The sequence below is a fragment of the Thermodesulfobacteriota bacterium genome (genome assembly GCA_031082315.1).
Lineage (GTDB): Bacteria > Desulfobacterota > QYQD01 > QYQD01 > QYQD01 > QYQD01.
On the sequence record JAVHLC010000013.1, the window covers coordinates 1,515 to 59,185 of the forward strand.

At 49.4% G+C, this 57,671-nt stretch carries 52 protein-coding genes and 1 pseudogene (1 of these 53 only partly in view); 25 read left to right on the plus strand and 28 right to left on the minus strand.

From position 1 onward, the window contains the following. Positions 1–204 precede the first annotated feature (204 nt). Positions 205–1,080, plus strand: a complete 876-nt coding sequence (locus tag RDU59_11185) for a choice-of-anchor L domain-containing protein (GenBank protein MDQ7839038.1) — start codon at positions 205–207, stop codon at positions 1,078–1,080. Positions 1,081–1,706: 626 nt separating this feature from the next. Further along, positions 1,707–2,294, plus strand: a complete 588-nt coding sequence (locus tag RDU59_11190) for a PEP-CTERM sorting domain-containing protein (protein MDQ7839039.1) — start codon at positions 1,707–1,709, stop codon at positions 2,292–2,294. A gap of 93 nt (positions 2,295–2,387) precedes the next feature. Here RDU59_11190 and RDU59_11195 read toward each other — a convergent pair whose 3' ends face one another. The 8 genes from RDU59_11195 to RDU59_11230 form a co-directional block, all read right to left on the minus strand. Next, positions 2,388–3,545, minus strand: coding sequence for a DNA polymerase IV (locus RDU59_11195; GenBank protein MDQ7839040.1), 1,158 nt, complete (start codon positions 3,543–3,545; stop codon positions 2,388–2,390). 225 nt (positions 3,546–3,770) lie between these two features. Beyond that, a complete protein-coding gene (locus RDU59_11200; GenBank protein MDQ7839041.1) occupies positions 3,771–4,061 on the minus strand; it encodes a hypothetical protein in 291 nt (96 codons plus the stop codon). A 7-nt stretch (positions 4,062–4,068) separates the two neighbouring features. Next, the gene (gene der, locus RDU59_11205) at positions 4,069–5,412 is read right to left on the minus strand and encodes a ribosome biogenesis GTPase Der (protein MDQ7839042.1); all 1,344 of its coding nucleotides are present in this window, start codon (positions 5,410–5,412) and stop codon (positions 4,069–4,071) included. 10 nt (positions 5,413–5,422) lie between these two features. Next, on the minus strand, positions 5,423–6,421 hold the full coding sequence (locus RDU59_11210; GenBank protein ID MDQ7839043.1) for a phosphotransferase: 999 nt from the start codon (positions 6,419–6,421) through the stop codon (positions 5,423–5,425). 3 nt (positions 6,422–6,424) lie between these two features. Beyond that, on the minus strand, positions 6,425–7,336 hold the full coding sequence (locus RDU59_11215; GenBank protein ID MDQ7839044.1) for a sugar phosphate nucleotidyltransferase: 912 nt from the start codon (positions 7,334–7,336) through the stop codon (positions 6,425–6,427). Positions 7,337–7,650: 314 nt separating this feature from the next. After that, a complete protein-coding gene (locus RDU59_11220; GenBank protein MDQ7839045.1) occupies positions 7,651–7,953 on the minus strand; it encodes a twin-arginine translocase TatA/TatE family subunit in 303 nt (100 codons plus the stop codon). 27 nt (positions 7,954–7,980) lie between these two features. Further along, entirely contained in the window at positions 7,981–8,181 is a 201-nt protein-coding gene (gene tatA, locus RDU59_11225) for a twin-arginine translocase TatA/TatE family subunit (protein ID MDQ7839046.1), read from the minus strand. 128 nt (positions 8,182–8,309) lie between these two features. Next, the gene (locus tag RDU59_11230; GenBank protein ID MDQ7839047.1) at positions 8,310–9,356 is read right to left on the minus strand and encodes a DUF933 domain-containing protein; all 1,047 of its coding nucleotides are present in this window, start codon (positions 9,354–9,356) and stop codon (positions 8,310–8,312) included. Between the two features lie 202 nt (positions 9,357–9,558). Between RDU59_11230 and RDU59_11235 the strand changes: the two genes are divergently transcribed. Continuing rightward, positions 9,559–9,693, plus strand: a complete 135-nt coding sequence (locus tag RDU59_11235) for a hypothetical protein (protein ID MDQ7839048.1) — start codon at positions 9,559–9,561, stop codon at positions 9,691–9,693. A gap of 56 nt (positions 9,694–9,749) precedes the next feature. Here RDU59_11235 and RDU59_11240 read toward each other — a convergent pair whose 3' ends face one another. After that, the gene (locus RDU59_11240; protein MDQ7839049.1) at positions 9,750–10,976 is read right to left on the minus strand and encodes a PAS domain-containing sensor histidine kinase; all 1,227 of its coding nucleotides are present in this window, start codon (positions 10,974–10,976) and stop codon (positions 9,750–9,752) included. A gap of 267 nt (positions 10,977–11,243) precedes the next feature. On the opposite strand from RDU59_11240, the gene RDU59_11245 reads away from it, so the two are divergent. Together RDU59_11245 and trmFO are read left to right on the plus strand one after the other, a co-directional pair. Beyond that, a complete protein-coding gene (locus tag RDU59_11245; GenBank protein ID MDQ7839050.1) occupies positions 11,244–11,828 on the plus strand; it encodes an SEC59/DGK1/VTE5 family protein in 585 nt (194 codons plus the stop codon). 40 nt (positions 11,829–11,868) lie between these two features. Beyond that, positions 11,869–13,200 (plus strand): methylenetetrahydrofolate--tRNA-(uracil(54)-C(5))-methyltransferase (FADH(2)-oxidizing) TrmFO, encoded by a 1,332-nt coding sequence (gene trmFO, locus RDU59_11250; GenBank protein MDQ7839051.1) that lies wholly within the window; start codon positions 11,869–11,871, stop codon positions 13,198–13,200. Positions 13,201–13,435: 235 nt separating this feature from the next. On the opposite strand, the gene RDU59_11255 is transcribed toward trmFO, so the two are convergent. Continuing rightward, complete coding sequence (locus RDU59_11255) at positions 13,436–13,723, minus strand: GYD domain-containing protein (protein ID MDQ7839052.1); 288 nt, start codon at positions 13,721–13,723, stop codon at positions 13,436–13,438. Positions 13,724–14,154: 431 nt separating this feature from the next. Between RDU59_11255 and RDU59_11260 the strand changes: the two genes are divergently transcribed. The 17 genes from RDU59_11260 (at position 14,155) to trpA (ending at position 31,430) form a co-directional block, all read left to right on the plus strand. Continuing rightward, on the plus strand, positions 14,155–14,502 hold the full coding sequence (locus RDU59_11260) for a hypothetical protein (GenBank protein ID MDQ7839053.1): 348 nt from the start codon (positions 14,155–14,157) through the stop codon (positions 14,500–14,502). Positions 14,503–14,516: 14 nt separating this feature from the next. Then, positions 14,517–15,326, plus strand: a complete 810-nt coding sequence (locus RDU59_11265; protein MDQ7839054.1) for a hypothetical protein — start codon at positions 14,517–14,519, stop codon at positions 15,324–15,326. Positions 15,327–15,696: 370 nt separating this feature from the next. Further along, positions 15,697–16,890 carry a hypothetical protein gene (locus RDU59_11270; GenBank protein ID MDQ7839055.1) on the plus strand — a complete coding sequence of 398 codons (1,194 nt, stop codon included), beginning with the start codon at positions 15,697–15,699 and terminating at the stop codon, positions 16,888–16,890. Positions 16,891–17,118: 228 nt separating this feature from the next. After that, entirely contained in the window at positions 17,119–18,840 is a 1,722-nt protein-coding gene (locus tag RDU59_11275) for an alpha-amylase family glycosyl hydrolase (GenBank protein MDQ7839056.1), read from the plus strand. Positions 18,841–18,852: 12 nt separating this feature from the next. Then, entirely contained in the window at positions 18,853–19,725 is an 873-nt protein-coding gene (locus RDU59_11280) for a C1 family peptidase (protein ID MDQ7839057.1), read from the plus strand. Between the two features lie 262 nt (positions 19,726–19,987). After that, positions 19,988–20,872 carry a hypothetical protein gene (locus RDU59_11285; GenBank protein MDQ7839058.1) on the plus strand — a complete coding sequence of 295 codons (885 nt, stop codon included), beginning with the start codon at positions 19,988–19,990 and terminating at the stop codon, positions 20,870–20,872. A gap of 84 nt (positions 20,873–20,956) precedes the next feature. Continuing rightward, positions 20,957–21,529, plus strand: a complete 573-nt coding sequence (locus RDU59_11290; protein ID MDQ7839059.1) for a hypothetical protein — start codon at positions 20,957–20,959, stop codon at positions 21,527–21,529. Between the two features lie 11 nt (positions 21,530–21,540). Continuing rightward, positions 21,541–22,752, plus strand: a complete 1,212-nt coding sequence (locus RDU59_11295; GenBank protein MDQ7839060.1) for an NADH:flavin oxidoreductase — start codon at positions 21,541–21,543, stop codon at positions 22,750–22,752. Between the two features lie 4 nt (positions 22,753–22,756). Next, the gene (locus RDU59_11300; GenBank protein ID MDQ7839061.1) at positions 22,757–23,329 is read left to right on the plus strand and encodes a hypothetical protein; all 573 of its coding nucleotides are present in this window, start codon (positions 22,757–22,759) and stop codon (positions 23,327–23,329) included. Between the two features lie 88 nt (positions 23,330–23,417). Then, on the plus strand, positions 23,418–24,278 hold the full coding sequence (locus tag RDU59_11305) for a hypothetical protein (protein ID MDQ7839062.1): 861 nt from the start codon (positions 23,418–23,420) through the stop codon (positions 24,276–24,278). A 368-nt stretch (positions 24,279–24,646) separates the two neighbouring features. Beyond that, on the plus strand, positions 24,647–26,122 hold the full coding sequence (gene trpE, locus RDU59_11310) for an anthranilate synthase component I (GenBank protein ID MDQ7839063.1): 1,476 nt from the start codon (positions 24,647–24,649) through the stop codon (positions 26,120–26,122). Between the two features lie 3 nt (positions 26,123–26,125). Further along, positions 26,126–26,704 carry an aminodeoxychorismate/anthranilate synthase component II gene (locus RDU59_11315; GenBank protein MDQ7839064.1) on the plus strand — a complete coding sequence of 193 codons (579 nt, stop codon included), beginning with the start codon at positions 26,126–26,128 and terminating at the stop codon, positions 26,702–26,704. A gap of 2 nt (positions 26,705–26,706) precedes the next feature. After that, positions 26,707–27,723 carry an anthranilate phosphoribosyltransferase gene (trpD, locus tag RDU59_11320; GenBank protein ID MDQ7839065.1) on the plus strand — a complete coding sequence of 339 codons (1,017 nt, stop codon included), beginning with the start codon at positions 26,707–26,709 and terminating at the stop codon, positions 27,721–27,723. A gap of 105 nt (positions 27,724–27,828) precedes the next feature. Next, a complete protein-coding gene (trpC, locus tag RDU59_11325) occupies positions 27,829–28,635 on the plus strand; it encodes an indole-3-glycerol phosphate synthase TrpC (GenBank protein ID MDQ7839066.1) in 807 nt (268 codons plus the stop codon). Beyond that, complete coding sequence (locus RDU59_11330) at positions 28,604–29,218, plus strand: phosphoribosylanthranilate isomerase (GenBank protein ID MDQ7839067.1); 615 nt, start codon at positions 28,604–28,606, stop codon at positions 29,216–29,218. Before trpC ends, RDU59_11330 begins: the two co-directional genes overlap by 32 nt. Positions 29,219–29,454: 236 nt before the next feature. Then, on the plus strand, positions 29,455–30,642 hold the full coding sequence (trpB, locus tag RDU59_11335; protein MDQ7839068.1) for a tryptophan synthase subunit beta: 1,188 nt from the start codon (positions 29,455–29,457) through the stop codon (positions 30,640–30,642). Further along, on the plus strand, positions 30,639–31,430 hold the full coding sequence (gene trpA, locus RDU59_11340; protein ID MDQ7839069.1) for a tryptophan synthase subunit alpha: 792 nt from the start codon (positions 30,639–30,641) through the stop codon (positions 31,428–31,430). Before trpB ends, trpA begins: the two co-directional genes overlap by 4 nt. A gap of 256 nt (positions 31,431–31,686) precedes the next feature. Here trpA and elyC read toward each other — a convergent pair whose 3' ends face one another. The 6 genes from elyC to RDU59_11370 all read right to left on the minus strand — a co-directional run bounded on the left by elyC (position 31,687) and on the right by RDU59_11370 (position 38,200). After that, a complete protein-coding gene (gene elyC, locus RDU59_11345; GenBank protein ID MDQ7839070.1) occupies positions 31,687–32,463 on the minus strand; it encodes an envelope biogenesis factor ElyC in 777 nt (258 codons plus the stop codon). 306 nt (positions 32,464–32,769) lie between these two features. Further along, complete coding sequence (locus RDU59_11350) at positions 32,770–34,629, minus strand: hypothetical protein (protein ID MDQ7839071.1); 1,860 nt, start codon at positions 34,627–34,629, stop codon at positions 32,770–32,772. Between the two features lie 374 nt (positions 34,630–35,003). Beyond that, the gene (locus tag RDU59_11355) at positions 35,004–35,861 is read right to left on the minus strand and encodes a metal ABC transporter permease (GenBank protein MDQ7839072.1); all 858 of its coding nucleotides are present in this window, start codon (positions 35,859–35,861) and stop codon (positions 35,004–35,006) included. A 3-nt stretch (positions 35,862–35,864) separates the two neighbouring features. Next, on the minus strand, positions 35,865–36,653 hold the full coding sequence (locus RDU59_11360) for a metal ABC transporter ATP-binding protein (protein ID MDQ7839073.1): 789 nt from the start codon (positions 36,651–36,653) through the stop codon (positions 35,865–35,867). Then, positions 36,565–37,599, minus strand: coding sequence for a metal ABC transporter substrate-binding protein (locus tag RDU59_11365; protein ID MDQ7839074.1), 1,035 nt, complete (start codon positions 37,597–37,599; stop codon positions 36,565–36,567). Before RDU59_11365 ends, RDU59_11360 begins: the two co-directional genes overlap by 89 nt. A gap of 160 nt (positions 37,600–37,759) precedes the next feature. Continuing rightward, positions 37,760–38,200 carry a Fur family transcriptional regulator gene (locus RDU59_11370; protein MDQ7839075.1) on the minus strand — a complete coding sequence of 147 codons (441 nt, stop codon included), beginning with the start codon at positions 38,198–38,200 and terminating at the stop codon, positions 37,760–37,762. A gap of 452 nt (positions 38,201–38,652) precedes the next feature. Between RDU59_11370 and glgB the strand changes: the two genes are divergently transcribed. After that, the gene (gene glgB, locus RDU59_11375) at positions 38,653–40,578 is read left to right on the plus strand and encodes a 1,4-alpha-glucan branching protein GlgB (protein ID MDQ7839076.1); all 1,926 of its coding nucleotides are present in this window, start codon (positions 38,653–38,655) and stop codon (positions 40,576–40,578) included. A 34-nt stretch (positions 40,579–40,612) separates the two neighbouring features. Beyond that, positions 40,613–42,112, plus strand: coding sequence for a 4-alpha-glucanotransferase (gene malQ, locus RDU59_11380; protein ID MDQ7839077.1), 1,500 nt, complete (start codon positions 40,613–40,615; stop codon positions 42,110–42,112). Between the two features lie 152 nt (positions 42,113–42,264). Here the strand turns inward: malQ and RDU59_11385 are convergent, their stop codons facing one another. The 12 genes and pseudogenes from RDU59_11385 to RDU59_11440 form a co-directional block, all read right to left on the minus strand. Further along, on the minus strand, positions 42,265–42,687 hold the full coding sequence (locus RDU59_11385; protein MDQ7839078.1) for a DUF86 domain-containing protein: 423 nt from the start codon (positions 42,685–42,687) through the stop codon (positions 42,265–42,267). After that, the gene (locus RDU59_11390; GenBank protein ID MDQ7839079.1) at positions 42,684–43,097 is read right to left on the minus strand and encodes a nucleotidyltransferase domain-containing protein; all 414 of its coding nucleotides are present in this window, start codon (positions 43,095–43,097) and stop codon (positions 42,684–42,686) included. The genes RDU59_11385 and RDU59_11390 overlap by 4 nt, the downstream gene beginning before the upstream one ends. 109 nt (positions 43,098–43,206) lie before the next feature. After that, positions 43,207–46,128, minus strand: coding sequence for a DEAD/DEAH box helicase family protein (locus tag RDU59_11395; protein MDQ7839080.1), 2,922 nt, complete (start codon positions 46,126–46,128; stop codon positions 43,207–43,209). A gap of 282 nt (positions 46,129–46,410) precedes the next feature. Beyond that, positions 46,411–47,664 (minus strand): ATP-binding protein, encoded by a 1,254-nt coding sequence (locus RDU59_11400; protein ID MDQ7839081.1) that lies wholly within the window; start codon positions 47,662–47,664, stop codon positions 46,411–46,413. Between the two features lie 117 nt (positions 47,665–47,781). Beyond that, positions 47,782–48,081 (minus strand): annotated as a pseudogene (locus tag RDU59_11405) (ATP-binding protein). An 18-nt stretch (positions 48,082–48,099) separates the two neighbouring features. Next, positions 48,100–50,262, minus strand: a complete 2,163-nt coding sequence (locus RDU59_11410) for a site-specific DNA-methyltransferase (GenBank protein ID MDQ7839082.1) — start codon at positions 50,260–50,262, stop codon at positions 48,100–48,102. Between the two features lie 477 nt (positions 50,263–50,739). Then, positions 50,740–51,156 (minus strand): DUF2703 domain-containing protein, encoded by a 417-nt coding sequence (locus RDU59_11415; protein ID MDQ7839083.1) that lies wholly within the window; start codon positions 51,154–51,156, stop codon positions 50,740–50,742. Between the two features lie 507 nt (positions 51,157–51,663). After that, on the minus strand, positions 51,664–52,272 hold the full coding sequence (locus tag RDU59_11420; protein MDQ7839084.1) for an isoprenylcysteine carboxylmethyltransferase family protein: 609 nt from the start codon (positions 52,270–52,272) through the stop codon (positions 51,664–51,666). A 9-nt stretch (positions 52,273–52,281) separates the two neighbouring features. Beyond that, complete coding sequence (locus tag RDU59_11425) at positions 52,282–52,680, minus strand: YajD family HNH nuclease (GenBank protein ID MDQ7839085.1); 399 nt, start codon at positions 52,678–52,680, stop codon at positions 52,282–52,284. A 175-nt stretch (positions 52,681–52,855) separates the two neighbouring features. Continuing rightward, positions 52,856–53,116, minus strand: coding sequence for a cytoplasmic protein (locus RDU59_11430; protein MDQ7839086.1), 261 nt, complete (start codon positions 53,114–53,116; stop codon positions 52,856–52,858). A gap of 37 nt (positions 53,117–53,153) precedes the next feature. Next, a complete protein-coding gene (locus RDU59_11435; protein ID MDQ7839087.1) occupies positions 53,154–54,944 on the minus strand; it encodes an AMP-binding protein in 1,791 nt (596 codons plus the stop codon). Positions 54,945–54,980: 36 nt separating this feature from the next. Continuing rightward, positions 54,981–56,936, minus strand: coding sequence for a cyclic nucleotide-binding domain-containing protein (locus RDU59_11440; protein MDQ7839088.1), 1,956 nt, complete (start codon positions 56,934–56,936; stop codon positions 54,981–54,983). Between the two features lie 555 nt (positions 56,937–57,491). On the opposite strand from RDU59_11440, the gene pilB reads away from it, so the two are divergent. Further along, positions 57,492–57,671, plus strand: partial view of a type IV-A pilus assembly ATPase PilB gene (pilB, locus tag RDU59_11445; protein MDQ7839089.1) — the start only. Its footprint extends 1,515 nt past the window's final position; only the first 180 of its 1,695 coding nucleotides appear in the window; it begins with the start codon at positions 57,492–57,494; its stop codon lies beyond the right edge, outside the window.

Here is a 57,671-nt window from a genome sequence, read left to right on the forward strand (position 1 = left end):
AAAAATGGAACTATTTTTCCACTAAAGAGAAAATCTTTTCCATTCAGTCAAAAAATGATCTGCCGCCGTGTACGCTAACTATCCGTAAATAATATATTTTTTATTTTAAAAAGTCTTTATGCATCTGGCATACAAATTGCTAATAATTGAGTTACAATTTGAAGAATGGTCTGAGAAATTTTAAATGGAAGGAGGTGAAAAAGAATGAAAAAGCTCTTGATGTTTTTGTGCGTCGTGTCCCTCGTAGCGCTTTGGGCTCCGGCATTTGCTTTGACGGTAACGCCGCTGGACAGCGCCACTAATTTAGCCCAAAGTCTTGTGGGGCCGGGGGTCACAATATCGAATGTTACTTATACGGGAGCAAACGCTGCATCGGGATATTTTACGGGTGGCCTTGCCGCTGGAATCGGCATTCAAAGCGGTATTGTCTTGACCTCTGGGTACGCTTCCCACCTGGATGGCACATCTAATACTTCAGACAGCATAACAGGTGCTAATGGTTTAGCGGGTTCCAGCATGCTCAATGCTTTGATCCCTGGTTATACCACATATGATGCCACCACTCTGGAGTTTGACTTCGTGAGCGCCGGGAACTCAGCTTATTTCAACTATGTCTTTGGTTCTGACGAGTATAATGAGTACGTTAATACAAGTTATAATGACGTGTTTGGCTTCTTTTTTAATGGAACGGCAGTTTCAGATAACGTGGCGCTCATTCCAGGGACATCGACAGCAGTTGCCATCAACAATGTAAACAACGGATCCAACTCTCTCTATTATAACGATAATGATCCTGGTGACCTATCTCCGATTCCATTTGCTTTTGAATATGACGGGTTTACCGACGTGTTTACAGCCAGCATACTAGGGCTGACTGCTGGGAATACATATCATCTGACATTGGCCATAGCAGATGCCGGTGATAGCGTTTTGGATTCCGGAGTTTTTTTACAGGCAAAAAGTTTTTCTCAAGATCCTGTGAACCCAGATGTTCCAGAGCCCGCGACCATGGTGTTGCTTGGTTCCGGTCTGGTTGGTCTGGCCGGGTTTGGACGGAAGAAGCTTTCCAAAAAAGTCTAAAAAGAGATAATCAAAAAAACCATAAAAGCCACCGCTGGGGAATCCCCAAGGTGGCTTTTATGTTCTATTTACATTTTTTTAGTTTTTGGGGCAGCCATTTTATTGTACTAACCATCTTCGTAAGGTCTCATCGTCTAGATTAATTCCATCTATCTCCATAAGCTTCTCAGGTGCCGGCATTAGCCCAAATCCCGGGGCCTCGCATTTCCTCCCTTTGGAAAAGGGGGGACAGGAGGGATTTTTAAATAATGTTTTTTGCGCAAAAATCCTGTCTTAAAGGTCAGTTCAAATCATGGCGGTCAGGTGATTCATTCGCAGATGGGCAGGGAGAACGCGGGGCGTCAGGACAGAAAAAATACAGGCAAGGGCAAAAAGAAGTGAAAAGGTGGTTTCCAAGAAAGTGAAACTATTTTCACAAAAGTGGAACTATTTTTCCACTAAAGAGAAAATCTTTTCCATTCAGTCAAAAAATGATCCGCCGCCGTGTACGCTAACTATCCGTAAATAATATATTTTTTATTTTAAAAAGTCTTTGTGCATCTGGCATAAAAATTGCTAAATTATTGAAGCACAATTCACTTTGAAGATATGATTCTGGGAAATTTTAAATAGGAGGAGGTGAGAAGATGAAAAAGATAATATTATTAATCGCTTTTGGAGTAATGTTGGTATTTGTAAGTGTCGCCCTCGCAGCTCCTGTCACAGATACTATCCAGGCTCCTACTGGATATTTTGTGCCTACAGATGCGCAAAAGTATGATGATCCGTATTATCGCTGGTATGGCGAGGATTGGGGCTGGACACACAACGCCATTGGCGGGACCATTACATCTGCATCTTTGAATATCAGTGCATTTGATGTGGATTATGACTATGGTGAGCGGGATGAGATTTTCGTTTGGGACAGTGATTTATCGTCTTGGTCCTCGCTAGGGTATTTGACTGGTGTAAACGATACCTGGTCTTATGCGACATTTACCTTGGGATCGGATTTTTTCGATGAGATTGCCGCTGGTCTTCAAGTTTCTATGGTAATAGATACCACTGCTGCTGGGTGGGCGGTTACGCTTGCCAAATCAGTTCTTTCAGTCGATGGCGGTGTGTTACCTGATCCTAATCCCAATCCTGTCCCCGAACCCTGTACCATGATTCTTTTCGGTACCGGTATAGCGGGAGCTGCAGGCTTCTTGAGAAAGAGGAGTAAGAAAAGCTAGTGTCCTGTTTGGTTTGTTCTGTTTATTAAAAAAAAGATAATCAAAAACCATACAAAGCCACCTCGGGGAAATCCCCAGGGTGGCTTTTATGTTCTATTTACACTGCTGGTGAAGTAGCCCCCGTTTTATCATCCCTGGCCCAAGTTTTTCCCGGATACGGTCAATGGCATGATCGACCCGTTCCAGTTTTTCCATCTCTTTTTCCAGGCCGGGGAGGAGAGAATATTGCTGCCCCCCGCCAAAATTGGAAACGGCGAGTCCGATCAAACGCACGGACATCTTCAGATTATACCGTTCCAGAAGCATAACGGCGGTGTCATAGAGGATTTTAGTCGCACACGTGGCCTCTTTAAGGCTGTGGCTTCTGGTTACCAGGGTAAAGTCGCTGTGTTTCAGCTTTAAGGTTATGGTCCGCCCTTTTAAACCATGCCTGCGCAGCCGTTCCCCTGCCTCTTCTGCCTGTGACAGGAGCTGCTTCTTAAGGGTATTAATATCGGTTGTGTCCTCGGGGAGGGTATCTTCGCTGCCCATGGATTTGGCCGGGCTGGAAGGGATAACCGGTGAATCGTCGATCCCCTGGGCCAATTCCACCAGGCGCAGGCCATACTTGCCGAATTTTCTTTCCAATACCCCGGGCGGGACGCTCAGAATATCAGAAACGATGCGGATTCCCAGCCCTCGGAGCGTCTCTTCAGATTTGGGGCCGACACCGGGCAGTTTACCGCCCGGCAGGTCTTTCAAAAAACTCTGCACTTCTTCCGGTACGATCGTCAGCCCGTCAGGCTTTTGCAGGTCAGAGGCTATCTTGGCCAGAAACTTATTGGGGGCAATGCCAATAGAACAGGTCAGAGAGGTCTCTGCCCATATTCTTTCTTTGATCTTACGGGCTACCCGGATACAGTCACCGTGCAGCCTTTCCGTGCCGGTGAGATCGACAAAGGCCTCGTCTATGGATACCTGCTCGACAAGCGGCGATACGGCCTCCAGCACGGCCATCATCTTTTGTGATACCTCCTGATACCTTTCCATCCTGACCGGTAGAAAGATACCCTGCGGGCAGCGCCTTTTGGCCTCGAAGATGGGCATGGCCGACCGCACACCGTATTTCCGGGCCTCGTAAGAGGCGGTAGAGACGACGCCTCGTTTTGCGCCGCCCACGATGACCGGTTTGCCCTTAAGCGCGGGATTATCGGCCTGCTCTACCGCGGCAAAAAAGGCGTCCATATCCATGTGCAGGATAGTGCGTGACATTTTTTATTTATTCGCTCCTAACGCGGATATGTCGAAGGCGTAGAACTAAAAGGGCTTGCTAGAATTTCAAATGCCAAAATCCAAATGCCAAATCACTTTCAAATGACTAAATGCCAAAGTCGGGCCTTCAGCCTTCAGCTTTTGGGCTTTGACATTTGACATTCATTTGAAATTTGAAATTTGTCATTCTTTTTGGCTTTCAGCCTCGATCTTTGAGCTTCATTTTCACTTTCCCCCTGCGGTTCTCTTTCTCTTCCGTCGGTCGAGCACCTCGGCCAGAATCGGTAAAAGCAGCAGTCCCCCAGGCAGGAGCAAGATGGATAAGGCGGGTATCCTTTTGGCGAGACGGGCAAAGTGTTTCTTCATGGCGGCCAGATCTTCCTCTGTCCACCTGGCGTGCGTACCTTTCATAAGGATACCCATAAGATTCTGAGCCTGGAGGACTTCATTCAGTATCTCGTCCCGGTACCTTAAAAAAGTAGCCTTAGTCTCTGACTTGAGATCTTTTAGATGCATAATAAGACTATGTCTTCTTTTTGCCCCCGGGACGTTCGCTTTTTTCGCGGCGCCGTAGGATAAGCCGGAGCGGACACCGGTCAAAGGCGAACTTCTCGCGTAGTTGATTGATAAGGTAGCGTTCGTAGGAAAAATGGATGGACTCCGGGTAATTGCTGAAGACCACAAAGGTAGGCGGCTTTATCCCGGTCTGGGTCATATAGTATAACTTGACGCGGCGCCCGTTTCGGAGAGGCGGTTCGTGATGAGCGAGGATTTCCTTGAGGGCCTGGTTAACCTTACCGGTGGAGATGCGGGCAGTGTATTGTTCATATACCTTGTCCACAGACTTTAGTATGCTGTTAACCCGATAACCGCTCAGGGCAGAGATTTTCAACACCGGGGCATAGGCCGTAAAAGGCACGGCCACAGTAATATCCTCCATGAGCTTTTTCTTACGCTTCTCATCATCCTTCACCAGATCCCACTTATTAATTGCTATAATACAGCCCTTGTGATTATCCGAGACATAGCCAAGGATGTGGGTATCCTGCTCGGTAATCCCTTCTACGGCGTCAACAAGCACAATGGCCACGTCGCACTCCGCCAGGCTCTTTAATGCCTTTAGAATGCTGTACTTTTCCAAACGATGGCTGATACGCCCCTTCTTCCTTATTCCGGCGGTATCGATCAGTCGGTATTTTGTCCCACCCCTTTCCAGGATAGTGTCCACGGAATCACGCGTGGTACCGGCCACCTCGGTCACCAGCATCCTTTCTTCGCCCAGCAACCTGTTAACCAGCGAAGATTTGCCCACGTTCGGCCGCCCCAGTATGGCCATCCGTATAACTTCCGGCCCGGCATCTGCAGCGCTCTCCGTAGGAATGTGAGCAACAAGCTCATCCAAAAAATCCCTGATGCCATAACCATGTTCAGCCGAAACCCCATAAATGTGATCCACGCCGAGCTGGTAAAAATCTAAGAGGAGGTCCTCCTTTTCCAGACTGTCTATCTTGTTTGCCACGTAGAACACCGGCTTTTCTATCTTCCGCAGGCGATCGACGGCTTCATAATCGGTAGCCGTAAGTTCCTCCCGTCCGTCCATGAGAAAGATAATGGCATCGGCCTCTTCCATGGCCATGGTGGTCTGCTCCTGCATCCTTGAGACCAGTTTATCATCTCCGGCCGGTTCGAATCCGCCCGTGTCAACCAGGACAAACTGTTTTCCTTCCCAGGTAACCTCACCGTAATTCCGATCTCTCGTCACCCCCGGTGTGGAGTCAACGATAGCCCTCCGGCTGTGCGTCAGGCGGTTAAAAAAGGTTGATTTACCGGTATTTGGCCGGCCTACAATAGCCACTAGAAAAGGCATGAATACCTCATTAGATATGATTTACTACCTGGCGTAGTTTCTGGAAAGAAACAAATATCTCCCGGTCCAGGATATTTTTCAAGTTCTTTACCGCCACCGGGATATACGGCTCGAAAAAGGATTTTTTCTTTACCCGGGTCAGGAAACCAAAGGCCCCCAGCACCTGCAGGGCCCGTTGCAGGGCTATATACCAGAAATGATGCCGGAAGTCTTCTTCATTAATCCGCTGCTGGATTTTCATCCTGCGAAGATAGGTCTCAAACAATGACTCTCTCATATCATCCGGCAGGTCAACGTAGGGATCAAAGAGAAGAGAGGCCAGGTCATAGGCCGGGGGGCCGAGGCGTCCGCCCTGAAAGTCTATTAACCGCAGCCGCCCCTTATAGACCATGAGATTCCTTGACTGGAAATCACGATGGAGAAAGAGGGTAGGGTGTTGTTCACCGGCCAGGTCAGCCAGCCTTTCAAAATCCGGGGCCAGTTCATCCCGTGTGATCTCCAGCCCCAGGTAGCCCTGTAAGAAGGCCTGCAGGAAATAGCCGGACTCCCGTTCCAACATAAGCCTTCGGTCATAAACAGGCGTATCAAAACAATACCGGGTATCAAACCCCTCGGCCCCTCTTACTTGCATGTTCACCAGGATATCCACGGCCTCCAGATACCACCTTTCCGTCGCTCCGGTATTGTTTTCTTCCCTGACGGCTCGCTCAAGATGCGCATCCCCCAGGTCTTCCATGATGATGGCCCCGGTGGTCCGGTCATAACCGTAGATAACCGGTGTGGGGATACCCTTTGCGGCCAGATGCCGGCCTATGTAATGATAGGCCTCGCTTTCCTTAAGGTGCAGGGGGTCTTTACTCTCAGGCAGGACAACTATGAGCGATCCTTTAGACCCGGAGATACGATAAAAAGGGCGGTTAGAACCGTCGCCGGTGAGCATTATAAGGTCCGGCGCTACCCCTTCGTTCGTAATCAGAGAAAGATAAGGTTTTATAATATCCTGTAACACCGCTTAATCCTGTGGAAAGACGCCGTGTACCACGGTATTGACGATCCGGCTGTTGGCCTTTATTTGGGCCCCCTCCCAGACTACGGACTGCGTCAGGTGTGTATAAGGCTCCACAGAGACCCGGTCGCCCAGGGAGACCCAATCTGTAAACTCCACGCCTTCGGCTATGGAGACATCCTCCCCCAGACAAAAGGGAGAGTCACACGGCAGAAGGTCATCTATCCCTTTCACCCGGCCGCTTAATAAATCGCCATGGAGCGACAGATAGGCCTCTGTCGTCCCGATGTCCGTCCAATAGTGGCCGCTAACCCTGAAGGCGCCCAGCTTTGCGCCCTTTGAGATAAGGGCGCGATAGGCATCCAGTATATCATAATAGACCCCTTCGGGGATAAGAGAAAGGACATCCGGATTTATCACATGGATGCCGGTAAAGGCCATCCGGCCGTCCGGACGAGAGCTAAAGCCCTTTATATAATCCCGGTCGTCAACCAGGACACTGTTGTATTTCGGGTAGTGGTGGAGCGACATGGTCGCCGTATTGCCTGAAGCGATATGGAAACTATAGACCGCCCTTAAGTCTATGGTAGTAAATATATCCCCATTGATTACCAGGAAGGGTGCGTCATCTAAAAAACGTTTGGCATTTCTGATTCCGCCGCCTGTACCCATGATAACATTCTCGTGAAGGACGTGGGCAGTAATTCCCGAGAGATTATATTTTTCAAGGAATGCCGCAATCTGATCGCCCAGGTGATGGGTATTGACCGCTATCTCAGTCACCCCGGCACGCCGGAGCTGCTCAATTATTATTGCCAGAAGAGGTTTATTGAGGACCGGGAAAAGGGGCTTGGGCTTAAGGAGAGTGAGCGGCTTTAAGCGTGTACCAAACCCGGCTGCCAGAATCATGGCCTTCATATTATCTCTTGAGCTGTCGGCTTTCAGCCATCAGCGGTCAGCCTTTAACGCTCGACGTTCGAGTTGTTTTATTAGAAAAACCGTAACTACTCAGCCGCCGATCTACGCCGATCATCACTGATATTTTTTCTTTTATTATCATATACAAATCTTTATGAATCCTGGTTTTCTGCCTCAAAACTTCTAAAAATAATATCTGTGATTTTTTTGTATTTAAACCTATCTGCGTTCATCTGTGTGAATCTGTGGCTGAATAGTTACGAAAAACCAGGATGGCGGGTATAAAGTGGGGGTTGGAATCCATGAACCGAAGTTTAAGCCTTTAATTTGTCAATACTCTCCTTTACTTCACGTGCTTCCTTCACTCCGGGGAGATCGCCCACGGCCCTTTCCAGGGGATTCTGGTCCCTCACCGCAGTTGTATCTTGTTTTGTCTTATTATCTGTCTGTTCAGAGAGAAGCCCTTTGCTATCTTCTTCGATATCATTCAGGCCTTTTTTAAAGGAACGAATCCCTTTCCCCAGGTCCCGGCCAATTTCCGGAAGTCTTTTGGCCCCGAAGATAAAAAAAGCGACGATCAAAATAATTATAAGCTCTTGCGTCCCTAAGCCAAACATACCTAGCCTCCTCGCCGCTGGAGCCACCTAATCATCGGAACCGGGCTTGTTTTTTCCCTCTATTTTAGACTGGTCGGACGGGGTCTCTTCCTCCCCCCGGATATTCTTGCGAAAGTTTCGTATGCCCTTACCGATACCACTCCCTATCTGCGGCAATTTACTCGCGCCGAAGATAATCACAACAATAACCAGAATAATCAAAAGCTCCGGCATCCCTAACCCGAACATGAAAGAAAATCCTCCGAGAGATCTGAATAATAACGTATTAACCTATTATTAACACCCTTCTGTTGTGGCTGTCAATTAAAAAGGCTCCGGGCTTATGCCCGCTGACTAATTGATACTACCCGATCGTCCTATACATTAAACCGGAAGTTTATTATGTCGCCATCCTGGACGATGTAGTCACGGCCCTCCAGTCGAGCCAGTCCCTTCTTTTGGGCCTGGGCATAGGAACCGTGTTCTACAAGATCATCATACGCCAGGACCTCGGCCCGGATAAATCCCTTCTCTATATCGGAATGTATCACGCCCGCCGCCTTCCGGGCAGGCGTGCCTTTCGTAATTGTCCAGGCGCGCACCTCATCCTTTCCTACGGTAAAGAAAGAAATAAGTCCCAAAAGGGCATAGGAGTAACGTATAATTCTTTGCAAGGCCGGTTCGGCATCCACCTCCAGACCGCCGCGGAAAACTTCGGACTCCTCCGGGCTTAACTGCGCAAGCTCCATCTCGAGCTGGCCGCAGACCTCGGCGACCATGGTGTTGGGCGGCGCTTCGTAACCCTCCACCTTTGTATATTTCTCCCCGTTATTGATAATCCACAAGATTGGTTTTGCCGAAAGGAAGGCAAATCCTTTGAGGAGGGGTGAAGACACTGCCTCACTGAGGGAGCGCAGAGGTTTTTCCTCTTCCAGTGCAGTAAGACACATGGAAAGTAGATTATGCTCTTCTTCGTCTATCTTCCGTCCCCTTTTTTTATCTTCTTCTATCCTGGCAAGCCTCTTTTCTACCACGATAAGGTCAGCCAGTATAAGTTCGGATTCTACCTTCCCTATATCAGACCGGGCCGCAGGCGCAATACCGCCTGTCTCAAAGTTACGGGCTACAAGCACGATGGCATCTGCCGGCCGCACAAGAGTCCACAGTTTTTCGTCAAGGGGGTTGTCTTTTTCGCCGGAGCTATCAAGGCCGCCTACATCCGCATACTCAACGTTGGCATAGATAGTCTTTTGAGGCTCATACATAGTGGAAAGCAGGTCCACACGGCCATCCGGCACCTTTACCACACCAATATTAGCTTCCCTGGATCGTCCTCCCGCAGATATCGCCGCGTGTCCCCTGGTCAGGGCATTAAAGAGTGTGGTTTTACCGGAACCGGGTAGGCCAATTATAGCCAGTTTCATCTGGTATCCTTCTTTCTATTATTTTCTGTCAGCACTGTGAGGATTCGGCTATCAGTCCGTCATGACCTATTGCAGGACCCGCCAGATCGGATCATCCAGCTCTTTTATTTTACTGACTGCTGATGGCTGAATGCTGACAGCCCAATAGATAACATCTGCTTATGAATAATGCAATGACATGGCGGGAAAAGGTCGCCGAGATGTGGAATCTACGAAGAAGAGATACAATGATGTCATTATAGAGGCTCCTGCAAAAGTCGTCACACCGGTGAAAACCGGTGTCCAGGAGTATCCTGATTCGCTTGAAATTACTGGATTCCGGCTTTCGCCGGAATGACGAGAAGGCCGGTTACAAAAGTTTTGCAAGAGGCGCTATCGGGTTAAAAAGGTTAGCTATTGTGGGGGTGGCAGGAGCTTGAAAATAGCATAGAAGGTGGATCCACGGCCTGGTTCACTATCTACGAAAATTTCACCTCCGTGGAGCTGGATGATTTCCCTGACTACCGCGAGTCCGATTCCCATTCCCGGGGCCTTAGTTGAATGCGAAGATTTGGCCCGGTAATATCGCTCAAAGACCTTTCCCTGTTCTTCAGACGGGATGCCAATACCCGTATCTTTAACTGAAATACACACCTTTTCCAGACCATAGGCCCTGGCCTCAATTTTAACGCTGCCTCCAAGCTGGTTGTACTTTACGGCATTGGAAAAAAGGTTATTAAACACCCTGCTCAACTGATGTGCGTCGCCCTGTATAATCATGGGGCCGTGTTCTATCTCTGTTTCCATAATTATATTCTTGAGTTCGGCGAGGGGTTCCAGCCAGGCCAGGCTCTTCCTTAAAACATCGCTGATATCCACCTCTCCTTTATTTATAACCGGCTTTCCAGCCTTTGCCCGGGAATAATTCTCAAGGCATTCTACCAGCTCAGCCTCACGACTAATGGCCATGGAACAACTCCGCAGGAATTTGTCCTGCTTGGCCGTAAGCGGACCTGCTTTCTCACTCAACATCATATCGACAAAGCCTTTGACCGCCGTCAAGGGTGTCTTCAAATCATGAACGATGCCGGCCAGGTATTGATTCCTCATTTGCTCGAGAGTTTGAATTTCTGCATAGGCCTTTTCAACCCCGGGCTCTTTTTTCTGTTGCTCTGTAATGCCCCTGGCAACTGTCAGGAAGAATTTCTTTGAATGGCAGTATATGGCACGGCAACTTACCTCTACAGGTTTTGCCGCGCCATTTTTACAGACATAAGCTGTTTTAAAGGTAACCGGCTGGTCATTTATATCCTTCGTAAAAAGGCGGGCAGGTGTTTTTGCTACTCCTGAAGCAGCAATATCACGATACCGCATACCTAGTATCTCATCCTGTGAGTAGCCAAGCTCTATGCACACAGAAGGGCTGACTTCGACGATATTACCTTTGCGATCTAACACGACGACCTGCTCGGGGATATGTGCGAATAAGACCTCGTATGTATCAGCCCCCAGAGCAGATGCAGGTCTGAAGTTATTAAAATCGATTTCTGGATTGATCTCTGGTGTATAAAGATCATCTATGAACTCTTTATTATTAATCCAGGATTTTTTTCTTATTTCGGCAAGCGATCCGTTCAGCATGTCCTTTGGTCTTTCTCACTTTCTTTTAACGAGGTTTTATGTAATTATCTATCGACCTTATTAATTGAATTTATAAGAATATTCGGGCAATGTGCATTTTTTCTCTTAATATGGCCCTTGATACGGCGAATAAAGAGATTCAAAAGACGCAGCTACTAAGGTTCAAAGTTCCACGGTTCAAGGTTAAAATATGAAAAGCGCAAAGTAGCCAACCGTGAACCGTGAACCTAACAACCTGAGTAATTACCCAAAGGCAACGTCTTAATCATGCAAAGCGGGCAATCTCCGATAGCAACGGTCGAATACTGGAGGAAGGCCTTTCATCTTTGCGGCCTGTGCATCCCATTGGCCTACATGTATCTTCCGGAAAATATCTTTTTGTACCTCTTTTTTCCGATGGCAGCCGCCTTCATAATCATTGACGTGGCCAGGCTCAGAATAAAATGGCTGGGAAGGATATACCTGCGGGTCGCCAAAAATCTATTACGCGACAGGGAATATAGCAGACCTGCGGCCAGTCTCTACTATCTCGCTGGTTCCGGCCTGACTATCATCCTTTTTCCAAAACAGATCGCTATTGCGGCGCTGGCAGTGCAAACCTTGTCGGATGCCGCGGCCGCCCTAGCCGGTCAGCGTTTAGGGAGACACAGGATAGGGAATAAGACTGTAGAGGGGAGCGCGGCCTTCTTAATTTCAGCATGGATAATTCTGGCAGTATATTTTGGCCGTGAGCCCTTAAAACATTTTATACCCGCCCTGGCTGGGACTCTGGCCGAGCTTTTCCCCTCCCCAATTGATGACAACCTGACTGTGCCGCTGGCTATCGGTCTGTCCTACGTGATTTTGTTTTAGGTTGACGGTGTCTATGCTCCCTGGTATTTTCAATATAATTATGTCAGGCCACAAAACGATTAATATTATCGGCGGCGGACTGGCCGGAAGCGAAGCCGCCTATCAGATTGCTAAAAGAGGCATCCGGGTTACTCTTCATGAGATGAAACCGGTCAGATTCTCGCCCGCCCACCAATCTCAAAATCTGGCTGAACTGGTTTGCAGCAACTCACTCCGGTCCGATGCCCTGGATTCTGCCGTGGGCCTGCTCAAGGAAGAGATGCGCCGCATGGGTTCTCTCGTTATGGAGGCGGCGGATAATACCAAAGTCCCGGCTGGGAAAGCGCTGGCCGTTGACCGGGAGCGCTTTTCTTCTTACATAACAAAAAAAATAGCTGAACATCCCTTGATAACCATAGTGCGCGAAGAGGTCACGGAAATTCCGGAAGAAGGCCTAACCATTATTGCTACCGGCCCCTTGACCTCGGAGGGGCTATCTAAAAGATTGGGAGAACTGATCGGCGAAAATTACCTGTATTTCTACGACGCCATAGCCCCCATTATCTTCAAGGACTCTATCGACTTCAATGTGGCCTTCAAGGCCTCACGTTATGCAGAGGGCGAGGGAGATTATCTGAACTGCCCTATGGATGAGAAACAATACGAGGATTTTATCCGGGCATTAAAGGAGGCCGACAAAGTGCCTCTGAAACCGTTTGAAAAGCCGGTCTATTTTGAGGGGTGCCTGCCCATCGAGGTCATGGCCGAACGGGGGGATGAGACCCTTCGTTTCGGTCCCATGAAACCGGTGGGATTAAGAGACCCGCGTGCAGGAAAAGAGGCCTACGCCGTGGTGCAGTTAAGACAGGAAAATGTGGCCGGGACGCTTTACAACATGGTTGGGTTCCAGACCAAACTCAAATGGCCGGAACAGGAACGCATCTTCCGTATGATACCCGGCTTAGAAAAGGCAGAGTTTGCCCGTCTGGGCAGCATCCACCGCAACACCTTTGTCAAGGCGCCTGTGGTTATTGCCAAGACCCTCCAATTACAAAAAAATAAAAATATCTTTCTGGCCGGTCAGATATCCGGGGTGGAAGGCTATGTGGAATCTACTGCCATGGGATTGATAGCCGGGATAAACGCCGCCCTCCTGGCCGGTGGTAAGGAAATGATTGCGCCACCGGATGCTACAGCCCACGGGGCGCTAATAAACCACATAACCGAAAGCAAACCCGAATCATTCCAGCCTATGAATGTCAACTTCGGCCTCTTCCTCCCGCTCTCCGGAAAAATTCCCAAGAAAAAGCGTGGAGAGGTCTACGCCGAAAGGGCGCTGGCGGCACTAGAGATATGGATAAAAGAAAAAGGCGTGCTCGTCCACGATGTATAGACGTGCCTCTATGACGGCTTCGTAAAAAGTCCATTTGCTGCGTTGCGCGGCATCCTTCGTCACTGCGGCGTAGCTATGGAAATAGTTCACCGTTCACTGTTTACCGTTCACCGTAAGTGCATGGTTTGTTGACGGACAACGGTCAACTGATAATAGGATTTGCGCGCCTTACAACTGGAGCTTTTTACTGTGCCGTCCATGCTTTGATTTTTTACGAGTTCATCAACCTTATCCTTTAACCCTTCAGTGACTTGATAAACTCATCAATCGGGATTGCCGCTAAGGTCATGCCTTGCATGGTGCCCCGAGCCCCAAGCTCCACGGAAACCCTGGTGACCGTGGTATTATCCGGCGCTTCCAAGATATTGACAAAGTCATAGGGGCCGAGCACGGCATACTGAGCCAATATTTTTACGCCCATGGCCTCCACTTCCTTGTTTACCTCTTTGATTCGTTCCGGATGTTTTTTGAGGGTCTCTCTACCTTCACCGGTTAAACTGCTAAGCATCACATAAATACCCATGGCAAGCCTCCGTCGGAAATAGGTTTTTATCTTAATTTTATGATTGCAAATCTGCGTGGTCCTTGTCAACAGAAATTCTATTTTCAGCATCCCACAGCGACCGTTGCAGTATAGATCGCTATCAGCCGCCTGATAAAGGTTAGCATGACCTGTGCGAAAAATAACTTTTATTTTTCTTGACAAACTGAATGCAAATTCATAGTCTTTAATTAAAAAATGCGCAACTAAATCTATTCTTTAACAAACGAGGATTTCCATGGATGGAAGCCCGCAGCCCTCTAAAAAACCAAATCTCACATATATACTCCCTGTTAAGCTTGGGTCGGCGACTGAGAGAAGGGTTGGCCCGTTCCTTCCGGATAAACTGTTTTTCTTCGAAACTGAGCGAGGCTTAAAAACATAAAAAGGGCTTAGGTCCGAGGAGGTTAAAAATGCCAAACGGAACGAGTGCAGCAGTAACCGAGGCCGCCCCCCTCAACGAAATCAGAAAAATATCCCGGGTCACTGTTCTGTTTCTCGCCTTGGTGTTTTTCCTCCCATCCACAGTTCAGGCCGGTAAGCTGGAAGGGACGGTCATTGGCCGGAAGGGAGACCTTAAAAAATACGTGAGGATCAGCCTGGTTGGCCGCGAACCCAAGACCACATTTACCAACGGCAGGGGAATTTTTACCTTAGACGCACCCAATGGAAGATATGGACTGACTATATTTGAGAAAGGCAACGAACAGACATTTGCAGTTGAAATACCCGGCAGGTGGAGATTTCAGGTTGATTGGTAGGCGAAGGCAAGGCTATGTCACAGGAACAAAGTAATAAGACAAATGACAAAAGAAAAGATGCCTGGGACAAGGCAGATATCGTTATAAAGGGAATCGGCATAGCCGTCATTTCCGGGGCTATTACCCTCTACGGCATCTGGGCAAACAATAGCCGGGAAAGAGAGGCCGAGATCAACCGGAAATCCCAGCTTTTTGTACAAACTATGAGCAACCGGGAGGCCTCGGAGTCCAACCTGAGGGCCAAGATGTTTGAACAGCTCATGAATCATTATTTTGAAAAAAAAGACGAAGAGGCCCAACTCCTATTTTTAAAACTTATTGCCCTCAATTTTCAGGAATACCTGAACGTCAAGCCCCTCTTTGAACACTTGGACAGAAAACTGACCTCAAGCCTGCACAGGATGGAACTCCGGAGGGTAGCCAAGGATACGATTGGCCGCCAGATTGCGGAATTGGAAGGAAGCGGGGGCGAGGTATGGGAGGAGCCGGGTTGGCTTGAGAAAGGTAAGGTTACTCCAGCCGGCCCGCTGCAATTGGAATTATTAGGGGTAAGCGAAGACCGTATTCGCATAAGAACATTACCGGAAGATGAAGACGGATTCGAAGTGACATACTTTGATATGCCCTATGTGGATAATAGCAGTATAAACGCCATGAGATATTCGGTGGTGTTAGCGGAGGCAAGGCCGGAAGAAAATAAGGCCAGGATAAAGATAATAATCTTTCCGGAAAACTACCTGAGCCCGAGAGACAGGCCACGCATGGACTGTCTGATTACCGATCTTCTAAAGACCCATGAGGCGCCTGCCCCTGTAAAAAAGTAATAGAGCCTGTTAAGCAGTTCAAACGGTTTAACCGGTTTAAGCTGCTGTATTAAATTCCGTCAAAAGGTGGCTATATGTTTCTCAAAAGAGGGAGCCAGGGCCGCCTGGAATGCCTTTGGACAAAGAGACTTCGAAATGTCGAAAGAGTTCGCTGCCTGCTTTGAGGATGTGGGTTTCATTTGGGGCGGAAGATGGTCAAAACCGGACGCCATGCACTTTCAGCATTGTCTGGACAGGTAACATCGGAGAGGCTGCTCAACTATTTTAAAAAGTTATGTCGTAAAGTGCGGAGGCCGCCTTCGCCTTGGCTCCGGAGTCAGGCGATGAGACATAATATCCGGAAAATTTCAATAAGGAGGAGGTAACAAACATGCACAAGTTAAAGTTTTTAAGAAGTCTGGTGTTCATTGGATTAATGGTACTGGCAATGGCCGGCAGTGTTTTTGCCCAGCACGATGTATACCTGGAAACCCCCAATACTGTACCTTCATACTGTCAGGAAACTAATATCTGGTGTGGTGCTGCCACCACACAGATGATCCTGGAAGGATATCCGGGCGGAACCGAACATCCGTTTACGCAAACGCATGTCTGGAACAGGATTCAGGCCCACAGGGATGACCTGGCGGTAAACTGGGCCACAGACCCTGATGGGCTCAGAGATACCCTTATGGAACTTGGCGGGGACCCCGGGGTGAGTTGGAATATCTATGCCAACTCCAACGCCCAGTCGCTGATGTACTCTGTCGCCTATTGGATGACCAGACGACAGTTCCCGACGGCCGTATTGGTCTATGGATTTCAGCATTGGGTGATGATCGACGGCTTCACAACAGATGTGGACCCTACTACAAACGCTACAATAAATCTCCAGTCGATTGAGATCGTCGATCCATGGAATCCTCCTTGCCCGGCGGCCACATCCGGCGGCGTACGATCCTTAATGACCGGCGCCAACTGGTACGGCAATTACTGGTATACGCCGGGCAATATCGCGGCCAGTAAGTGGAACGGCAACTATGTCGCCGTAATTGAACCGCCCGCCAAAGAGGGTGTAGCCAAGGCGCCCAGGCAGGTGGAAGAAGGGCGTATAATCTCTGAGGGCGCCGCCAAAGAGTATGCCATGAAGTGGTTCAAGGAACTTCGCCTGGAAAAGAGGTCGCCCTATGCCGTACTGCGGCAGACCAAGGTCCTTCAGCCGCTCCTGGTGAATCCAAAACGCAAGGGGTATTTCCTGGTCCCCCTCGGCTATAGTGAAGGGAAACTCAGTCAGGGGGCGGTCCTTGTAAATGCTTATGACGGAAGTTTCCAGGAGGTAGGTGTCTTTCAAAGACCTATCAAGTACCTATCCAGGGATGAGGCCATACGGATTGCCCGGAACTATCTGTGCGCCTGTAAAGACACGAGGATGAGGATTCAGGCCCAGCTTATGTTTCAGCCTTCGGAGCAGACCCAGAGCCGGTTTATGCCCTTGTGGGAGGTTATGTTGGACAGAGTCACTCTCTATATCACCCAGGAGGGCAAGGTATTTGAAAAGCTGACCCCGCTTCCACTGGGGGATTAAAAACCTATGATTATGGGGTTGCCGGAATCGCTTGAAGATATTGTTATGCGGCGCGAGACCGGCAACCCCTCATATTTTAAATGGCCTGGGGAAAAGTAAAATTTTACCGCAAAGGTCACAGAGAACGCTGAGATAACATATGGAATGGTTTAAAGTTTTTCTCTGCGGGCGTTGCGCGCTCAGCGGTGAATGGCTTTTTTACTAATTCATAAAATATGGTGAATAAAAATGTCCGATAAGCCCAAAAGCCTTTCCGAAATAAGATTCAAACCGGTTAGCCGGGTCTTCCCCTCTCCTTCAGACTGGCGGGACCAGTTCGTCTATTTTCTCCTGGTGGACCGATTTAACAGCGGGGAAGGTGATATCCCTCCATACGTACCCGGCTCAACTCCCGCCGGCAGAAATGATGAAGAGGGCGAAAAATGGCAGGGCGGGACGCTGAAAGGTATTGCTGAGAGACTCGACTATATAAAAGGCCTGGGCTGTACGGCCGTGTGGTTAAGCCCTATATTTAAAAACCGGAGTGAGCTTAACACCTACCACGGCTATGGCATCCAGGATTTCCTCGATATTGACCCGCGCTTTGGGTCGGTTAAAGACTTACAGACCCTGGTAAAAAAAGCCCACAAGATGGGGATGTATGTAATTCTCGATATAGTCCTGAACCATACCGGCGACAACTGGGCCTATCCGGGAGGCTACCGCTACGACTACTGTGGGGGGCAGAGATTTCCCTTTGGTTTCTGGCGGGAAGTTACCCATGGTTCAGGTATCGAGTGGCCGGATGATGCGGTCTGGCCGGTAGAGTTCCAGAATTCCGAGTGGTACAGGCGAAAGGGCGAGATACGAAACTGGGACACATTCCCGGAGGCGAGGGACGGTGACTTCTGTTCTCTGAAAGAGCTTGATACCTCAAGCCGTGAAGTACTGCGAGCCCTCATCGACATACATAAGTACTGGATTGCCGTCACCGATGTGGATGGCTACCGTCTGGATGCGGTAAAGCACCTGGAAGAGTCAAGCACCGCTCTATTCTGCGCGGCCATAAGAGAATATGCCCAGAGCATCGGCAAAAAGAATTTCCTGCTCTTTGGAGAGATCATCGGAGACGACCGTTTTATCGACCAGTATATCGGCAGAAATGCCCGCATCCCGGGCACCAATGAACGTTTTCCTTCCCTGGACGCCGCCCTTGATTTTCCCTTGTGGGGGATACTGGAAGGGGTGATAAAGGGATTTACAAATCCGGCTGAACTCAGGAAAAGATATGAAGGATTCCGGGAATTATATAGCGACCACGGCCGGGCCGGCGAATATTTTGTGACTTTTATTGATAACCACGATCAGATTGGCCGTTCGCCAAGGGCCAGATTTCTCCATAACGATCCCCTCCGGAGACAGGCCGTTCTGGCCATAGGTTACCTGCTCACAAGCATCGGCATCCCCTGCCTCTATTATGGGACAGAGCAGGGGTTCGACGGCGGAGGTGACCATGATAAGCACATACGTGAATGTATGTTCGGCGGCCGCTGGGGGGCCTTCAATACTACAAGGCATCATTTCTTTAACCCGGATAACCCCATCTATAAAGATATATCCCGTATCGCAGAGATGAGAGGGGAAGAGCCCGCCCTGCGTTATGGAAGACAATACTTCCGGGAGATATCAGGAAACGGCGTCGATTTCGGCTATCCTATCGACGGCCGTTCTACCTTGGCCTATTCCCGTATTCTCGACAGCACCGAGATACTTGTGACCATGAATCTGGATATGGAGCCAAGGAGTGACTTTATAACCATAGATAGCAGCCTTTCTCCCATCGGTAAAGAAATGGTCAACCTTCTGGACGCGCGGTCAAAAGTAAAGATAACCGAGGTAAACGGGCGGCATATAGTCCACACCGACCTGCAGCCTCATGAAATAGCAATATTTAAACGCATTGTTCCATAAGGAGGGAACGGTATGAGTAAATTTGATAAATCAGCTCTGGGGTGGCTACCTGACTATCCCGATTTCAGGGATTACACTCAGGAGCAGAAAGAGATCAGCAAGGTGCTGGCGCCCACCGGCGTACTGAAGGCCAGGGTGAAGCAGCCCACCGCGGTCGATCTAAGGCCGTGGTGCTCATCCATTGAGGATCAGGGATCCCTCGGGTCATGCACGGCCCATGCGGGTGTAGGGATTGTAGAATATTACGAGCGGCGCGCTCTTGGAAGGCATATCGATGCCTCCCGGTTATTTCTTTACAAGGTCACCCGCAATTTCCTCCACTGGACCGGGGATACCGGGGCGTTTTTGCGGAGCACTATGGGCGCCTTGGTCCTTTTTGGCGTACCGCCTGAAGAGTACTGGCCTTACGCCCTTGCCGATTTTGACAAAGAGCCGCCGGCCTTCTGTTATGCCTTTGCCCAAAACTATCAGACCATCCAGTACTACCGCCATGATCCACCCGGGACCCCGGGAGATGTCCTGCTTGATCGAATAAAAACTTACCTGGCCGTAGGTCATCCCTCTATGTTCGGGTTCACAGTCTATAGCTCCATCGATCAGGCGGACAAAACAGGTAAAATCCCTTTTCCCTGCCGGGGAGAAAGGATAGAAGGCGGCCACGCTATTGTAGGCGTTGGTTACGATGATAAGGTGAAGATTAAAAATACGGGTAAATGCGGGGTCGAGACTACCGGCGCCCTTCTCATTCGGAACTCGTGGGGCACAGGCTGGGGAGATGGAGGCTATGGCTGGCTGCCGTATGAATACGTACTTAGAGGACTGGCCGAGGACTTTTGGTCTATTCTTAAGAAGGAATGGGTGGATACCGGAGAATTCAAGGCCTGAGAGTAATGTCAAAAGTCTTATAAAAAAGAAACCACAGAGCGCACCGAGAAGAGACGGTTCCAACCGTTTGAACGGTTTAAGCTGCTTGAACTGTTATTAGTGGGGCAATTCCTCAGACGTTTTTGGGCAAAATACGAGAAAATTAGGAGATCACAGAGGGGAGAAGCCAAAAGCTGTTATAACTTGTTGATATTTTTATTTTCTCTGTGTCCTCTGTGGTTAATCTTTTGACAATACAGCCTGAGAATTGTGGAGATATAAAATGGATCTGGAAGAACTGGGGCGACTGCTCCTGCGCTATGCTGACTTGTGCCTTAGGGCTGGACGTACGGAAGACGCCAGAATCATGGCCAATACCGCCGTTGAAGTGCTGAAGAATACCGGATCTGGACAAGGGATTACAGCCGCATACAGATTTCTCCATCTGGCCGATGAGATTGAGAAAAAGGAAAAGGGTAAGACCGGCCGGGCTGATAGTTCAGAGCCATCCCCGGCAACGCCAAGGCTACAAGAACCGGAGTATGATTTACTCGCTGCTGTTGATCATATTGCTCTGGCTGGAGCCTTTCTGGAGCTCTACGAATACTTCAAATCAGGCCCAAGTGATTTGGAGTATTCGCCGGACACACTTATGTCCAGGGCTGAAGAGCACCTTAAGGCAACAGATAAGGCTGGCGCTAATCATGAAGATATACTTTCCTGTAAAGCTGAGCTATGGCGTTTAAAGGGTAACCTCCGGGAGGCCAAAAGGCATTGGCTGGAGATTATAAGAAGATTTAAAGATGAAGCTCAGGCAGCCCTACTTACTCCTGCCCCGCTTTCTGATAGAGACCGGGACAGCCTCAGGTTATTTTGCGTTGCGGCCCTCAGCCTCGGGCAGTCATGTTTTTCTTTTGAGACCGGAGAAATATTGGATGACGTGCTGTTTGCGGATAGAGGCTACCTCGCCGCCGCCGCTGTCGCTCTGAGACTAGCCGAAAAATATCCGGAGATAGTACCGGATACTCGAAGCCGTGTAATTCTACATGGAATAATGGGGAGGCTATTTGCCTTTCAAAGCAAGTGGCCGGAGGCCTTTTTTGCCTTTCTGAAAATAACCGGTAATATTCCTGTCCCGGGGACGTCATGTATTATTTTGTCTGAATAATGGGTTAAGAGGACCGCTATTCTTGTCCTTGGCCGGGACGCTTACTGTCATAGCAAAGGAGAATCCGGTACAGAGAGAGGCGTTATGGTGCAAGTGGATTTGCCGGGGGCATTTGCAGCGGGCCAGATTTTCGCCTTTTTGAGCAGGGGATATCTCAAAAGGGAGAAACGCCTTTTCATGCACAGGCTGATGGGGCCTATGGCCGCATATTTCGCCCTCCTGTTTGCTCCCGCGGGAATTTTTCTCCTCATCTGCTGGCCGGCCTGGGAATGTATGTACCGGTGGGAATGGATGGAAAAACCTGCCGGAAATCCCTCTGTTTCGCTCTTTTATGTAGGCTTTTACATGGCCATGGTAGTGATAGGGTGCGCCAGTTATATGCTTGCCCACCGGCTTTACAGGCAGGGTAAAGACCGGACGGTAAAAAGACTGTGTGTCGCCGGCGTGATTGCAACTCTGCTGCCCTTTTTTCTGTGGCCGTTTACCTGGTATTACATAGGCACTTACGCCCAGTACCACGCCTTCCCAAGGCAGTCTGCAACGTTCGGCACGCCTTCTTTCTTCTTTTCATGGCTTGGCGCCATGGGCTACTTCATTACAGCCTCGGTCTTTTTCGGTCTGTGGTTAAAAAGGAAGTCAAAGATTATGGAGGGGTAGCGTGAGGAAGCATGGATGTGTTGTTTAGCCCCGGCAGGATAGGATCGCTTGAATTAAAAAACAGAATGATACGTTCTGCCTCTCATGAGGGACTTGCGGACAGAAGAGGCGCCCCGACAGAGAGACAATTTCAATTTTATAAGCGGTTTATAGAAGGCGGCATCGGGCTAATTATTACCGGTTATGCAGGTATAATGCAGAATGGCAAGAGCGCCCTCTACCACATGACAATGATCGACTCAGACGAGCTGATACCTGCGCACAGGACTATGGTCAACAATATACACGACATCGAAGGGAAGATAGTGCTTCAGATCGCCCATTGCGGAAGGCAGACACTATCCTCGGAAACAGGCGAAGCCGCACTGGTGTCGCCTTCGTCTGTCCCGAGCCGTTTTTATAAAGAGGTGCCCCGGGAACTGTCTGAACCTGAAATCGCCGAGATCATCGAAAATTTCGCCGCGGCGGCCCGAAGGGCGAAGACTGCCGGATATGACGGCGTTCAGATACACGCCGCGCACGGCTATCTCCTGTCCACCTTCCTGTCAAGGCATTCCAATAAAAGGACCGACCGCTGGGGAGGACACCTGGAGAACAGGTTTAGAATAGTGGGCGAGACCCTTCGGGCCGTGCGGGATGCCGTGGGCCGGGACTACCCGGTCTTTATTAAACTGAACTCATTCGAAAAAGCCCGGGACGGGATAAGACCCGATGAATGTGTTCGTTTTTCAAGAATGGTGGAAGACACGGGTTGTTGCGACGCCATCGAGCTCAGCGCCGGAAGCAACGAGGAGAGTTTCTACATGGCACGGGGTCAATTTCCTACCGAAGGCATCCTCAAGTATTTGAGACCGTACTGCAAGATGGGCAGGGTGGTCAAATCCCTCATAAGACACGTGGTCTCCCCGGTGCTTTCCAGAATCCAGCCGCCCTTCAGGGAAGGCTATAACCTGGAGACTGCGGCCAGGGTAAAGAAGGCGGTCTCATTACCTGTTATTACGGTAGGGGGCATGAGATCAAAGGCCTTTATGGAGGCGGCTATCAGGGAGGGCAAGACAGATTTCGTCTCTATGGCGAGGCCGCTTCTGCTTGAGCCGGATCTGGCAAATAAGTTCAAGACGGGCGAGAGCTCGGTTGCCAGATGCGACAACTGCAATATCTGTTTCGTCGCCACGGACACCGTGCCCATCCGTTGCCATAAGGACGAATTCGAGGGGCGGTGAGAAGATGAAAAAACTAGCGGAGTTTCTCAACTCACCTTTCGGGCTTCTTATCGCAGGGGCCATAATCAGCGGGCTTCTCGTCCAGTATATAGCCTCTAAGTGGCAGCAGAAGAACTGGCTCTTCCAACAGCGGTTCACGGCAGAGAGCGCCAAATTTGATAAGGAGCTGGAACAGAAATACAAAATCCTGGAGGAGATTAATGGGTCTGTTGCAGAGATTCTGACACACTCTCAAGACGTGGTGGTTGGTCACCTAAAACAAGTGCCAACACGGCAACGAGACGAGGAGATTCGCAGTTACAACGAGGCGGTGATGAAATGGGAGACGAATTTCCGGATTTATGCGATTCGCCTCAAGACTTTCTTTGCAGATAAAGAACTCCCAGTGATGTGGGATGCTATAAAGAAAGAACGGGACAGCCTAGATGTTGCGCTCTACCTGCTGACGGCACAACGTCAGGGAACACCAGATGAATGTCTGGGGATGATCAATAAGATTTCTGATATGACAGTTAACTTATCGCAGCGTATGCTGGCAGAGATTAATCAGATGAAACAACGTGGTTTCATGTCGTAAGACGCACTTCCGGATGACGCAGGATCTAATCTTTCCCGTAACCGGGAAACAACAGGCCTACGGCCTGCCGTAGGCAGGAGGAGAGGAGATGATCGGTATCAAGGGGCTCGCTGATTTTCAGGATCGTTTTTTCAACATCGTCAAGGAAAAAAGTACGGAGCTGATAAAAGGAAATTTGGACGAGGAATTGGGGTCGGGTAAAGATTTTCCCGTATCAATCAGAGCCGACTTCTGCCTGCTTATAAACGAAATAAACGCCTTGAAGGGGGCGGGGAGCCTTCTCGCCGGCGTTACCAAGGAGTTACAAAATGATTTTAAGGAGCTTATCAACAGTACAAGTTTCGATGGCTTTGTTGACAACTTCAGGGAGCTGGTCACGGTTGACCAGTTGAAAAAAGCACCCGACGTCTTGCGTGGTATCATCCACATGGAAATAGGTCTGGTTTTATCGTTTGTCACCGTCCTGAAGAACTTCGAAGGGCTTCAGATGGAAGATTATGCAGAGAGCCTTAATCAGTATTTCTTTGCGCAGGACGGATACAAAACCGTATCCGGGGATCTGATTATGCGGCCTCAGTTCCCTAAGGTCCGCAATTTGGAGGACGCAAGGGGAATCGGTGACCAGATCAATGCCGAACGTTATATCCGGGATATAACCAGGATCGTCGTAGAAACTACCGGCGACGCACTGTATGATCTCAGGCCCCGCTACGCCAGGCTTGTTCAGCAGTATCAGTCGGATTCCATGAAGAAGCTCATAGGCTGGTTTGATTCATTTGGAGACCTGGCGGAGGCCTCGTTGCTCCCGGCCGTTGAAGGTATAATCAACGGGGCCTTTAACCTCAACTTAAATCCCCTGGTAGCCGCAGCCATAGGGACGTTTTGCTCGGTTACCGCACGAAAGGCCACGGAGCATTCGTATCTTGCTCTTTTGAGGATAATGCCGTAGGATTTGAAATTTCAAATTTGAAATTTGAGATCAGGACAAAAGAAGGAAGCAGCCATGTTAGCGAAACCCTTTGCAGAAACCCCCGCGGCTTGCCGCGGGGTGCCATATTTTATTTATTGACACACAGTCTTGAGTCTGGTAAACGTAACCTAATATGAAAATTTATGACGGCATAATTTTACGCTGGTGGTGGAGTGGGTTGATATAGGGTGAGGTGTACCCACTTCCCGGTTATTAACATACGTGCCGTTCAATAAACCGTGGGTCATCTCAAAATGACCTGCGGTTTTTTATTTTATAAGTTTTCAGCAGTCAGCGATCGGCCAGGAGAGGCTCATAGCTGAAGGCTGAAAGCTGATAGCTAAGAAATGTATTCACCAACCTTCGAACAATTTAAGCAACTCGCTCAGCAAGGGAATCTCATCCCGGTCTATCGGGACATCCTTGCGGATATGGAGACCCCTCTTTCCATTTACCGTAAGCTGGAAGAGGGAAAATATTCCTTTCTCCTGGAGAGCATGGAGGGCGGGGAAAAATGGGGGCGGTATAGCTTTATTGGCCTAAACCCCTCGGTCATAGTCCGGGCCAGGGGCGACAGATTGGAACGACTCGACGCCGCCGGTGAGGTCCATGCTGAAACCGGGAACCCCATCCTGTTCCTGCGAAAGGTCTTGTCGGCTTACAAGCCCGTGATATTTGACGGGCTGCCCCGTTTTTTTGGCGGTGCCGTGGGTTACCTAGGTTATGACACCGTGCGTTTTGTAGAGGCCATCCCGGAGACAAATCCGGATGTACTCGGTTTCTACGATATGGTCTTTGTAATCTGTGACCAGATCCTCATCTACGACACCTTCAACCAGTCTCTTAGGGTCATAACGAATGTGCACATCAAGGAAGGCGATGATCTGCAATCGCTTTATGATCAGGCCATAGCCGGAATAGACGGCATTGTTGACAGACTGCGCAGGGCACCGGTTTCGCAGCCGGAGGATATTCCTCAGGATGATCTTCCGGTATCGGCCAACATGCCGCCTGAGGACTTTAAGCGTATGGTCGGAAAGGCCAAGGAGTATATCCGGGCGGGAGACATCATTCAGGTGGTGTTGGCCCAGCGCTTTCAGACGACGTGGCAAGGAGATCCCTTTTCGGTTTATCGGGCGTTGCGTAAGATAAATCCCTCGCCGTACCTCTTTTACCTCCGTTTTGATGACGAATATCTGATCGGTTCTTCACCGGAGGTCCTGGTACGGCTGGAGAACCGGAAAATAGAAGTCCGGCCCATTGCCGGGACGCGGCCCCGCGGGACAAACGAGGAGGAAGATCGCAGGCTGGAACAAGAACTCCTGAACGATCCCAAGGAACGGGCCGAGCATATAATGCTGGTTGACCTGGGGCGAAATGATGTGGGCCGGGTAGCCGGATACGGCAGCGTAGAAGTAAACGAACTGATGGCTATTGAACGGTATTCACACGTCATGCATATAGTTTCCAATGTGCGCGGCCTGTTAAAAGAAGGCAAGGATGCCTTTGACGTTTTCTCCGCTACGTTTCCGGCCGGCACGGTAAGCGGCGCCCCAAAGGTGCGGGCCATGGAGATCATTGAAGAACTGGAGCCTGACCGCCGCGGGCCGTACGCCGGTGCGGTTGGTTATTTCAGCTTTTCCGGCAACATGGACCTGTGTATCGCCATCCGCACGCTGCTCATTAAAAATGGACGGATAAGTGTCCAGGCCGGGGCGGGGATCGTAGCTGATTCCGATCCGGATAAGGAATATCAGGAGACGGTAAACAAGGCGCGCGGTATGCTGAGGGCTATCGAATGGGCAAAAAAGGGATTGGAATAGGCGATGATATTCGTCCTCGATAATTACGATTCCTTTACTTATAATCTCGTCCAGGCCTTTGGCGAGATGGGCGAAGACCTGACCGTGGAACGCAATGATAAGATCAGCCTCGAGGGGATTGAAGGACTTTCTCCCTCACACCTGGTCATCTCTCCCGGGCCGTGTTCCCCGGAAGAGGCGGGCATTTCCGTGGCGGCTATCAGGCATTTTGCCGGCCGGCTGCCCATACTCGGGGTCTGCCTGGGGCATCAGTCCATAGGCGCGGCCTTTGGCGGCCGCATAGAGCGCGCCGAAAGGCTAATGCATGGCAAGACCTCCCTGATTTATCACGATGGTAAAACGATTTTTGAGGGGCTGCCGCTGCCCTTTGAGGCCACCCGCTATCACTCGCTTATTGTAGAGAAAGAGTCCCTGCCCGATTGTCTGGAGATAACCGCCTGGACCGAAGAGGGAGAAATCATGGGTCTTCGGCACAAAGAGCTTATCATAGAGGGGGTACAATTCCACCCCGAATCAATCCTGACCAGAGAGGGACCGAGGCTCCTGAAGAATTTTACAAGACTGTCCGGGGGGAGGAGATGACTGTGATCAAGGAAGCGCTGGCCCGGGTAGTTAATCGTCAGGACTTAAGCGAAGAGGAAATGACGGCGGTTATGGAAGAGATTATGAGCGGTAGTTGTACACCGGCCCAGATAGGCGCCTTTATCACGGCGCTCCGCATGAAGGGTGAATCCGTGGCGGAGATAACCGGAGCAGCCCGCGTAATGCGGGAAAAAGCCACTCAGATTAAGGTTGAGGCAGAGATAGTGGTGGATATCGTCGGCACCGGCGGTGACGCCTCTAATACCTTCAATGTTTCTACAACCGCTGCCTTTGTAATAGCTGCATCGGGAGTGAAAGTGGCGAAACATGGAAATCGCGCGGTCTCATCCCGTTGTGGCAGTGCCGATGTCCTGGAGGCACTCGGGGCCAACTTAGACCTTTCACCTTCACTCGTGGCCGCCTGCATAGGTAAGATTGGTTTTGGCTTTCTTTTCGCTCCCAAATTACACCTAGCCATGAAACACGCCATCGTTCCCCGAAGGGAGATAGGACTGCGTACCATATTCAACATTCTCGGGCCTCTGACCAATCCGGCCGGGGCCAATGTTCAGGTCCTCGGGGTCTATGATGGCAGTCTGGCGAATACCTTGGCCTCGGTGCTGAAAAATCTGGGGTGCAAGGCGGCTATGGTGGTCTTTGGTGAAGGCGGGTATGACGAGCTGAGTATAGTTGGGCCTACCCGGGTAAGCGAACTCAAAGGAGGCGCTGTCCGCGATTACGTCGTGCAGCCGGATGATTTTGGCCTCAAAAGGGCTGCTCCGGCGGAGATTATTGGTGGCGATGCGGCAAAAAACGCACAGATTGTGCGTTCCATTTTTGCCGGTGAAAAAGGGGCCTGCCGGGATATGGTGGTTCTTAATGCGGCTGCCGCCTTGGCTATCAGCGGCAAGGCGAGAGACATGTCCGAAGGCGTAAGAGTGGCCGAGGAACTCATAGATAGCGGTGCAGCAGGCAAAAAGCTTGAGGAATACATCACGTTTTCCCGGAAAGCGGCATGAGATGGGAGATAGAAAAGCTCATGGCTGATAGCTGAAAGCTGACCGCTCAAAGTCGCAGGGCTCCAGGCTGATAGCTGACCGCTGAAAGCTGAAGGCTTGATTACTATGATTTTAGATAAAATCGTTGGACATAAGAGGCTTGAGGTGGCCCGGCGCAAGGAGGAAGAACCCATTCCTGTCTTGATGCAGGAAATCGGTCGTGTGGCAGCGCCGCGTTCATTGAGCAGCGCCCTTACTACGGGCGGCGGAATAAATATTATTGCCGAGATAAAACGGGTGTCACCTTCTGCCGGCATGATAGCCGGAAATATAGACCCGTCGTCTGTCGCTACGGAATATGAAATGGGCGGAGCAGCGGCCATTTCGGTATTGACGGACAGGGAATTTTTTGCCGGTGACATCGCCTTCCTGTCCCAGGTCAGGCGGACGGTCTCGCTTCCCGTGCTTCGTAAGGATTTTCTCATAGACCCCTACCAGGTCTATGAGGCCAGGGCCTACGGGGCGGATGCCGTCCTGCTTATCGCCGTCATCCTGGGAGACAGGGATCTGAAGGCGCTTCTTGATTTGACGCATAGGCTGGGGATGGAGGCCCTGGTTGAGGTGCATGATGAGCGTGAACTCCATCGGGTGCTGGAGACCGGAGCCCGCGTGATCGGGATCAATAACCGGAATCTCAAAAACTTTACGGTATCGCTGGAAGCCACCTTTAACCTTTGCCGCAAGATACCGGCGGGGAAGATAATAGTCAGTGAGAGCGGGATCAAAACCCGTTCCGACATTGTCCGGCTGGAAGAGGCCGGAATACAGGCGGTCTTGATCGGCGAGACCTTGATGCGTGCCCCGGACAGGGCAAAAACGATTATGGAGCTGTTAGGAAAAAGTGATCAGGATAAAGGTGTGTGGTATCACTAATATTGAGGATGCGTTGGCGGCCCAGGCCCTTGGGGCAGACGCCATAGGGCTGGTATTTGCCAAAAGTCCCCGCCGGGTGGAGAAAGAACGGGCCCGGAAGATCATTCATGCCCTGCCTCCCTTTGTGCATTTGGTCGGGGTTTTTGTGGATGAAGAAAAGGGCGTGGTAGAGGAGATAGCTGATTTTTGCCGGTTGACGGTCTTGCAGTTCCATGGGGCAGAATCTCCTGAGTATTGTGCAGGATTTGCCCGTCCTGTAATTAAGGCATTTCGCATAAGTCAGAGAGAAGATATCGAACGTATGGAACCGTACCGGGGCAAGGTAAGCGCTTTTCTTTTAGACACTTATCACCCCGTGCTTGCCGGCGGTACCGGGCAGGCCTTTGATTGGACTATGGCTAAAGAGGCCGGAAAGATCGGGCCGGTTATCCTGGCCGGCGGCCTTAACCCGGATAATGTCGAGGCCGCCATCCGGGCTGTCAGACCCTATGCGGTTGATGTGAGCAGCGGCGTGGAGATGTCGCCGGGCAAGAAGGATCATGATAAGATACGGCTGTTTATAGAACGGGCGCAGGCTGCATAGAAATGTCAAAGTTCAAAGGTCAAGGTCCAAATGAAATTCAAATATCAAAATTCAGATGAAGTCCAACTGACTGAATGTCGGGAGGTCCGCCGCAGGAGGGCCAATTTTTCAGTGTTTGGATTTTGTCATTGATTTGAACTTGGGATTTCGACATTTGGAATTTAGGTTTTGGGCTTTGGCATCTGTCATTTTTCTGAATTCTGTCTTCTGTATTCTTTTTAAAGGAGGTAAGCATAATGCTTCCAGACAAAAGAGGGCATTTTGGCATGTTTGGGGGACGTTTTGTCCCGGAAACATTGATGCCGGCCCTTATGGAACTCGAAAAAAAATATCACTACTACCGGAAAGACAGGTCCTTTAAGGAAGAGCTCCGCTTCTACCTTACGGAATACACGGGCAGGCCAACCCCGCTTTACTTCTGCAAGCGTCTTACGGAGAAACTAAAAAGGGCCAGGGTCTATTTAAAGCGGGAAGACTTGACCCACACCGGGGCACACAAGATAAATAATACCCTGGGCCAGGTCTTGCTGGCCAGGAAAATGGGCAAAAAGCGGGTTATTGCCGAGACCGGAGCCGGACAGCACGGCGTGGCCACGGCCACCGCTGCGGCCCTTTTGGGCCTGGAGTGCGATGTCTATATGGGCGCGGTGGACATCAAGAGACAGGCCATGAATGTCTTTCGTATGCAGCTCCTCGGGGCCAAGGTCATACCTGTGGAACAGGGCAGCAAGACACTGAAGGACGCTATTAACGAGGCTATCCGGGACTGGGTAACCAACGTGCAAAATACCCATTATGTGATCGGCTCGGTGGTGGGGCCGCATCCTTATCCCATGATAGTCCGTGACTTCCAATCGGTAATCGGTCAGGAGACGCGGCGGCAAATCCTAAAAAAAGAGGGACGCCTTCCCGATGTTATTATAGCCTGCGTGGGCGGCGGGAGTAATGCTATGGGCATCTTTTATCCCTTCCGAAGTGACCCGGTCCGCTTGATCGGCGTAGAGGCAGGTGGAGAGGGCATCTCCTCCGGCCTCCATTCGGCTACCCTTGGCGCCGGGGGCATCGGCGTTCTGCATGGGGCCATGAGCTACCTGCTTCAGACCGCGGATGGCCAGATCGGAGATACCCATTCCATAGCGGCCGGCTTGGACTATCCAGGCGTGGGGCCGGAACACGCCTATTATCGCCATAGCAAGCGGACGGAATACGTCTCGGTAACGGATGCTGAGGCATTGGAAGGCTTTAAGCTCCTCTCCGAGACCGAGGGGATTATCCCTGCCCTGGAGAGCGCACATGCCATTGCCTATGCCGCCAGGATAGTGCCCCGGTTATCGCGTAAGGATATAGTAGTCATCAACCTCTCCGGCCGGGGAGATAAAGATGTAGAGACCGTAGCCGGTCTTTTAGCAGGAGGTGTTGCATGAGTCGCATTGCAGAGGTTTTTGCCGGCAGGAAAAAAACAAAAAAAGCCGCTCTTATCCCGTTCCTTACGGCCGGTGATCCATCTCTGGCCCATACCGCAGAACTGGTGTTGGAGATGGAACGGCAGGGGGCGGATCTAATTGAATTGGGTGTGCCTTTTTCCGATCCCTTAGCCGATGGGCCGACCATCCAGGCCGCCAGCCAGCGTGCCTTGACCCAGGGTGTACGCTTGGAGGACGTCATCGGCCTGGTTCGGAATCTTCGCAGCAAGACCCGGATCCCGCTCGTCCTGATGACTTATTACAATCCGGTCTTGCAGTATGGGTTGAAACGCACGGCCCGGAAAGCAGCTCAAGCCGGCGTGGATGGCTTTATCATCCCTGATCTTCCTCCCGAAGAAGCAGAAGAGTGGAAAAAAGAGGCAGACAAAGCCGGTCTGGACACCATTTTTCTCCTGGCTCCGACCAGTGACCTCGACCGGATTAAGAAGGTTACCCGCTTGAGCAGCGGTTTTATCTACTATGTCTCGGTTACCGGCATAACCGGCGTCAGGAAAGATCTGCCGGGCGATCTTCTGGCTAAATTAAAATTGGTCAAGAAACACGCTACCGTTCCTGTGTCTGTGGGATTTGGCATCTCCACACCGGAACAGGTGGCCATGCTGGCCCCGCATGCGGACGGCATCATCGTGGGCAGCGCCATTGTAAATCTTATAGCCAGACATGCTGAAGATCCGCAATTGGTGCCCATCGTGGGCCGATTTGTGGCCCATCTCAAGACCGGGATATAATAACCGGGCCAGACTCACCGCAAAGACGCAAAGTATTATTTATCGTAGGAGCAGCATCTTGCTGCGACCGGCGGCCTGCTGCGATCAAATCGGATCTTTCTTCATGCCTCTCCGTCTCTGTCGCACCTGGAAGGTGCTCCTACGGGTCGCGGTCCGCTTCACCGCAAGGCGCAACAATACATACAAAGAAAAAGCATTTTTTATTTTTAAAAACCTGTTTTTCTTTGCGTTCTTTGCGCCTTTGCGGTGAGTATAATTATATTTGTCCTCTAAGTTTGGTCCAGGCTATCCCTAAATATTCGTAAACAGCCGTTTCCGACTTACGGAGGTTATCCGTATGGGGAAAGAACGAACCAGGGCTTAACGCCTGGTTACTCTTGACCCGATGTCTGGTAGGGGCAGGAATCGGATTCATCCCTAGCTTTTTGAACAGGGCCATGGCCCGCGGCATGTGGGAGGCTGAGGTCACTAGAACAAAGGGGGCGCTGCCGACTATAGACTTCATGATGCAGGCCTCATCGTGCGTATCTTTGGGCCTGCTTTCGACAATTATATCGTTCCTATCAACACCAAGTTCCCTGGCAATACCGGCCATAACCTCGGCATTAGGAACCGGGTCAAACACCCTTCCGCCGGACAAAACAAGCTTACTGCCCGGTTGCTTCCGGTAAATTCGAATTCCCTCTGCCAGACGAACCAGGGAAGAATCATCTATCTGACTGGTCATAGGAAGTTTTGGGTCCGAGGTATGCCCTCCGCCCAGGACGACAACAAACCTTACCGGATATTTAGGCCCATCCGCCGCACCTTCAGTAACATAAGTCTTGTATTTGTTTTCGAGGGGATGCAGTAGCCGGTCAGATATAAATCCATAGCTTAAAAGCGTCAGGGTAATTAAGCCGATAGATATAAGTGTCTTGCCCAGCCTTTGTCTTCGCGTGAAGTACAGCAGGAATAATCCTGTAAGGGAAATTTCAAGGCACAAGGGTAGCGGGAGCAAAAGTTGAGAGATTATTTTTTTTAGCAGAAACATAAGCATATCCCTTTGATGGTAATCGCATTGTCAAAAGATTAACCACAGAGCACACAGAGAAAATAAGAATATCAATAAATTAAGTTCAGCTTTATGCACTTGTGGTTATTTTTCACCTGAAAATACCTTTTACTGTCATTCCGTGCTTGACACGGAATCCAGTCTTTTAGTTTCTGGATTCTTGGCTGACCTCGTACTTGATACGCGCCTGGGGTCGGGTGGGTTTGCAGCGTCGGCATAGGGAAAGGTGTTATTAGCAGTTTAACAAATGGTGGTGGCCACGTAACTTCAAAACAGTATGGCGGCCTACTGTAAAATTCCAACCTGCGGTGGGCACGCCTCATCGTGCTCCCTCTCTCTAATCGCACATTTTCTTTCAAAGCCGGCGTATAGAGATTTCAGGCGGGCTCTCTGCCGCTCCACGGCCGGTGGGATGGATGCCAGGTTTTCTCCCGGATATGGCTGCCTTCGCCCAATATCAAGGCAAAAATCCATACTTTTTTCGAGATTGTCCTTGAATTCCTCCAGGTTTTTGATTTCTTTGGGCGTGTGTTGACTGCGAGCCACCTGTTTTTCGAAGTAATCCACATACAGCACGATTTCGTTGGCGAACATATGCGGCCGCTGGGATGAAACCAGGGACGAGCCCCGTCCGTAGATGTGATCCACCATCTCTTGCAAGGTGTAAATCCTGTTGAACCAGGCGAGGTTGGGGCCGGGGCATATACACTGGGGCGCATCTTTGACCTCGGCGATTCCCAGGGTGATGAGTGCCCCATTTCCCAGATGATCGCAGATACAGGCCTTTTCCATAATCTCCGCACGCAACCTTTCTTTTTCAGTTTCTGGAAGCCCCATCTGGTTTATCTCTTTCAGCTTATTTTTCTGGAATTGTCTGGAGGCAAGACATATAGGTATTTTAGTAAATTCGGTGTTGGATACCAGGAAGCCTTTGGCGCAGGAAGAGCCCGGCCTGCCCTCTGCCGCCATCTTGCGCAGCCACTGTTCTGACCCGGTGTTGCGGACATTGTTGAAGGGGATTCCGAGAGGCGAGGCGCCGCTAATGTAGAGGTCATCTTCTCCGGCCTGCCTTAATAACTCACGGGTAGGGGCATCCACGCAGGTGGCTTCGGGGACCAGGAGAAATGGGGTGCCCCATCCGGTCAGGTCCATACCGAAGTCTTCCCTCAAGCGACGCACCTCTCCGTGGTTGCCGATGCCACCCTGAACGGTGATAAGGGGGCTGGTTTCCAGGCCCGGTTCCGGATAGGTCCAGCCCATATCCCGGTAGTGCCTGAGTATCAGCGGTTTAAATTCTGAGGCCAGTTGCCCGCGTTTTTCCTTGAATTCCCGGAGAATGCCGGGGAGTAAAATTCCGTTGGTGGGGAAGACATGCCCTCCGCAATTAAGTCCTGATTCAATGCGGAATTCATGCACCTCCAATCCCTTTTTCGCCAGGAACTTCCCTTGGATGAGTGCGGAGCGGAAGTCGCTTACCTTGAGGATTATCTTCTTTTTGACCTCACCCCGTTCATCCCGGTAAAAATCCCGGAACCGGGTCATGTAGGTATAAAGGCTCTGGTTAATTCCGGCGGAAAATACGATGCCGGACTCGAGGCTGCTATCGGCATAGCCCTTAAGGGCTGTCTTGGCGTCGCTGAATTCATCATCGCGGGGGTGGCCGTTTCTGTCAAAGGTGTTGTCCAGCTTGACCATAATATTGACGTCAATAGAGCCGGCGCGCATTCTACGGGTCAGATCCCCTTCCAGCGCATTTCGTTCCGGCCCGGCGTGCATATCTAACAGCCTGCTGTAATCCTTTTTCAGGGGGCTTTCATCCGGTAACAGGTCAAAATACTTCCTCTTGTCGTTGTCTTCGAAGAAGGGTTGTTGCCGGATGTCCTCCATTCTAAGCTGAACGATTTCCCTGACGACTTCGAGGTAAGCAGTGATCCTTTTTGCCCTGCCATTCTCTTCGTGCCTTGGGATTCCGACGTATGGTAAATTGTATTTTTCGCTGTAGTATCTGCGGATTTGTTCGAGCAAAATGTCATCTACCAGTGAAATAACGGAAGAGATACCCAGCGGACCCACACGGATGGGCGTGTCAACAGAGTGCCCGGTACCCATGACCGGGATGTGAAAGGTGTGGTAATAGTCTATCATGTACGCCCCTTTTTGTTCGGTCAAACCGATACAATGCCTTCGAAAAGGCGCAATACGCAATATGTTACAGCGACCTACGGTAAGATTCCATAAATCTGTTAAAAAGTCAATGAAGTTCAGGAAGATGTCCCGGGCAGGCCTGTGGTAATGTAACCGTTCACCGTTGTTCGTTCACCGTTCACCGAAAAAGGCGTTTTCGTGCTTTTCACGGACAACGGTGGCCGAATAACGGAAAATACCTTCACCGTTTACCATGCGGAGTTTTTCACGTTTTTTGATGGGCGATGGTTGCGGAAAATACGATTACCATTGACTGTTCACCGAAAAAAGCTTTTCAGGTTCTTACGGACAACGGTGAACGGATACGTGGTAATTTATCTTCTTACCAGGCTGATTATAAAGGTGAGTAAAAAGCAGAGCGATGCCGTGAGGATGATCGATGCGCCGGTGGCCATATCGGTGTAGAAGGAGATTACCAGCCCGGCGATACCGGATACCCAGGCAAAAACCAGAGAATACCAGAACATCTGGCGGACGTTCCGGCTGACATTCCGGGCGCTGGCCGGGGGGACAATAAGGAGCGCGGTGATAAGCAGCATGCCGATAGTTCTTATACCCACGGTTACCACTACGGCCAGGATTATGGCAAAAATGTAGTTATAGATCTTGACCGGGATGTCTTGTGAGCGCGCCAATGGTTCGTTGATCCCGGTGAGTAGGAGGCGGTTATAGCTAAGGGCTATGAAGATAAGAACGACTGCGAACAGGGCGAAGGTGATGGCTATCTCCACTTCTGCTATGGTGAGGACGTCACCGAAGAGGAAAGGGGAAAGAGTCTGGGAGAGACCTTTGCGAGTGCTGATTATGGCGATACCCAGGGCGATGGTGGCGGCAAAAAAGACGCCGATTATGGTGTCCATAGGGAGATCGGACCGGGTTTTAAACTTGGCGATGCCCAGGGCTACCAGGACCCCGAATACGACCATGGTCAGGAGCGGATTTATGTTTAAAAGCAGGCCGAGGGCGATACCGGCAAAGGCCGAATGAGAGATGGCATCACTGAAAAAGGCCATACGGTAATTTACCACCTGTATGCCGACGATGGCGCAGAGCGGGGTTATGAGCATGATTTCCAGAAAGGCCCTTTTCATAAAGAGAGAAGCGGCCCAGGCGAAGGGGAGAGCGGTGTCCAGAAGGCTGTAGATTGTGGCGAAGAAAGATTCCATAGTCATAGGTTACTTATGGTGCAAGGGATGGATACAGGTCGCAGATGCGCCGGGGCGTGTATCCTGGCCGTGCCGGTACAGGCCGGCGTGGGGGCCATAGACGGCCATGATATTTTCCGGTGTCAAAACTTCCGGCGCTCCCCCCTGGCACTGGACGGTCCGGTTAAGACAGATGACGTGTTCGGCATGGCCGGTTACTACGGAGAGATCATGCGAGACAATCACCATGGTTAAACGGCCTTCCCTCTGCACCCGGGTCATAAATTCACAGAACAGGACTTCTCCTGAGACATCGACCCCCGCGGCCGGTTCGTCCAGAAGCAGGATTTCCGGATCCCGCGAGATAGCCATGGCCAGCATAACCCGCTGCAGTTCTCCGCCGGATAGCCGTCCGATCTGACGCTCGCGCAAGTGTTCCACACCGATCTCCCGGAGGGCTTCCAGGGCCTTGTCTCTTTTTGCTTGTTGGTAGCCCAGCCAGAGGGGGCGGCGCTGGGAAGAAAGGGTGAGAAAATCGAGGACGGTGAGCGGCAACCCGCGATCAAAATCCAGGCGCTGCGGGACGTAACCGATGCGGGGTCTGGTTGTTTCCTGCCGGCCGTCCCGGAGAAAGAATATCTCCCCTTCATGCGGGATGACACCGAGGACGGCCAGTATCAGAGTAGTCTTCCCGGCGCCGTTGGGGCCGATCAGGGCCGTAATTTTGCCCTTAGGGATGCCGGCGCTGACATTCTTCAGAAGAGACACACGATTTACAGTTACGCTTACATTTACAAGTTCGATAGCTGTGTTGGCCATCAGTTAATTCTCCTGCCAGGGCTTTTTGTATGATAGCAAGGTTTGCGTGCATGACCTTTTCATAGTAGTCAAGCCCGATAGTTCCTTGAGCAGTGGTTACCGGGTCTAAGACGTAAAATGGGACCCCGGTTTCACGGCTCAAGACCTGGGCCAGGCGGGGCGGATACTGGGGTTCGGCAAAAATGGCGGCAACCTTCTCTTTTTGTATGGTCTGGATTAATTTGTTCAATTTCCCGGCAGATGGCGGTTGGCCGGGATCTTCTTCGATATAAGCGACTACCGTAAGGCCAAGGTCGCGAGCCAGGTAATCAAAAACGTTATGGAAGGCAACCACCGTTCGTTTCTTGAGGTTACCGGCGGTGTCTTTGACCCCGGAGATGAGTTTTTCCAGCCGTGCCGTAAAATTTGCGGCGTTTTTGCGGTAGAGTACAGAATGTTTCGGGTCTATGGCGGAAAGAGCCTCAGCAATATTTCTAACTTGAACCGCGGCCAGAGCCGGGCTGGTCCATACGTGGGCATTGATCCGGCCGGGATGATGTTCATGGCCATGGTGACTGTGGCCTTCTTTCGCTTCCAGAGGTGTAATCCCTCTTGAAGCATCTATGATTTTAATATCAGGGTTTGCTGCTTGAACAGGGCGGCCGGCAAATTCTTCTATACCGAGACCGTTTATGACCAGAACGGAGGAGGCAGCGATCTTCTTCAAGTCGCCTGGTGTCAAGGTATAGTCATGCGGACAACCCGTGCCCGGAGGGAGCATGAGTTCGACAGATACTCCCGGAATTCCCTGGACTACATTATTTGTAAAGATATAGATGGGCAGAAAAGATGCGAGGATACGGAGGTCATTTTTCCCTTGCGATGAGGCGGCATGGGCCGGCATCGGACATACACACAGGACTAACGAAATAATGAAGCAAACAGCGAGCGAAATTAGTTTACGCATAAAATTACTCCCCAGCACTTTAGTGGTCAGTAGTCCGTCAAATTCTTAAATCTGGAACTCAGGAACTCATAAAAATACTGTTCTGTTCCTGTTTTCTTGATTTCCAGATTCATCTATATAAATAGTTACATCCATATGTAACCGGCAACTGACAGCGGGCTTAGATCCCCTGACAATTCGGACAAATGCCGAAGCATTCCAGATAGTGGTCTTCCAGAGTAAACCCTGATTCTTTTTGAATGGCATTAGCCATATCCTGCACCACACAATGGCGCACTTTTTCTATCCGGCCGCAGACCTGGCACATGATATGGTGCACATGCCGGCCGGGTAATATAGCTTCGTAGCGTTTGAAAGCCTCTCTTAAATCGATCTCCCTCACCAGGCCAACGTCCTTCAGGGCGCGCAGGTTGCGATAGACAGTAGCCAGATCGACCTTATGGTCTGTAAGTCGCCGGTGTATCTCCTTCGGGCTTAAGGGCTTTTCGCTTTGGGTCAGTATGCGCCATATCTCAGCGCGTGCCCGGGTGAGAGATTTTTTGTGTCTGCGCAGATGGTTTACTATGTCCATAAATAATACAATAACAAAAATGCAAACCATTTGCAAGTTTTGTTACGACACAACAAGGAGCCGCATATTAAATATCAGGTGAATAGAGTCGATAAGACAAAAAACGACCCTGGCTTCCTGGTGGGGGAACGCCTGCTTTTTGTTCCAAAAACTCTCAAGGTATTGGTACAAGCTAATTTGCGGGCGATAAAAAAATAAGAGGGTGCGCCGCTTTTTTGTTGTATAATTGCCTTATCCGATAAATGGTTTTCATCCGGACACCCAAAAAATTCCGGACGAGCTATCAGCACTCAGCTATCGGCATGAAGCCGGTCCACCGTTCACTGTTGACCGTTTACCGAAAGAAAATGTCGGACAACGGTTAACGGTTAACGGATAACAAACATGCTGACAGCTAATCGCTGATCGCTGAAAGCGTGAAGCCGGAAACGGTAGTTTCCGGATGAACACTATTTTGGTTTTAAAGAAGACAAGGAGGTAGGATGGAGAACGTACGATATGATGTAAGCCTTATTACAGAACATGATACATATCTTTTTAAAGAAGGAAATCATTTTCTACTCTATGACAAACTGGGGTCGCATGCAACGACAATAGGTGATGTGAAGGGCGCCTACTTTGCCGTCTGGGCGCCGAATGCACATAAGGTGTCTGTAGTGGGCGATTTCAACGGATGGGTTCCGGAGACCCATCCTTTAAGGTCAAGAGACGACAGCTCCGGTGTCTGGGAAGGCTTTATCCCCGGTATTGGCCAGGGTGCGCTCTATAAGTACCACATCGTCTCGAATTACAATAACTATACGGTGGATAAGGGAGATCCCTATGCCTTTCTATGGGAGGCTCCTCCGAGAACGGCCAGCGTGGTGTGGGACCTGGGATATGGGTGGAACGACGGGGAATGGATGAAAAACCGGCGCCATCACAACAGGCTAGACGCCCCTTTTTCCATCTACGAGGTTCACCTCGGATCATGGCGCCGGGTGCCGGAAGAGGGCAACCGGTTTCTCACCTACCGGGAAATGGCACACTACCTGGCGGATTATACAAAAGAGATGGGTTTTACCCATGTGGAATTATTGCCGGTCATGGAACATCCCTTCTACGGCTCCTGGGGGTATCAGACCTTGGGATATTTTGCCCCTACCAGCCGGTATGGGACTCCCCAGGATTTTATGTACTTCATTGACCATCTCCATCAAAATGGAATCGGCATTATCCTGGATTGGGTGCCTTCCCATTTTCCGAATGACGAGTACGGGCTGATCTATTTTGACGGCACGCACCTTTATGAACATGAAGACCTCAGGAAGGGATTTCATCCCGATTGGAAAAGCGCCATTTTTAACTATGGGCGAAACGAGGTGAGAAATTTCCTTATCAGCAGCGCCCTCTTCTGGCTTGACAAATACCATATTGATGGTCTTCGGGTGGATGCCGTGGCCTCCATGCTCTATCTGGACTATGCGAGAACGGGTGGAGATTGGATACCAAATGAGTATGGAGGGAACGAGAATATAGAAGCAATAAACTTTATAAGAAGATTTAACGAGGTGGTTTACGAAAATTATCCCGACGTTCAGACCATGGCGGAAGAGTCAACCGCCTGGCCTATGGTTTCACGGCCGCCGTACGTGGGGGGCCTCGGATTCGGCATGAAGTGGAACATGGGCTGGATGCACGATACCCTGGATTATTTTTCCAACGACCCTGTCTTTAGAAAGTATCATCACAACCAGCTTACCTTCAGCATCTGGTACGCCTTTACAGAAAATTTCGTCCTTCCCCTTTCGCACGATGAGGTGGTTCATGGAAAAGGCGCGCTGTCCGGAAAGATGCCCGGGGATGAGTGGCAGAGGTCTGCCAATCTCAGGCTTTTATTTGGATATATGTACGGTCACCCTGGAAAGAAGCTGCTCTTTATGGGCGATGAATTCGGGCAGTGCAGGGAGTGGGTCCACGAAGAGAGTCTGGAATGGCATGTCCTTGAGTATCCCGCTCATCATGGGGTGCACAGGTGGCTCAGGGATCTGAACCACTTTTACCGAAACGAGCCGGCCATGTATGAACTGGATTTTGAGGCAGAGGGTTTTGAGTGGATAGACTCCTATGATTGGGAGCAAAGCAGTATAAGCTTTATAAGAAAAGGCAAAAATACGGACGATATAATTCTGGTGGTCTGTAACTTTACTCCGATTCCCAGAGAGAACTACCGGGTCGGAGTCCCACGGGGAGGCCACTGGCGAGAGGTCTTAAACAGCGATGCCCATATATACTGGGGAAGCAATTGGGGAAATTCCGGGGGCGTTGAAGCAGCCTCGGTTCCGGCGCACGGGAGACCCTATTCTCTGTCCCTGCGGCTGCCTCCGTTGGGTGTTCTCTTTTTTAAAAGTGAGGGGCATAGGAGATAACAGCGAACAATGCCGAAAATTTGAGGAGAAATAAATGAAGAGGCGAGGAAGCGGCATATTGCTCCACATCACATCCCTGCCTTCATCTTACGGTATAGGAGATTTAGGCCCATCGGCGTACCAGTTTGTAGATTTTCTTTCTGAAACCAGACAGGGCTTCTGGCAGATACTCCCCTTAAAGCCTACCAGTACGGCGCACGGCAATTCTCCCTACAGCAGCTTTTCTGCCTTTGCCGGGAATACACTCCTTATCAGTCCTGAGCGCCTGGTAGAGGAAGGCCTTCTCTCAAAAAGGGATGTCGAAGACTGCCCTCCGTTCTCTAATGAAATGGTTATCTACGAGGCCGTGACCGAGTACAAGACAGAACTTTTTCGCGCCGCCTATGGCAACTTTAAAAAAAGAAGGCAAAAAGATTGCGACTTTGAAGAGTTTTGTAATGAGAATCGCTACTGGCTTGATGATTATGCCCTGTTTGTGACTCTAAAGGAAAGTTTCAGCGGGGCCGTTTGGGGCGAATGGCCGGAGGATATCAGAGATAGAAAAGGGGAGATAGATAACGAGTTAAAGGGCAAGCTTAAAGACAAAATTGAGATGGAGAAGTTCCTTCAGTATGTATTTTACAAACAGTGGCATTCATTAAGGGCTTACTGTAATAGCAGAGACATCCAGATAATAGGAGACATTCCTATCTATGTGAATTACGACAGCGCGGACGTATGGGCCAATCCCCGGATATTCAAATTGGGCGAAAACAAAAGGCCTGTGTTTGTGTCTGGAGTCCCGCCGGATTATTTCAGTAGCACAGGCCAGTTGTGGGGTAATCCGGTTTATAATTGGGAAGCCCTGAAGAAAACCGGCTACGATTGGTGGATAAGGCTTATAGAACACAACCTGAAACTCTTTAATATAATCAGGCTCGACCATTTCAGGGGGCTTGTGGCCTATTGGGAGGTCCCGGCAGGTGAAGAGACGGCTATAAATGGAAGATGGGTAGAAGTCCCGGTTCGGGACTTTTTCGATAAGCTTTTGAAACATTTTCTCTCCCTTCCCGTTATTGCCGAAGACCTGGGTATTATAACCCCGGATGTAAAGGAGATTATGGAACTGTATGGGTTTCCGGGGATGAAGATACTCCTCTTTGCCTTTGGCGACAACCTGGCGACGAATCCCTATGTGCCGCACAATCACGTAAAAAATTGTGTGGTATATACAGGAACGCATGACAATAACACGGCTAAGGGATGGTTCAGGAAAGAGGCCAGACCTGAAGACAAGCAGAGGCTTTTTCAATACCTCGGGCGGGAGGTCTCAGAGGAGACGATTCACCAGGAACTCACAAGGATGGCCATGATGTCCGTGGCCGATCTGGTTATCATCCCCATGCAGGACATCCTTGGCCTGGGGGGAGAGGCCCGGATGAATACCCCATCTACAGCTAACGGGAACTGGGAATGGAGGCTGTTGCCGGGACAATTAACGCCTTCTCTGGCTGCCAGCTTTTCAGAGCTTACCCATATTTATGGACGGGCATAAACATGCATAGCGAGCGCATTCCCCGCTGATTGCAGCGGGGTTAGCGAGCGAATACGATGCATTTTACCTTGCATACGGAGATTCCCTGCAGCTTGCTGCGGGGAGCTTCAATGTCCCCTGGACTTAGTCTTTAATGGGGTGATTGAGGGAAATCAGGATGGATTGCCATCGCCAAACTCCATGATTCTTTCCGTGAAAGCAACAAGATTATCAAGATCGCTTTTTATGACGGATTTAACAATCTCTATATCCATCCTTTGATACTGATGAATGACGACATTTCGAAAGTGGACCATTTTCTTTAATTTTTCTGTAAGAGTGCTGTCGATGACGGATTTCTTCCGCAGGAGGTCAAAACTCTCGGCGCTGGAAGTTGGAATTCCCATTTTGTGCGCTTTAATAATATGATTTGCCAGGTCGAGCGCCTGTTCGCATGCCCGAAGGATATTTAAGACAGCGGCATCCTGCCGGGAGTAATCATCATCAAATCCTTCCGGATTTTTCATATACTCCTCTCTTGCGCGTTCTATGCAGCGTTGAATGCTTTGTATTTTATTAATCACAATGTCATTCATACATTAAAAGCCCTCCTGGTCTCAAAGAATGACTGTAAAATATCCCTGCGTTCCTCGCTTAATTTCTGGTAATAAGAAAGGACGAGCATTTCGAATTCATCTGTGGCATATTCATCGGCACAATAAATTCGGCGACCGGCAACGATAACTTCCTTCTGGAGGACAGTGGAAACCTCTCGTAAATTGATCAAATCTACATCCTTATTCAACAAAGATTCCAGTTCAAAACGTAAGTCGCTCATCATTAGAGAGCCTGCCTCTTTTGACTTTTTCCATGGCAAAAGCAGCGCAATATCGACATCACTGTCCGGCCATTCCTCATCCGTGCCGTATGTGCCGAAAAGATAAATGGCCTGTAAATCGGGATAATACTTAAGAGAGGCCTTAATAATGACATCCCTTGCGTTCATACCCTCACCTCAATAATCTTCATTGCCGGAAATAGGGTGAATTCACCCGTCCATAAGAATCACGTGCCTGTATATAACAAGGTCCCCCATACTTTGGGGGGCTGTCCTTTTAAAACAAGGTCCCCCTAATCCTTTCCCTCGTCAGTTTTGAGAACTCCAATATCTCTTTGACGGATGCGCCACGATCTCTCATAGAGTAAAAAGTTGTATCGCCGAGAATGGCATACTTCCATTCAGATTCCATCCTGTCCTCCGGCTTAAGCTCGTTTATCTTCCGCAGCCTGTCCAGTGCCCCTAGCTCTTTCTGTTTCACGTTCAGATCCTGGACATCCTTTTGTGCCTTCGTCTCCACAAGGTACATGTCCGGGCCAGTCTTTACAATAAAATCAGGATAATATGAAGACAGCATCCCGTCTGTGCGGATATAGTTAAAATGGGCAAAATGGTGCTGGTTTTCGTTTATCTTCAGGAAGCGGTCCACGCCGGAATCGCTGTCGCAATACAGGATGAAGTTTTTCTCCAGTTCTCCCTTATTTGAAGGGTACGGCAGCCGTTCGTAGATGGTCTTGGCCACGGGAAGGGAAAAATTTCCCCGCATCTTCAATTCTTCAACTTCTGAGAAATACTTTTTGAGCACAACGGCCTCTTCGACTTGAATATTGTTTTGCATGTCGTAAATCGTCTGGCTTACCTCTTTAATTATATGCTCCGTTATGCCAGTCTTGGATAGAAGGAGGACTCTCCAGTTGTTGTCAACAAAGGGATCAAATGGTTGCTTGAAAAGGCGGGTTCTTATGAATTCATCAATTGCCCTCACCAGCGCTACATTATTTATCTGCATGACGGGATAGTCTTTTGTGGTTCTCTGGCTTACTTTGACAAGGGAACTGGTAACAACCTTAACTATCTTTGCCAGAAACTCGTTGTAGCTTTTTGCGGTAAATAGGTCTGCAGTTACTTTGTAATCCCCGAATCGTGTCTTTACAGTTACCTCTTCCGAAAAAAAGGCCTCGCCATTCTTGGGGGCCATCTTTTTAAGTTGCTCCAGAGTGTACCAATCGAATTCTGCAAAATAGGCTACCGAAGGATCCATCACCTGAAGTATCTCTTCTTTGTCCTGCACGATAATAGGCCAGTAAAGATCATAATCCTTATAATTCTCCTTCAGTCCTACCCTGATAATATCACCGAGCACACTCTCACGACTGCCTGGCAATTCACGAGATTCACCGATGAGACCTTCCTCAACTAAGTCATCGTAGAACTCAATAAATGCGGGGTGTTCGACGATGCTCAGGATATCGAGGTAGTTGGAAGGCTCCTGCTTTTTCTGGAGCAGCCTGACCCTGTTTTCATTCTTGATGTCCTGATAATCCGGCTCCCGCCACATGAGGCGCAGACCCCGCCCTATAATCTGCTCCAGGAGAATAGGCGACTGGGTTGAGCGCAGGGGGACGATCACACATATATTGCTTACATCAAACCCCTCCCGCAGCATCAGCACCGAGACCACTACCTTCGGCCTTTCATGCTTGTCCATGTTGAAGAGGCGCTGTTTTACATCCTGCCACTCCTTTGGCGGTATGGAGCCTTTACGGTCGGAATCTATCTGAACAACGTCTTCGGCGCTCAACCCCTCGCTGTCGATCAGAAAATCCACAACATGGGGGGACACTTTAGTGTCTTCGCATATAACCAGCATCTTGGGATATTTGTCAGATACACCGACCTTGTCTTTTGTCAGATCAACAAACTGCTGCTCAAGTATCTTCGATTTCTGGAGTCCGGCCCTGAGCATAAGCTTCTGACCATCAGAAAGACCTACCACCTTGTTCCCGTCACGCACGGCCTTGAAGTCCAGCTCCATTGTTGCAATTTCCTTGCGCTTATCAAGGGCGATCGTCTTGACCAGGCCCTTGTGGATGGCGGTCTTAAGGTCAAAATCAACTATAATGTGCGGAAAATAGTGTTTGGTCCTCTTCTGTCCGCTTCCTGTCACATCATAAGGAGTTGCGGAAAAATCTATCTGCACAAAACGGCTTCCTTTCCCCTCGGCAAGCCTGTTCAGTGACTTCTGCCACTCTACATCTGATACAATTCCTGCCTTCTTGGTTTCATGTATATGGTGGGCCTCGTCGTTGAAGACCACCAAATTATCAAGTCCAGCCAGATACTCTATCTCTCCACCGCTCAGGTATTGATTATCAAGTGCCTCCAGAGAATGACCGGCTGAGGTCCCGGGCGTGACAGGGAGTAGTTCCCTGACAGCCGCTGAAGGGTTCTCCAACGGAGAGACATCAATATCCTCTTCCTCATCCTCCCCTGTCAGGAGGTGCCAGTTGGTGATGGCAATCATCCCGTCACCAGTCACCTTCCGGCCTATCTCATCCTTCTTGACCACATTGGTCTGTATAAATCCAAACAGTATTTCCTTGTAAGCAGGCGGGATGAAAAGCTCCTCATACCTCTTAAAGTCGGAGGTATGAAAGTTCCTTTCCCCGCTCTGTTCTTCCTTGCCGAGATAGGCATCCAAGAGACGTTCGTACACGATGAGTCCGGGGGCAACGATCAGGAAGCGTTTGGAGTAACGTCCACCCGGAACATCTTCAAACCTCGCATTCAGATACTGCCAGATAAGAAGGGCGTTCAAGACCCACGTCTTCCCCGTTCCTGTGGCCATTTTAAGGCAATATTTGGGATGGCTGAACCTGTCCCTGTTCAGATATGCGATATCCATCTCTGCGGTAATTTCATCATTTACAGAGGTGTACATATCAAATACGGAGTCGGTCTTCAGGATTTCATGGAGATAGATGGTATTAAGGATCGCCTCTCTCTGCCCAGCGTGGAAGTTTATACTCCTCGCATCGCAAAAGGAATCATTAAACCAGAACCTGAGGAGGTCCTGAGTCACAGGCGTTGCCTTTGCCAAGAAGCCGCCGCCTTCCCATTCCTGGTTGACTATAGAGGTCAGCTCTCTTGCGAATCTTAAAGGGACGTCTCTGGTGCCTGTGTTAAGTGAGACTGCCATCTAATGCCTCTATGGTTCTTATCGCTTTCATCGTATTTGTTCTCAATCACATAACCGTCACATAAAATAATTCTTAATAATTAATAAGTTACAAGGGAAAAGGCCCGATCAGTTACATAACTGTTACATAAGAATCTACAATACCTGAGCTTTCCTTCGGTTTTGAGTTCTCACGTAATAAAAGTGTATACTGTATACAAACTATTAGAGGTCATAACCCTTTGTCCTCATTTACTTATTAATTTCTTTCTCTAATAGATCTCTAATAAATGCTCTAATAAATTACGATGCTATTAGAACCCATTTTGATTTTGTATCGCTCCCATCATTTCTGATCCTGTTCTTCCTTCTAAGTTCAGCCAACAGATTGTTTATCTTTATTTTTTTCTGTTTATCATTCATCCATTCCGGCAGTTTATTCCATAACAGTTCATCTACATCATTTCTTTCTACATGACCATGTTCTCTAATAGCTTTTTCGATAAGGTCTAAATAATATGCCTTATCAAAAGGCTTGTTCTTGGTATAAGCAGCTTTCTGACCTGTCTTTTGAGCTACTTTGGCCGAAATATAGTAATTGGGTTTTCTGCCTTCGATTAGTTTTTTATCTCTCAAATATTTTTCTTCTGCTGGTGTGAGCTTTTTCTTCTTTTGCACCTTATCAAGCATGATGATTTCAGCTAACGATAAGTCCTTGTTTTGCGCCGATACACGGGCATATTCCATATCCAATACCTTTCCCGTGATGGTTACTTTCACTTTTCCTTCAGATAAATCGTATTCCGGCATGGGGAAGTAACGCTCCCTCTGAAAATTGAACATCTTACGGATGCCGCCGCCAGCAGTATCTACCATCTTCAGATTGAACATGGCTGTTGCCAGAAACTTGTTGCGGTAATGCTCTTCAGGCGCATTTTCGTGAACCACTTTTTCGACTGAGCCTGGAATAAAACTGCCCAAGTTGGTGAATATCAGTTGATCTTCCATTTCAACAACATTAATTCTGCCTCCCTTGGTATAGTCCTGATGGGCAATGCAGTTATTAATGGCTTCACGGATTACATACGGCTCATATTGATCTACTTCGTCAGGAAACAGGGTCCCGTCTTTTATATAGCGATATTTCAGCTTCCTGATCCTGCTGTAAATCTTATCAACAGCCAGCAATAAAGGGCATGCTTCAATCCGGTAATCTTTATTGTTGCCCTTAGCATCTTTCAGCAGCCAGCGTATCTTTGCTTCAGCGGGACTGATAAAATGCTCGGACTCCTCTTTTCCAAGCAGGATAATGGCTGTGCGGGTTATCTTGCCTTTGATAGTAACTTTGGCCTTGTTTAGAAAAGTGACATCATCCCATGTATCCACTTCTGTGGCTTTATCAGGAAACTTGTTTTTATAGTTTTCCCGTGCCGTTGCAATTGCCGACGGATCAAGGTCTCCTATAGTCGCGCCTAACACAATAACAGCGCTCCAGTCGTCTATATTGCTTGTAGGCTCATTTAGAATTGCCTCTTCTCTTTCTCTTGTGAGTTTCACGAGATTATCGCCGAACCGCTGCCATGCTTGCTTGTGAGCAATTATCGGCCTGCGGGGCGCATGTTTCGGGATATGGATTATCCAGACCGTTTTATGGGAATCACTTGTGCTCAAGCTTTCAACGCGCAATCCCTCGGATGGCAGGTTTGTGCAGTTGCCGATAATTCGGGCCGGAAGATTTTCCGGCGTGTAATCGTGAAAGTTCTTTATTCCCGAAATATTCAGGGTCTTGTCTTCTACACCTATTACAAGATGTCCGCCATTCATGTTTGCTATCGCGGATACGTAAGAAATAGCGTCTTCACCTTTCCTGCCAGAAACATCGTGCGTAAGGTTGCTGAATCCTTTCCACTCGCAACGCTCATTTTCTTTGGCGTAATGAAGCTTTAAATATGCCTGTAATTCCTGCTGTGTCATACTTTCTCCGAAAATAAACTATCCCACCTCCACCACCACCACGCTCTCAAACCCGAAGACATCAACGGCCTTTACGCAAATCCTTCGCTTCCCCTTTACCTTCGGGGCCAGTATGCGCACATCTTTCACAACCCGGAACGGGTCGTCGTCGTTTTCGGTATTTCCCCGGTAGTCCTGCCACTTGCTGCGGAAGGTCTCTCCGTCGTAATCGGGATCAACGCTCCAGTATTCAATCAAGGCTAGCGGCTCCATTGCCATGACCTCCTGGAGCTTCTCCCTGTTCTCCTCATCGAGGGGAAGGGCGTCAGGGGAAAGGAGGATGTAATTGTCCAGCTCAATCCTTATTTCATCAATGTCCGAGGAATAGCTGCTGACAACCGGCTTCTTGATAGAAAGGTATTGAAGCGATGAAAAGCGTATCTTTCCGTTCTTGAGAAGGCTCTGATAGCTCGATTTGCTTTTAAGTTTATCCAGGAGGTCCGGCGGGATGACCAATACCTCAAGCCTTTCATCATTCAGGCTCCTGATTATGGTTGCTATGTCAAAGGCGAAGTTCCAGCCAAGAACAACGACCTTTTCCCACCCGCCAAGGAAAGACCCCCTCATCTCCTGCGCCCGTTTCAGCGTCGCATGGCCGGTGATCTTGGAAGGGGAATCCACCATCACCAAAGTCCTGCTGTTCTTGAGATAGCCGAGGTTCCTGTTCGGATTCTGTTCATCGGGGAAAGGCAGAGCGCCGTAGAGGTTTAAGACCACATTGGAAAGGTCGCCAATGCGCCGGTATATGCGGGACGATGCAAAGGCCTCCTTCTGGTAGTCACCAATGGATTGATAGATAAACGGTCTGCTTTCCTGGTCAATGAGCCGCTTTCTGGAAACCATTATGGCGGGTTTCCCGATGTCCGATACGATCCACCTGCGACCAAGCCTTTCGGCCACTGCGCCGGTTGTGCCGGAACCTCCGAAGAAGTCAGCAACGATGGATTGTTCGTTTGAAGAAGCCTTGATTATACGTTCGAGCAGGGCTTCGGGTTTTTGAGTACCATAATCGAGTCGTTCGTTAGCTAAGTGATGTATCCGATTAACATCGTCCCAGATGCTTTGAGTAGGCAGCCCCGGCATTTCATCTAAATATATTTTTAATCGAACCAGTCCCTTTCCTGTATATGTTAGCTTCCCTTCATGCTCAAGCTTTTCCATCGTGGCAGGCGGGCAACGCCATAGTCGTTTAATCCCCTTCCATTCATATTCGTATCCACCGCCACTTAATCCTGCTGCCGATAAATCTCCAGACCGATAACGCCTTCCACTCTCATCAGTGTATCTAAACTGATTATTGATATACTCTTCAGTATATGGCGAATACTGTTGATTCCAAATCCAATCTGAATTCGTCTTAGTATAAAAAAGAATAACATCATGGACCGTGCCAAAGGTACCTGAGTCGGAGTGTGCTGTTGACCTTTTCCATACGACTTCATTTCTAAAATTGTCTTTCCCAAACACCTCATCCATCAGCACCTTCACATAATGCCCCACATGCCAGTCAAGATGCACATATATGGACCCTTGGTCGCTCAGAAGCTCCCGCATCAGGACAAGGCGCGGATAGATCATTTGCAGATAGCTGACGGTCCCGTCCTTCCATGTGTCGGAATAGGCAAACTGCTCAAGGACTGTGGGTTTCTGCTCGATGGTAACAGACAAATCCCCCCTGCCCCCCTTTGCTAAAGGGGGGAGTTGTGTTGTGTGCCCATTTGCTAAGGGGGGGGTAGCATCTTCGGTTCCCCTCTTTGGAAAAGAGGGGTTAGGGGAGATTTTCGAAACAGACGGTAAGGTGATTTTTGTGCGGTAATCCGCCTTGCTGTCAAAGGGCGGGTCTATATAAATAAGGTCAATCTTCCCACGCATGGAAGGAAGTCCCGTAGCCGGGTCCCCGGCAAGAAGCGCCTGCATCACCAGCAGATTGTCGCCATAGATAAGCCGGTTGTGCCATTCCTTTTCGTTCAACTCTGTTATCTGTCCCCGGAACAACCCCGACTTGTCCTTGGACGGCAATACATACTCATTGGTCTGCAAGGCCAGCTTGTTCGGCCCCGACAACCGCTCGAGTATCTTTTCAACTTCCTTCTTACCCTCGGCAACTATTTTGGGAAGCTGTTCTATTAATGACTCAGGCATCTAAGATATACTCCTACTAAATGGCAGAACGTAAGGATAGTAGCGCCTTCCACCCCTGGAACCGGTCACAGATTGTGACCGGTCCGCGTTTTCATTTGAGGTCACAATTTGTGACCTCAAACAATGGACGGTCTCTTCCGGTGTAAGCCGGAACACAAAGTCCGTGGAGAAGGTCGTTTATCAGGATTCTGGCCTTGGCTTCCTTTTGCATATCATTTCAATGGGTTCCGCCCAACTTAAGGGCTGTAAGCCCCCTGTACGGTTACCCTGTTAAATAGGGTTCCCTGCGGGAAAATTAACAGGGTAACCCCTGCTTAATATGTTGATACCTTAGCAAAAGTGCTGTCCGAAGGCAAGGGTGGAATCGTGCGAGACCGTCTGATGGAAGCTGAATATTCACTATTTCACCTTAGGCGGATGCCAGGGTGGGGGACTGGGAGAGAGAAGCCCCCGGTTGCCAATTAGATGGTGTCATTTTTATGAAATACAACATTCTGATTTGCCTTTCTCAAAAAGTTCCGCAGCGGCAAGAAGACCGGCCCTTATAATTAGTTCTTCTGGTATTGTCTCATAAGTAGTTCCTTCTACTGATACCGTCCTGCATTCGGAGCTTCCGCAAACATCGCAACATTGGCTTCGGCCCACCTTCGCGTCGACCCATTCTTCCAGAGGTCTTCCGCCAATCCAAATCCGGTTCGATTGAAGGGGATCTTTTGTAAATGTTGAGAAGTCGAGAATGTTTGTTTCCAACTGAACGTGTATGCCAAGTTCAGCAAGTGATCTCTGAAGCTTCTCAAATGCTTTTTGGGTTGCGTTACCAGTAGAATCACAGCGTTCGCAAGTCTGTCCCGCTTCGTTTACGAGCCTTTGCCATCGCATCGACAATGTTTTCATCCTATCCTCCGTCTAACGAATAAGAGTTTTTACGGCGCGAAGCTGACCGTAAAAAATCCTGTTGAACTGAACTGCGCACGCGCACGCTGTTATTTGGGAATTTATCGGCTCAGTATGGATGTATTTTGAAATTTATAGTAGGAATTAACCGATATTTCAAGATTAAACGTTGTGGATATGTTGTGGGTATGAAAACAGTCCAGTTAACGGGCAAATCGTCAAACCGGATATTTCCCACGATGCCTTGCAACAGGACACGGCTCATAAGTGGTCCTTAGACTTTTGGGATTCTAGCAGAAGTACTGGCCGAAGGCAAGGGCGGAATCGTGAGAGACCGTCTGAAGGGTCCGAAGCGTAGCGGAGACCACGAGCCAACGGCGAGAGCAACCGCAGGGAGCGGTAACCCGGAGTGCAAAACTATGAGCCGACGAATCCGCTTCAGGCGGATGCCAGGTGGTATGGGGACTGGGGGAGAGAAGCCCCGGCTACCCGATTAGATTTTATTCTCTAAAATGGCAAATAAAATAAGGTCGGTATCAATTTTGTATTTTCTTCAAAATATTCAAGAAATTCTAATAAAATGAATAACCACATAAAAAAACTGGCATGAACCATTGAGCGAAAGAAAACCTTTGGGTAAATTTCGAATTTGTTTTTTGACCAATAGTTATTGAAGTTTGGGATAATTCGTTTAACTTTTTTGCAGTATTCAGCGTATTCATTTCCAAATAATTCAAAGAGTCTTGCTTCTTCTCCTTTAATAACAAAGTAGTAGTTATAAATAAAAAAAGGCATGATTATAAAAAGAAGTATTAATTTTCCAGAGCTAAGAATGATCCCAACTGCACCGAGAAAAGAGAACACATACAGAGGATTTCGCCATATAGAATATGGTCCATCCTGACATAATTCTTCGTCTTTTCTTCCTCCGATGTAAACGGTAGCCCATATTCGTCCAAGGGTTGCGATAACTATCAATACATATCCGGATAATTCTAGAATTTCATATGAAAGTGACCCTTCGTGACCTGATTTTGAAAATAGAATTATTGAGATGAAAATTAATCCAATTAACCAACTAAATCCAAGTCTGTATCTTTCAGCTGCTGTATGCACGGCGTTCCTTTACTTTTTGTCCTTCAGGTTTTTGTCCTTCAGCAAGGCAGCGAGATTAGCGAACGACCTGTAAGTCGAAGGTGGTTCCTGCTCGCCTCCCGGCGTCGGACCGTCAGACCATTCTGCATCCAGATATCGTGAGTGTTCATTGTCATGGCAATAGAGACACAGCAGCTCCCAGTTGCTGCCATCAGGCGGATTGTTATCGTGGTTGTGGTCCTTATGATGGACTGTCAGCTCACGAAGTCTCTTGCCCGTGAATTCACGCCCGCACCGCGCACATATCCACGGGAAGATCTTGAGGGCTCGCTCCCGATAGGTCTTCTGCCGGCGCTCTCGGTCGCGGCGAGCTTCAGCAATAATCTGATCCAGCTTGTCGCCCTCTGTTTGTGTCTTCTTCAGTGACATATGCACACTCTCCAGCCCGCGCGGACAAAAGGGGGGCATTCGGGGATATAATTTTTCACGCAGTTAGAACCAGATTCCCGCTCAGAATCGCTGCGGGAATGACAGAATGGAGGCTTTTGCAAGAGGCTCTTAACTTACCCACTTGATGAGAAAGAGCCTTCTTAAGTAATTTATCTCAGTGATGCCCTTCATCTTTTAGGAAATACTGGTGGTATTCTTCCTCCGCCAGGTGTTTTTTAAGTGTTCCAGTTACAAAGTCAACTATCTCTGAGACCTCGGTATCGCTTAAGCGTTTTACTAAAAGATGCATTAGCTCGTCATCGGTAAACTTTTGCAGGTACGCGATGAGGGACTTTTCATCCAGTTCCCGGCTTAAGCCAAAGGCTATCTGGCCTTCATCAAATGTATTCACAAATTCATGTCTGTGTCTGCCCATATAAGTAAAGAGCCTCCGCTGTCGTATTATTACTACCTTACCGGTAGAGGTCTTCTATCTCTTCTTGAAATGTTGCGGCGATGGCCGCCCTTTTCTTTTTTAAGGTAAAGGTCAAAAGGCCGCTTTGTGCAGTCCATTCTTCAGGAATCAGTTTAAACCTGATAATCCTTGCCCATGGCCGGGTGCCTTCTTTTTTATTGTGGAGTTGATCTGTCTCATTTTTGATAAGTTGGACAATCTCAGGATACTCTATTAATTCTTCTTTATCACTGCAACGTATATTATGTCCGAGGCAGTAATCCTCGATAGCCTGTCTATACGGTACTATGAGCGCGCCCAGGTGTTTCCGGTCCTGTCCGACAATGATGACCTGAGATATGAAAGGACTTAGAGACAGGGCGGTTTCTATAGGTTCCGGTTCAATGTTTTCACCGCTTAAAAGGACGATAGTATCCTTGGCCCGGCCGGTGATGACGAGATTCCCTTGCGGGGTCAGCATGCCGAGATCGCCGGTATTCAGCCAGCCATTTTTGAGTACCTTATCCGTGGCCTCCTTGTCCTTAAAGTATCCCCGCATCACCTGAGGCCCCTTCACCCAGATAATCCCTGCCTTGCCGGGCGGGACGGGTTCCTCAGTTTCGGTCAGTATTTTTATCTCTGTTTCGGGTATCGGTCTTCCCGCGCTGCCTTTCATGTTGGCTTCCGGCCGTCTTATGGTAAGAACGGGCGAGGTTTCCGTCAGCCCGTAGCCGTTGAGAAGGGTTACTCCTATCATTTCGAAAAAATCATCGAGATGGGGCGGCAGGGTTCCTCCCCCGCTCACCGCTACCCTAAGTTTGCCGCCCAGGTTATCTCGCACGGTTTTATATATCAGCCGGTCAGCGAGGAGATGGAGTGGAAGGTATATGAACCGCCCGGATTTTATGAAGTTTTTGCTGGCCGTAAGCAATAAGCTGATCAGCTTATAGTATTTTTCCTTTTTTAGTCTGTCCATTACCCCCTGATAAAATATCTCCCACAGCCTGGGCACACCGGCTATGAAATTCGGCTGTTGCGCAGACAGATCCTCACGAAAGTGGTGAGGGTCACTGAAAATAAGCGTGGCTCCGCTTGAAAGGGCAATATATTCGACTGTCCTTTCGAACATGTGATAAGGCGGAAGGAGGGATAAAAAACGTTCTTCCGGTTGAACGGGTATGCACTTGAGGACGGAACCAACGTTTTTAGCTATGTTCCCATGTGTGAGCATAACCCCTTTGGGCCGCCCGGTCGTGCCTGAGGTATAGACAATAGTGGCCAGATCGTTTTCCCTGGCCGTTTTAGCCCGGTCAAAAAATGTCTTATCGCCGGTGGATAACAGCCTTTTTCCCTTAATCCTTACCTCTTCCCAAGTGATGAGACCCTTTATTTCGGGGGGCCTTTTATCTCCTGAGTAGATGATGTATTCAATGGCTGGGGCCTCTTTTTTCAGGATTGGGATCGTGTCCGGGGACATATCCGTGACAGCGATCTTGACCTCTGCGTGGTTGGCTATATAGGTAAGCTCGTCCAGGGCCAAGTCGTTACCGCGCGGGACATCTATTCCGCCGCTGCCCAGGATGGCAAGATCGCTGATGAGCCAGCGTGGGCCCTTATTTATGAAGAGCCCTATCTTGTCTCCAGGCTTCAGGCCTACGGATATAAGACCGGTCCCAATCTCAGCCATAGCTTTTCCCAGTGCGCTGTAGGACAGGGTTGTCCACCCGGTATTATGCCTTTCCTGCAGCGCAACACTGCCGGGGAATTTGGATACGGCCTGTTCAATTAAATGGTTAATCGTGTCTCGCATCTTATAATATAGCTTTCAGCTCTCAGCGATCAGTTTTCAGCTTTTTTGACTGCCGACTGCCGGCAGCTCTCCACCCATTAATTTTTCGATTTCATCTATTTTTTGAAGGCAGGCCTCTTCTCCCCTGCGTATTAATTCCTTTCCCAGGTGGAAATCTCCCCACTTGTAGCCTTCGACATCTGGATAAATAACGATGTCAGACTTATTAATGCTTTCCCGTGCGGCATGGGAAAACATTATGGAGAAGGAACGAGTGAGTACGCCTAAGATAGAAGGCCCCCTATTTTCAGGCCAGCGCTCGCCGGTGCGCCTTTCTACTACCGAAGCTAATAGAAAATCGGCGCCTTTATTGACGAGTACATCCACGGGCAACGGGTTGAGAAGCGCCCCATCGCTAAGCCACTGTCCGTTCATATTAAATGGATTGAACATGCCCGGGCTGGATATACTGGCCCGCACGGCCTTGCTCACCGATCCCCGCTCCATAATAACCTCCTGACCGGTGGCCATGTCAACGGCAATAATACTCACCGGGATCGCCAGGTCAAGAAAATCTGCGCCCTCCAGCATCTCTTCCAGTACGGAGAGGATGCGGTTTCCCTTTAAGACTCCCCCGCCCAGCAGTGTATAGTCGTATATATTTTTTCTTACCTGACGAGTAGTGGAGAAATAGGACAAGGCCAGCTCTATAGCCGCATTTGCCGAACCGGTCTTGCCGTATAATGCGGCTACAAATGCCCCGATGCTGCATCCGGCTATCATATCTATGGGGATGCCCCTTTCCTCCAGCGCCTTTAGAACGCCCAGATGTGTCCAGCCCCGTGCGCCTCCGGCCCCGAGCGCTACCCCGACTCGTCTTTTGCAAATTTCACGCGCCAGTCTTCGCAGCGCAGTTCTATTTTTTTCTTCCTCCTTATATTGCCATATCTCCGGGACTTCGGCCAGATTCAGAAGGGCCTTTATTTCAGTGCGGTGAAGACCTGTGTCTCCTCTTATATGGCTTGTGCCGATTTTGATGCGCGCTGACGTGGAATCGATGATATCCTGAATCAGGCGGAGCTGTTGGGGGACGTCGGCCATATCTTCCACAAGGGTCGGGATAAGAAAGAGAATGCAGTCAGAGAGCCTTAAGACCCGTTTGCTTACCGTATTGATTTCATGGTGGAGATCGAAAAAGACATAGGCGAAATTATTTTTCAATACTTCCATGATAGAGGATAGATGAGACCTGATTTCCGTAACGAATTTTCGATTACTCGTTTGCGGCAATTGGAAGATAGTGACACCGGCGGGGCTTTTGTACCAGGATTGCCTTAGGTTAGCCCTGGTTTCCGGAGAAAAGTCTTCAATTAATCGGTTGTCCGGGCAGTCGATCTGTTCACCGCCCAGGATATGTAAGACCTGTCCACGGGGTTCGTCCAGGTCTATAACCAGGACTTTTCCCCCTGCTTCGCGGGCGACGGATACCGCCAGCATAGCGGTAAAAGTGGAGCAACCAAGGCCGGCGTGAGAACCGATGACACTATAAAAGCAAGGGGCGACCAGCGGGGTAATCAGCCCTCCAGCCTTACTGAACCTGGAAGATATAATGCGGCTGATGTGCAGGGCAACCTGTGGATGTTTGTACAATAGCGCCTCAAAATCCGCCTTCTTAAGCTCAAAGAGTTCGACGTCAAGGGCCGCTTTGACTGTGGCCATCCTTGGTTCCCCGGTGAGAATGGCCCGTTCACCGAAGAAATCTCCCCGGTGTAACTGGGCAATAAGGTCCTCCCGCCCCTCCTTTCTTACATAAACGTCAACTATGCCGGACTTGATTATGAAAAGTGAATCCCCCGGATCCCCTCCCCGGCAAATTACCTCACCTTTTCTGGCCCGCAGCCTTTTGAACCGTTTTGCCAGATGGAAGAGTTCCTCTTCCGGGAGAAAAGCCAGAAAATCCACCCCGGGAAGCGCATAAAAGACTTCTATGTTATTAGAGGTCAGTTCTTCCATATTGCCTGGTTTCCTTCCGGGAACAATCGTTGTATCCGTTCACCGTTATCAGCTCACCGTTGTCCGTGAAAAACACGAAAACGTCTTTTTCGGTGAACGGCTAATATGCTTTTAGCATCCAGCACTGTAGGGTGGGCTTTGCCCACCAAGAGAATGATGGTGGGTAAAACCCACCCTACGTGGCTGCGGTAAAATCTTACTTCTTACGAAGTCATCAAAGCTGACTGCTAACAATATTATCGGCTGAAAGGCGTGTCTTATCAAACCAATGTGACCAGCCCTGATCCACCATCAAGACATCATCTGCGGCGTTGCCTTCGATCACTCCTCCTTGCGGCGTATTGCTCCATACGCCTCAGTCGTCGTTCCTCGGCGCCTTGCATCTAATATCTTGCCGGTGATCAGGAATGCTTCATAACCTACTGATTTTAACCTCGATAGCTAAATTAGACGGTGGATTTGTGACCAGGAACATAAGCCGGTCGTAGATACGCCGGGGCGTGTTCAAGGATTTGCCCGGGGATGCCGATCAGGATATAAATTAGGTGGATACGTATGTCAACCCGTCTCGGCGAATTATTAGTTAGAGAAAAGCTGATAACCGTGGAACAACTGAAAGGGGCCTTGAACGAGCAAAGACTCCACGGGGGAACTCTTGGTTATCATCTTGTTAAAATGGGCATTATTGCTGAAAATGTCCTGCTCAGTTTTTTGAGCAGACAATTTGGGGTTTCC

Coding starts and splice junctions, on each gene's coding strand:
- RDU59_11185 (MDQ7839038.1), top strand. CDS start 205: ATGAAAAAGCTCTTGATGTTTTTGTGCGTCGTGTCCCTCGTAGCGCTT.
- RDU59_11190 (MDQ7839039.1), top strand. CDS start 1,707: ATGAAAAAGATAATATTATTAATCGCTTTTGGAGTAATGTTGGTATTT.
- RDU59_11195 (MDQ7839040.1), bottom strand. CDS start 3,545: ATGTCACGCACTATCCTGCACATGGATATGGACGCCTTTTTTGCCGCG.
- RDU59_11200 (MDQ7839041.1), bottom strand. CDS start 4,061: ATGCATCTAAAAGATCTCAAGTCAGAGACTAAGGCTACTTTTTTAAGG.
- der (MDQ7839042.1), bottom strand. CDS start 5,412: ATGCCTTTTCTAGTGGCTATTGTAGGCCGGCCAAATACCGGTAAATCA.
- RDU59_11215 (MDQ7839044.1), bottom strand. CDS start 7,336: ATGAAGGCCATGATTCTGGCAGCCGGGTTTGGTACACGCTTAAAGCCG.
- RDU59_11220 (MDQ7839045.1), bottom strand. CDS start 7,953: ATGTTTGGCTTAGGGACGCAAGAGCTTATAATTATTTTGATCGTCGCT.
- tatA (MDQ7839046.1), bottom strand. CDS start 8,181: ATGTTCGGGTTAGGGATGCCGGAGCTTTTGATTATTCTGGTTATTGTT.
- RDU59_11230 (MDQ7839047.1), bottom strand. CDS start 9,356: ATGAAACTGGCTATAATTGGCCTACCCGGTTCCGGTAAAACCACACTC.
- RDU59_11240 (MDQ7839049.1), bottom strand. CDS start 10,976: ATGCTGAACGGATCGCTTGCCGAAATAAGAAAAAAATCCTGGATTAAT.
- RDU59_11245 (MDQ7839050.1), top strand. CDS start 11,244: ATGCAAAGCGGGCAATCTCCGATAGCAACGGTCGAATACTGGAGGAAG.
- trmFO (MDQ7839051.1), top strand. CDS start 11,869: ATGTCAGGCCACAAAACGATTAATATTATCGGCGGCGGACTGGCCGGA.
- RDU59_11255 (MDQ7839052.1), bottom strand. CDS start 13,723: ATGGGTATTTATGTGATGCTTAGCAGTTTAACCGGTGAAGGTAGAGAG.
- RDU59_11260 (MDQ7839053.1), top strand. CDS start 14,155: ATGCCAAACGGAACGAGTGCAGCAGTAACCGAGGCCGCCCCCCTCAAC.
- RDU59_11265 (MDQ7839054.1), top strand. CDS start 14,517: ATGTCACAGGAACAAAGTAATAAGACAAATGACAAAAGAAAAGATGCC.
- RDU59_11270 (MDQ7839055.1), top strand. CDS start 15,697: ATGCACAAGTTAAAGTTTTTAAGAAGTCTGGTGTTCATTGGATTAATG.
- RDU59_11275 (MDQ7839056.1), top strand. CDS start 17,119: ATGTCCGATAAGCCCAAAAGCCTTTCCGAAATAAGATTCAAACCGGTT.
- RDU59_11280 (MDQ7839057.1), top strand. CDS start 18,853: ATGAGTAAATTTGATAAATCAGCTCTGGGGTGGCTACCTGACTATCCC.
- RDU59_11285 (MDQ7839058.1), top strand. CDS start 19,988: ATGGATCTGGAAGAACTGGGGCGACTGCTCCTGCGCTATGCTGACTTG.
- RDU59_11290 (MDQ7839059.1), top strand. CDS start 20,957: ATGGTGCAAGTGGATTTGCCGGGGGCATTTGCAGCGGGCCAGATTTTC.
- RDU59_11295 (MDQ7839060.1), top strand. CDS start 21,541: ATGGATGTGTTGTTTAGCCCCGGCAGGATAGGATCGCTTGAATTAAAA.
- RDU59_11300 (MDQ7839061.1), top strand. CDS start 22,757: ATGAAAAAACTAGCGGAGTTTCTCAACTCACCTTTCGGGCTTCTTATC.
- RDU59_11305 (MDQ7839062.1), top strand. CDS start 23,418: ATGATCGGTATCAAGGGGCTCGCTGATTTTCAGGATCGTTTTTTCAAC.
- trpE (MDQ7839063.1), top strand. CDS start 24,647: ATGTATTCACCAACCTTCGAACAATTTAAGCAACTCGCTCAGCAAGGG.
- RDU59_11315 (MDQ7839064.1), top strand. CDS start 26,126: ATGATATTCGTCCTCGATAATTACGATTCCTTTACTTATAATCTCGTC.
- trpC (MDQ7839066.1), top strand. CDS start 27,829: ATGATTTTAGATAAAATCGTTGGACATAAGAGGCTTGAGGTGGCCCGG.
- trpB (MDQ7839068.1), top strand. CDS start 29,455: ATGCTTCCAGACAAAAGAGGGCATTTTGGCATGTTTGGGGGACGTTTT.
- trpA (MDQ7839069.1), top strand. CDS start 30,639: ATGAGTCGCATTGCAGAGGTTTTTGCCGGCAGGAAAAAAACAAAAAAA.
- elyC (MDQ7839070.1), bottom strand. CDS start 32,463: ATGTTTCTGCTAAAAAAAATAATCTCTCAACTTTTGCTCCCGCTACCC.
- RDU59_11350 (MDQ7839071.1), bottom strand. CDS start 34,629: ATGATAGACTATTACCACACCTTTCACATCCCGGTCATGGGTACCGGG.
- RDU59_11355 (MDQ7839072.1), bottom strand. CDS start 35,861: ATGACTATGGAATCTTTCTTCGCCACAATCTACAGCCTTCTGGACACC.
- RDU59_11360 (MDQ7839073.1), bottom strand. CDS start 36,653: ATGGCCAACACAGCTATCGAACTTGTAAATGTAAGCGTAACTGTAAAT.
- RDU59_11365 (MDQ7839074.1), bottom strand. CDS start 37,599: ATGCGTAAACTAATTTCGCTCGCTGTTTGCTTCATTATTTCGTTAGTC.
- RDU59_11370 (MDQ7839075.1), bottom strand. CDS start 38,200: ATGGTTTGCATTTTTGTTATTGTATTATTTATGGACATAGTAAACCAT.
- glgB (MDQ7839076.1), top strand. CDS start 38,653: ATGGAGAACGTACGATATGATGTAAGCCTTATTACAGAACATGATACA.
- malQ (MDQ7839077.1), top strand. CDS start 40,613: ATGAAGAGGCGAGGAAGCGGCATATTGCTCCACATCACATCCCTGCCT.
- RDU59_11385 (MDQ7839078.1), bottom strand. CDS start 42,687: ATGAATGACATTGTGATTAATAAAATACAAAGCATTCAACGCTGCATA.
- RDU59_11390 (MDQ7839079.1), bottom strand. CDS start 43,097: ATGAACGCAAGGGATGTCATTATTAAGGCCTCTCTTAAGTATTATCCC.
- RDU59_11395 (MDQ7839080.1), bottom strand. CDS start 46,128: ATGGCAGTCTCACTTAACACAGGCACCAGAGACGTCCCTTTAAGATTC.
- RDU59_11410 (MDQ7839082.1), bottom strand. CDS start 50,262: ATGCCTGAGTCATTAATAGAACAGCTTCCCAAAATAGTTGCCGAGGGT.
- RDU59_11415 (MDQ7839083.1), bottom strand. CDS start 51,156: ATGAAAACATTGTCGATGCGATGGCAAAGGCTCGTAAACGAAGCGGGA.
- RDU59_11425 (MDQ7839085.1), bottom strand. CDS start 52,680: ATGTCACTGAAGAAGACACAAACAGAGGGCGACAAGCTGGATCAGATT.
- RDU59_11430 (MDQ7839086.1), bottom strand. CDS start 53,116: ATGGGCAGACACAGACATGAATTTGTGAATACATTTGATGAAGGCCAG.
- RDU59_11435 (MDQ7839087.1), bottom strand. CDS start 54,944: ATGCGAGACACGATTAACCATTTAATTGAACAGGCCGTATCCAAATTC.
- RDU59_11440 (MDQ7839088.1), bottom strand. CDS start 56,936: ATGGAAGAACTGACCTCTAATAACATAGAAGTCTTTTATGCGCTTCCC.